The sequence below is a fragment of the Alcaligenes sp. Me129 genome (assembly GCF_050487245.1).
Taxonomy (GTDB): domain Bacteria; phylum Pseudomonadota; class Gammaproteobacteria; order Burkholderiales; family Burkholderiaceae_B; genus Alcaligenes; species Alcaligenes phenolicus.
In genome coordinates this window covers 1-56,129 of sequence record NZ_JBKQGX010000010.1, presented here as the reverse complement: position 1 = coordinate 56,129, position 56,129 = coordinate 1, and the positions used below count along the sequence as shown (strand labels likewise).

The window sequence follows — 56,129 nt, the reverse complement described above, 5'->3', positions numbered from 1 at the left end:
CACTTGCGTGCAGAAATGACAGAGTGTGTTCGATATATCGCTCAAACGCCTCTGCTCCACTGATGGGTGTTTCAGGAGCCAGTTCTGGACAAGCGCAGTAATCCGCCACACGGCGAAAGCGCAGCAGATTCAACATGATGACGCTGCCCTGCAAATGACGCATGACAAAAGCACGGCCTGACGCCTGTGTCGGCTCCAGATACACACGCGGCTCAGGATTGGCATTCATGATCTTTGTCCTCAAATCTTGTTAGGCCGAAAGTGTCACCGGAGTTTCAGCCAGCTTGATAGCATGGTCCCGCACATCTTCCGGCCAGCCAGCCAGCAGGGTTTTGAAGCGCTCCAGCTCATCAGCAAACAAGGCTCGCATCGCTTCCTCAAAGCCAGGCAAATCTCCACCGATTGCCGTCATGAAGTTATAGGCTCGTTCCTGCGCCTGGCGACGCTGATCTTTGGCGGCGCTGGCACGGCGAGCTTCTTCAACCAGTTTGCGTAGCGCAACCGATGCCCCTCCGGGTTGAGTCGCCAGCCAATCCCAATGTCGTGGCAACAAGGTCACTTCACGAGGAATCACGCCCAGCTTAGGGCGACCACGGCCGCGTGGAGCTTCTTCCTCTGTCTGCTCGACCTCTACTTCAGGAGCATCCACTGGCGCATAGCGTTGCGCCAGCTCTTCGTCCGTCCCTTGGGTGTTCACATCCACAAAACGGCCTGTCACATCGTCAAAGATCAGTACGGGATCGTTAACCCGGCTCTCCAGCACTTTCTTCACGGCCAGCACATTGGTCAGCATGGGACCGGACGCGATACGGCGGTGGCCCATAAAGCTGGTGTAGGTATTGGGGTAAGTCGTTTTCATGTCAAAACCAGAGCTTCAAGTAAGAAGGCTCTATTTTTACCCGGATGATATTAATCCGTCAATATTACCCGGATATAAATAAGCGATTGTTGCTAATTGGGTGCATTAACACAGTTGATCCCGTCCAGCAGCCATCACAAGGACTCCTGGACATGCCGAGTCATATCTGATGAGCATCTCCGATAACTGCTTTTCCGGACGCCGGCCAATCAGTACGGTGCAGACCCGTCATTTACCAACGCCGACCCCCAGACGCTGGCCGCTCCCCTCTTCTTCACAATCCTGAGCCCACAAAAAAACGCCCCCTGAAATAAATCCAGGGAGCGTCTTATCCGGCCAGGTCTGCGCACAAGGCGCAGACCTTCTTTCTGCCTAGGACTCCAGCAGCGGTCCGTTCAACGGCGTCAGGACAGGGAACTGCCCGCGAGTGGCCACATGCGCAGGACGGGGTGTCAGCCCCTGCTTGGGATCACCCACGCAGTTTTCCACGCTGTTATAGACCGTAAACACATTGGCTCGTGGCCAAGGCGAGATATTGCTGGCCGAGCCATGCAAGGTATTGCAGTCAAAAAAGATCACCGAACCGGCCTTGGCAGTAATGGCTTCAATACCCCCCTGATCCACCAGCAAACGCAGGCTGATCGGATCGGGTACGCCATACTCCTGCTTGCGCAAGGACTCCTTGTAATGGTTGTCCGGTGTCTGCCCTGTGCAAGAGATGAACTGGCGGTGCGAACCCGGCACCAGCATCAAGGGGCCATTGCACACATTATTGTCAGTCAACAGCACCGAGCAGCTTAAGGCGCGCATTTGCGGCATGCCATCTTCGATATGCCAGGTCTCGAAATCCGAATGCCAGTAAAACTCCTTGCCGGTAAAGCCCGGTTTCAGGTTGGCACGGGACTGATGCACATACACCTCCGAGCCCAGAATCTGGCGGGCCACATCCAGTACACGCGGGTCGCGCACCAGGCGGGCAATCAGCTCGCTTAACTCGTGCACTCGAAAGATCGAGCGCACGGCCTGACTGCCCTTTTCCACCACCGCTTCTTCACGCGACAAGATGCCGGGATCGGTGCTCATGGCTTCCACATTGCCCAGCAAGGCTTGCACTTCTTGCGCATTGAACAAATCAGGCAGCAGCAAAAAGCCATTGTCCTCGTACTCCCGCAACTGGGACTTGTTCAAAGGCTGGCTACCTACCGGATCCGGATACACCACCGGCTCCTGGCGGCTGACGATGGCCGCCGTTCGTTCTGTACGGGATGTGTACAGATCGCTCATGGTCACTGTCATCATGCTCTCCTTAGGTCTTCAGTCTTCCACGATGGCTGGGTAAACCCCTTTCTCATCGTGAACTTCCTGACCGGTCAGGGGCGGATTGAACACGCAGATCACTCGCAGCGGCTCTTTGCCACCGCGCAGATAGTGTTCATCGTGCTGGTCCAGGGCATAAACTACGCCTGGGCCTAAATCGTATTTCTTGCCGTCGGCAACGGTTTCGATTTCGCCATCGCCCTCGATGCACCACACCGCTTCCAGGTGATTCTGGTAGTGGATGTGAGTCTCGGTGCCAGGAAAAATAACGGTTTCATGAAAGGAAAAACCCATGCCGTCTTTCTTGAGCAAAACACGGCGGCTGACCCAGGTGTCTGTGCGCACCTCGTCACGGGTTCCAATCACATCTTGTACGTTCTTGACCAACATTAGCGTGCTCCTCCAATCTTCAGAATCTTGGCCTGGCTGCCGCGCTTGGACAGGCACTGGGCCACGCTGCGTTCAATAATGTCCAGGCCTTGAGTCAGCTCTTCATTGCTGATCGTCAGGGCAGGCAGCAGCTTCAGAACTTCGTCGTGGGCGCCCGAGGTTTCAATCACCAGACCTTGCTTGAAAGCCTGTGCAGCAATTTCATTGGCCAGACCGGCACCGGGCGGCGTCACCAGGCCCTGGATCAGGCCGCGACCGCGTACGCTCAAACCACGATCTGGATAGCTGTGCACCAGGTTTTCCAGCCAGTCGCGCACTTGACGCTCCTTACCCTGGATCTCGGCTTCAAAGTCCTCGTTGGCCCAGTAGCTTTCCAGAGCTTGAGCCGCAGTCACGAAAGCCAGGTTATTGCCACGGAAGGTGCCGTTATGGGCGCTGGGTTTCCATACGTCCAGTTCAGGACGCAACAAAACCAGAGACATGGGCAAGCCAAAACCGGACAAGGATTTGGACAAGGTGATGATGTCAGGGCTGATACCGGCCTGCTCGAAGCTGAAGAAACGGCCCGTGCGACCACAACCGACCTGAATGTCATCGACAATCAGCAGCATGTCGTGCTCGCGGCACAGACGTTGCAGTTCACGCAGCCAGCGCTGTGTAGCAACGTTCACGCCCCCTTCACCTTGCACGGTTTCCACGATGACCGCGGCAGGATGGTCCAGACCACTGCTGGGGTCTTCCAGCAAGCGCTCCAGATAAGCCATCGTATTGACGTCCGGTCCCAAGTAGCCGTCATAGGGCATGAACGAGGTATTGCCCAGGGCCACACCCGCTGCACTACGAAACTTGGAGTTCGCCGTCACTGCCAGGGAACCCGTGCTGACGCCGTGGAAACCGTGCGTAAAGGAAATCACATTCTGGCGGCCCTTGACCTGGCGTGCCAGTTTTAACGCCGCCTCCACGGCATTGGTGCCGGTAGGCCCCGTAAACTGCAAGCGGTAGTCCCACCCGCGCGGTTTGAGCAGCACTTTGTCCACCGTTTCAAGAAAGTATTTCTTGGCGCTGGTGGCCATGTCCAAACCGTGTACCAAGCCGTCGGTGTTCAGGTATTCAATCAGCTTTTCTTTCAGGTGGGGATTGTTATGCCCATAGTTGAGCGTACCGGCTCCACTGAAAAAATCGATGTATTGCCTGCCTGACTCGTCCTCCAAAACCGAGCCTCGGGCTTTGTTGAAAATGACCGGGAAGGACCGGACGTAGCCCCTTACTTCAGACTCCATCCGGTCGAATATTTTTAAATCAGTCATATTTCCTCTCCTGGTTATAGAACGGCGTGTCTTGAGCCGACAAACAACAATCAGCGAACCAGACCGGCTCTACCGTTCATTTGCGTAAAGTCCCCTCTTATCCAGAGTCCAAGGGGCCGATTCGTAATAGAGGTTCTGCCTCGTGAGCCTGTGCGGCAAACAAGGCGGTATCAAAGAATTCCTGTTCCTGCATGGGGGCGCCCCAACGCCGGGCCATGGCCGCAAACAGGCCACGCGAAGCCCGGTTACCGGGGCTGACCGTCGTTTCCAGATAACGCAAGGAACGGCCACGCAGACGCTGTCGCAGATGCTCCAGCATGGCCTGCCCCAGACGACGCCCACGGGCGCGCTCATGCACGGCCACTTGCCACACAAAGAGCACATCAGGACGGTCGGGGAGAAAGTAGGCGGAGATGAAACCGTCTATTTGTTCCCCACGCTGCGCGACAACGCAGGTCTGGGAAAAGTGCTCGCTGAGCAGCAAATAGAGATATTCAGAATTCAGATCCAGTGGCGGGCTATCGGCAATCAGCTGATGGATTGCGGCCGCATCACGCAACAGGGGCGCACGCAGTATCAGCGCCGGGTCACTGGGGGCAGGATCGGCGGCAGTGATGCTGCCTGCCGAGCTGCCCGGACTAGGTCGGTCCGTCAAACCACCAACCCGGATTCGGGGGGTACATCCCCTTCCGGGACCTCAAGAATAGGCGAGGCCGTATCGTCGGCCTCCAGCACAACATCCGGGTCAGCATCGAGCAAGCGCACAATGCGCTCCAGGGACAAGGTCATGGTGGCCTGTTCCAGCTCGGGCAACTCTTTCAAGGCGTCCGACAACTTCTTTTGCAAGGGGGACGGCGTATCGCGTGCCAGGGTCTCCCCTTCTGGCGTCGCACTGACAAACACAATGCGTCGATCTTCACGACCACGCTCGCGCAGCACCAGCTTCTTGTCTTCCAGGCGGTCCAGAATACCAACCACGGTGCTGGGGCTGACGTGCATTTCGCGGCTGATGGCCGTGGCCGTCAACGGGCCTTTTTCGATAATGGTGCGCAGGCAGATCAACTGGGGCGCGGTGATATTGCTGTACGCCGACAGCTGCCTGGAATGCAGGGCAATCGAGCGCGTGATCTGGCGCAAAGCCCGCAAAATTCGTAAATCGTAGTGTTGATCTGTGGTCATTTAATTAGCCAAACAAAATAATTCAGCACGATTAATTCGTGTTGAAATGATATGCCTAGAAAAGATTCAAGTCAAACCGATTTACACTCAAAATCATAGAGAGCATAAACAAGAGGTTCTGACTCAAAGTCCAAAAAAATGTAAGTACCCTGGCTTACGGGGGCGGACCAGCAAGGCGCAGAAAATACCCTGCCTGCTCCCCTTTTCGCCATGAGTGGCTCGAGCCGACACGCCGCTTACAGTAAACTGCCACGAGCCCTTGCCGTGGGGGCCTGTCGGTTTTCACTCAAGACCGGGTGTGCCGCGTCACAGCCCTGCTTGCAAACCGGCACAGTCTGATACAAACCCGGTCCATTAACCCATAAGTCTCTTGGCCAAGTAAAGCCTGCTGCTGTTCTCGCCGTGCCTTGCAGACACTGAAACCCGCATGAAGCAATCTGATAAGGCAACCCTGATTGGTCTGATCGCCATTGTTCTTTGGAGCATGATTGTCGGCCTGATACGCAGCGTCAGCGACTACCTGGGTGCGACTGGCGGCGCCGCACTGATCTACACCCTGGCCTCTGTCTTTCTTCTTTTATCGCTTAGCTGGGTACGCTTGCGCGACTTTCCGCGCCGCTACCTTATCTGGGGCAGCGTTTTGTTCGTCTGCTATGAGCTGTGCCTGGCTCTGTCCATTGGCTACGCCCACAACAGCCAGCAAGCGATTGAAGTAGGAATGGTTAATTATCTGTGGCCCACCTTTACCATCGTGGCCGCTATTTTGTTCAACAAGCAAAGAGCCAACTGGCTGATCGCACCTGGCCTGCTTTTGTCCATGATGGGTATCAGCTGGATTCTGGGCGGTGAGCAAGGTTTGAGTCTGCACAGCATCTGGCTGAATGTGCAGGACAACCCCTTGAGCTACGGCCTGGCCTTTAGTGGCGCACTGATCTGGGCGGGCTACAGCACCATGACTGCACGCATCGGCCAGGGCAAAAATGGCATTACCTTGTTTTTCATGCTGACAGCCACCGTCTTATGGATGAAATATCTAGGCCAAGGAGCACCTGCAATGACCTTTACCCTTCCAGCACTGATCTACTTGCTGCTGGCGGCCATGGCGATGGGCTTTGGCTATGCGGCCTGGAACGTGGGTATTTTGCACGGCAATGTCACCATACTGGCCGGCGCCTCCTACTTTATTCCAGTATTGTCAGCCGCCCTGTCTACTTTTTTGCTGCAGGCTCCCTTGACGCCCAGCTTCTGGCAAGGCTCGGCCATGGTGTGTTCGGGCGCCTTGTTGTGCTGGCTGGCCATCCGGGTCTGCAAACCCAGGCCAACGAAAAGTGCTACCTGAAAAACCATATTCATTAATCCGGGCACGGCTGTGCCTGATGAGCAAAAATCAAAATTAAATTCTATTTGCTGCACTGCAATAAAAGCAGCATAAAAAAAAACGCCCAACCTTGAATTAAGGGGGGCGGTTCTTTTTATCTATTTTGATTAGCCAGCAAATTAAATCAGGCGGTTCCACCTACGGTCAGATTTTCCATCCGCACGGTAGGAATACCGACTCCAACCGGAACGCTTTGACCTTCTTTACCGCAAGTCCCCACTCCTGAATCCAACTGCATGTCATTACCGATCATGCTGATTTGGTTCATGGCATCGGGGCCGCTACCAATCAAAGTGGCACCTTTGACGGGATACATCAGTTTGCCGTTTTCAATCACCCAGGCTTCCGAGGCCGAGAAAACAAACTTACCGCTAGTAATATCGACCTGGCCGCCACCGAAGTCTACGGCATATAAACCCTTTTTAACCGAGGCAATAATTTCCTGGGGGTCTTTATCGCCACCCAACATAAAGGTGTTGGTCATGCGTGGCAAAGGAAGGCTGGCGTAGGACTCGCGTCGACCGTTGCCCGTAATGGCAGCCCCCATCAGACGCGCATTATGGGTGTCTTGCAAATAGCCTTTCAAAATACCGTCTTCAATCAGGACCGTACGTTGTGTGGCATTGCCTTCGTCATCCATATTCAAGGAGCCACGGCGGTTTTCCAGGGTGCCATCATCAATGACGGTCACGCCCTTGGACGCCACGCGCTGGCCAATACGACCCGAGAACAGGCTGCTGCCACGACGGTTAAAGTCCCCTTCCAAACCGTGGCCCACGGCTTCGTGCAGCATGACACCTGGCCAACCTGGGCCTAGAACCACCGTCATCTGGCCGGCAGGTGCGGGTTTGGCTTCCAGATTCGTCATGGCCGAACGCACGGCCTTATCCACGTAGCTACGCAGCATATCGTCGGAGAAGTAGGACAGATCAACCCGTCCGCCACCTGCTGCCGAGCCGCGTTCACGGCGGCCATTTTGTTCAACAATGACCGACAAGGACAAATGCACCAAGGGACGTACATCGGCGGCCAGACGACCATCGCTACCGGCTACCAGCACGACATCGTATTCCGCACCCAGACTGGCCATGACCTGCACCACGCGCGGGTCCGCTGCACGAGCCAAGGCATCCAGTCGCCCCAACAGGGCTACTTTTTCAGGAGCAGGCAGGCTGGCAATAGGGTCTGTGCCCGTATACAAGGTGGGGCGCTGCGTGTCGGCTGGCACCAAAATGCCGCTTTTGCCTGAACCGCCCTGGCGGGCAATCGAGCGCACCACACGGGCCGAAGACAGCAAAGCCTCGGGGCTGAGGGAATCCGAATAGGCAAAGGCGGTTTTCTCGCCACTTAATGCGCGCACACCCACGCCCTGCTCAATGGAAAAGCTGCCGCTTTTGACGATTCCTTCGTCCAGCGCCCAGCCTTCGCTGCGGGTGTACTGAAAATACAGGTCGGCATAGTCAGCCTGATGGGTGAAGATCTCACCGAGCGCGCCGGACAAATGGCTTTCATTCAAGCCCCAGGGCTCAAGCAACAGTCCACGGGCGCATTCCAGGGCATTGATAGCCGGATCAACTAACTTCATCGTTTATTCCTACTGACAGATCCCCGGCAAACCCATGGCTGCAAGGGACGAAAATGGGTACCAAAAGACGTGCTGACATCAACTTGGCTTCCGTCCATCTGAGCATTAAAACAGAATGTGCCCCCGTATGCGATGCCGACGTACTGATCGGGCAGTTTCCGGGCTTTCAGAACCATGAATCAGCCTGCTGAACTAATAGGTTCAAAAATTCCAATTACGACATTTTCTGATACGGAATTAAAACTATTTTAAAATCTTCCTAATTAGAAACCCACCTATATGGTTTTGATATAAACCCATTCAAATTCATGATAACCCCTGATTAGATTAAATAATCAAGAGCCATTGAATTGTCTAATGACCTTAAATAATTACAAAAACCAAACACCTTTTTCATTAAGCGTTTATTTTTTATCCAAACCACTTATCTTTTCAAGAAAATCAAAGTACACTGTTTTCGCATGATAAACACGAGCTTGTACAGGCAGGGTTTATCAGATAACTACAATCATGAAACAGGAATCCCATATGTCAGTCGAAACTTACAGCTCCGCGAAGCAAAAGATAGAAAAAGAGATTCTGCGTCTGCAAAAGCAGATGAAATCCCTTCGAGTCAAACAGCGTCGTCCTGTCATCGCGTCTATCGTCAAGTCCATGCAAGATAACGAGATCACGATTGAAGAAGTCGCTGAAGCGCTGGAAAATTCCGCCCGCCGCGGCGCTGGTGCTGGTTCCAACGGCCCTAAAACCAGCCTGCCTCCAAAATACCGCCACCCCGGCACCCAGGACACCTGGACGGGCCGTGGCCGCCCACCACGCTGGATTATCGATGCTGAAGCCAATGGTCGCAGCCGTGAAGAGTTCCTTATCAAATAAGTTTTGGGAACCAAACAAAAGAAAGGGACCGCTTGAAAAAGCGGTCCCTTTCTTATTGATATAAATCCCCTACATAATGCCAGGGTTCTGGCGACTCAATCCCGAGCTAATGGATATCGGATATCAATCACTTGTCCATTATTACCCGGGAAACCATCAAATATGGCCTGGGACAAAAACGGCATCTGCTGGTCCAGGTTGTCGGAATGGCTATAAGACACGGCGGTGGCGCGATACACTTCTGCGCCCGAGTTTTGATTATCTGTAATGATTACATTTAGATAATTTTTATACACAGTGACAGGAACATTCACTACATTCGGAGAATAAAAGAAACCTCCGCCCCAACCATCATTTGGCGCATAATAGCCGCGCCCGATTCCCCACGCCGATGGACCATAAAAACTATCTGCAAATTGAGGCACCCAGCTTTGTTCTTGCGGATTGCCATAATCCATTTGCACCACAAAACGCGCAGACTTCAGATCCGCTGCTTGCACCAGTCCGGTCACACCAATAGAGGCCCGTACAGAATCTGCAAAAGACTGGTATTGCAGACTACTGCTTTTGTCCGGCGAGGACTTGATGTAATAGGTATCGCCACTGGTCGCCGTGGGCCATTGCTGATAACGCGTCAATTTGGCGGACCAGCTAGGCGCAGCGCAAGCCGTGGTCAAAACCGCCAATACCAGGCTCATCAGGCGTAGGGCGCGCCAGGAAAACCCTTCAGAAAATAACGTCATAGTTTCACCCTTGCTTGTTTTTCGCTTGCACGTTCAAGCCCGATTAATGGCAGCGCCGTAGCGCCGACGAACAATTAGTTTACTGCCTGTTTCTGGCGTCCAGTGTGGGCGTTCAAACAACATTACAATAGACCATCTTTTTCGATTGTCGGACCAGGATCACATGCGCACAGACACCTTACCTACGATCTCCCGCCACGATTACCAGCCCTACCCCTATCAAATAGAAAAGGTACGGCTGGAATTTGATTTGGCGGCCGAGCAAACCTTGGTTCGTCTGGCTTTTCGAGCCAGCAGCCGGGACGGCCAGATCCGCCCCCTGGTACTGGATGGCGAAGATATTGAACTGCTTGAAGTCAGCCTCAACGGGGTCGCCCTGACCGCCCAGGATTACCAGCTTGATGAACAGGGCCTGACGCTCTCGCCCCAGACCGCAGAATGTGATCTGGTGCTGGTAAGCCGTTGCCGCCCCCAAGACAACACCATGCTGATGGGCTTGTATGTCTCGGGCCAGAACCTGTTTACCCAATGTGAAGCCCAGGGCTTTCGTCGTATTACCTTCTTCCCGGACCGTCCTGATGTGATGTCCCGTTATGAAGTGGTCCTGCGCGGCGATGCCAAGCTCTACCCTTATCTGCTGTCCAACGGCAATTTGCTGGAAAGCACTACGCTGGACGATGGACGCAGCCAGGCCATTTGGGAAGACCCATTTCCAAAGCCTTCTTATTTATTTGCACTGGTTGCTGGCGACTTTGATGTGCGCGAACGCGAAATCAAAAAAGCCAATGGCCAGCCTGCCCTATTGCAGGTTTATTGCGATCGTGGTGACGGCGATAAAACAGAATGGGCCATGGAATGCCTGGAACATTCGGTACGCTGGGATGAGCAACGTTTTGGGCTGGAACTGGATCTGGACCGCTTCATGATTGTGGCCGCTCGCGACTTCAATATGGGCGCGATGGAAAACAAGGGCCTGAACATCTTTAATGCCGCCTACGTGCTGGCCGATGCACAAAGCACTACCGATGCGTCCTTTCACGCCGTGGAAGCAGTTATTGGCCATGAGTACTTCCATAACTGGACCGGCAACCGCGTCACTTGCCGCGACTGGTTCCAGCTTTCCCTGAAAGAAGGTCTGACGGTTTTCCGCGATCAGGAGTTTTCGGCTGACATGCTGGCTCAAGGGCTGGACGGCGCTCAAGCCGCCAGCGCCCGCGCCGTCAAACGCATTGATGATGTCAGCGTCCTGCGCGCGGCCCAGTTCCCTGAAGATGCCGGCCCAATGGCTCACCCCATCCGCCCCGAGAGCTATCAGGAAATCAGCAACTTTTACACCGCCACAATTTACGAGAAAGGTGCGGAAGTCATTCGCATGCAGCACACCTTGCTGGGTGAAGAAAACTTCCAGGCAGGTATTCGTGAGTACTTCAAGCGCCATGACGGCCAGGCAGTCACTTGCGACGATTTCGTGGACAGCATGGACAGCGTGTATCGCCAGGTCAAACCCGGCCAGAGCCTGGAACAGTTCCGCCGCTGGTATCAGCAAGCGGGAACGCCACGCGTTCAGGTCAGCCTGCAGCACGACCCTGCCACTCAAACCGCTACGCTGACCCTGCGTCAAAGCAATGCGCCCGCCGGGATCGAAAACAAATCCACACCCAAGCCACCTTTGCACATCCCCTTTGCCTTGGGCATGCTGGATCAGCAAGGCGCACCACTGACCCTGCACCTGGATGGTCAGCAAGGCGATACGCTGGTACTGGATTTCACGCAAGCCGAACAAAGCTGGACCTTCACGCAGATTCCTGAGGCGCCCGTCCTATCCTTGTTGCGCAATTTCTCTGCGCCTGTGCGGGTGGACTACTACCGTCCGGATTCCGAGCTGGCTTTGCTGGCCCGTCACGACACGGATCCATTTGCACGTTGGGAAGCGGCTCAACTGCTAGCGACCCGTCTGATCTTGTCCTCGGCATCGGGACGCACACCGTCGGCCGCACAATTGGCGACCGTGGTGCAAACCTGGCATGCGCTGGTACAAGACCCGGCCTTGAGCCCTGCTTACAAGGCGCGCATCCTGTCCCTGCCCAGCGAGCGCGAATTGCTGGAACAAACCAAGCCCATGACCCCGCGCGCCGTTGTTCAGGCCCGTCGTCAGCTGCAACGTGAGCTGGGCCTGGCCCTGACTCCCTACTGGCAGGAACTGTATCAGTACCTGAGCCTGGAACAAGCCCCGTACAGCCCCGACGCCTTGCAGGCTGGCCAGCGCTCCTTGCGCAATCTGGCCCTGAATTACCTGCTGGTTGCCGGTGTGAATACCGGCCCGCAGTTGGCACGCAATCAATACGATCAGGCCACGAATATGACTGATCGCATGGGTGCCTTGAGCGCTCTGGTGAATTACGGTGACCAAGAGGATCGTCAAGACGGCCTGGATGACTTTTTCCAGCGCTGGCAGGACAATCCTCTGGTGCTGGACCGCTGGTTCAGCTTGCAGGCCACCGCCCCCAGCACGCAAGTTGCCCAGGTGCGCGCCCTGATGCTGCATCCCGCTTTCTCGATGCGCAATCCCAACCGCGCCCGCTCTCTGATTTTCCAGTTCTGCATGAATAATATGCAGGCTGTACACACGCCGGAAGGCTATGCCTTCTGGGCTGAGCAAGTCATTGCCCTGGACAAGCTCAACCCGGAAATCTCTGCCCGTCTGGCCCGTGTGTTTGATAACTGGGCCCGCTTTGAACCCGAAGCCCGCGACCTGCTCAAGGCAGCGCTGGAGCGTATTCAGGCCGAACCTGGCCTGTCGGGCAATGTGGCCGAAATCGTACATAAAGCATTAACTCTTTGACCTCGGAGTCTGTCTTGAAGAAAAACCTTACTCAGTATCTGGTGGAGCAACAGCGCCAGAAGAAAACGGTCACCGCCGACGTGCGCCTGCTGCTGGAAACAGTGGCTCGCGCATGCAAGGCCATTGGCCATGCCGTCAGCAAAGGAGCGCTGGGCGGCGTTCTGGGTTCTCTGGACTCCGAGAATGTCCAGGGCGAAGTTCAGAAAAAGCTGGATGTGCTATCCAACGAAATCCTGCTGGAAGCCAATGAATGGGGCGGTAACCTGGCGGCCATGGCCTCCGAGGAAATGGATACCCTGCACCGCATTCCCGACTACTACCCCAAGGGCGAAAACCTGCTCTTGTTCGATCCGCTGGATGGCTCGTCTAATATTGACGTGAACGTGTCCATCGGCACGATCTTCTCGGTCCTGAGCGTCCCACCTGAAGCACGTGATCGCGTCATCGAAGAGCAAGACTTCCTGCAACCCGGCGTGCGTCAGGTTGCCGCCGGCTATGCCATTTACGGCCCGCAAACCATGCTGGTCCTGACTGTCGGTGACGGCGTCGCCGCCTTCACTCTGGACAAGGAAATGGGCTCCTGGGTGCTGACCACCGAGCGCATCACCATCCCCGAGGACACCTCCGAGTTCGCCATCAATATGTCCAATATGCGTCACTGGGAAGCCCCGGTAAAACGCTATATCGACGACTGCCTGGCTGGCCCGGACGGCCCACTGGGCAAAAACTACAATATGCGCTGGATCGCCTCCATGGTGGCCGATGTACACCGCATCCTGACCCGTGGCGGTATCTTCATGTACCCGCGCGATGCCCGTGCCTCCGGTCGCAAGGGCAAGCTGCGTTTGATGTACGAAGCCAACCCCATGAGCTTCCTGGTCGAGCAGGCCGGTGGCATGTCGATTGACGGTACACAGCGTATTCTGGACGTGCAACCTACCGAGCTGCACCAGCGCATTGGCGTGATTCTGGGTTCGCGCAATGAAGTCGAGCGCGTGCGTCAGTACCACGAGCAAGGCTGACTCCTGTCCGCTGAATCTCAGCGGCTGCCGCACTGCTAAATAAAAATGGCCTCCGCTAAGGAGGCCATTTTTTATAAGTAAAACTATTGGGGCTGCGTGCTTATCGGGCTTTCCAAACACCTGACATGCAAATCGGGACATCAGGAAAAACAAGCAACACCAGAAGACTGGATTCCTGACTTACACCTGTTATCTCAAGCGCAGCGCTGAGCAAGGGCTAGCTGCTCATCCCCCTTCTTACCCGATAATCCGCCTTAATCCAGCGTCAACACCGTCGAGCCCGTGGTACGACGCCCTGCCAATTCCTCATGGGCCTTGGCAACCTGATCCAGCGGGAAACGCTGACCGATCAGCGGCTTGATCTTGCCTTGCAGCACCAGCTCGAACATTTCGTCAGCGGCATCTTGCATGGTTTCCTGTGTAGGCACATAAGCCCCCAGCACAGGACGGGTCACATACAAGGAGCCCTTCGATGCCAGCGTCGCCAGATTTACACCGGTTACCGGGCCGGAAGCATTGCCAAAGCTGACCATCAGGCCACGCGGCTGCAAGCAATCCAGCGAGCGCTCCCAGGTATCCTTGCCCACGCCGTCATATACGACAGGTACTTTCTGGCCATTGGTCAGTTCCAGCACGCGCTGCACCACGTCTTCGTGGGAGTAATCAATCACTTCCCACGCACCGTTCTCTTTCGCCAAAGCGGCTTTCTCGGGACTGGACACCGTACCGATCAATTTCACGCCCAAAGCACGTGCCCATTGGCAGGCGTACAAGCCCACGCCACCCGCAGCGGCATGAAACAGAATCGTCTGGCCTTCATGCACGCGATAGGTCTGGCGCAGCAAATACCAGCACGTCAAACCTTTGAGCATCATGGCCGCCGCCTGCTCAAAAGTGACGCCATCAGGAATGCGTACCACACGATCAGCAGGCACATTACGGGCCTCGGCATACGCACCCAGCGGGCTTTGACCGTAGGCAACACGGTCACCCACTTTCAGATGCGTGACGCCCGAACCGACTGCTTCCACAATGCCGGACGCTTCAAAACCCAAACCATGCGGCAAGGGATTGCTGTAGAGGCCATTACGGAAATAGATGTCGATAAAGTTCAAGCCCACTGCTTTTTGGCGTATGGTGACTTCCTTCTCCTGAGGAGCGGGCAGCTCTACCGAAGCCCACTGCAATACCTCCGGACCACCATTACGCTCAATCCGTATCGCCTTAACCGTCTGCGTCATTGTTTTACTCCTTTGATGAGGGGCCCGTAGCAATGTCTTAGAATAATGCCTTGCTCTTATTGCCTGCCCGACCCACTAGCCCTATCACTGGCTGATATAAAACACCAGAATAGCCTAAATTGACTCCTTTTTTCTCGGATCGCTTTCCATGACGCATGGACGTGCTCTGGCTGCCATTCATGTGGCCGCCGTTCTGTTCGGACTGACCGGCATTTTTGGTGAACTCATTCAGGTCGGCGCCATGCTGATCACCGCGGGCCGAGCCAGCTTTGCAGTCCTGGCCTTGTTTATCAGCATTCGCTCTCAAGGGCGCGGTTTGGGTCAGGGCATGAAAACAGCGGACTTTCGCACCCTGCTAATGGCCTCCATCATGCTGGCCATTCACTGGGCCACTTTTTTTGTGGCCGTCAAAGTGGGCGGCGTGGCCATTGCCACCTTGGGCTTTGCCAGCTTCCCGGCCTTTATTACCTTGTGTGAATGGGCCGTACTGCGCGAGCGCGTTACCGTATCGGAGTGGATCATTTTGGCCTTGGTCACCGTGGGCTTGTTGCTGGTGACCCCCTCTTTTGATTTCCAGGATCAATCCACCATTGGCCTGGCCTGGGCCATTGCCTCCGGCTTTACTTTCGCCATGTTCACCCTTATCAACCGACGCGCAGCCAAGCATCTGTCTGCACAGCAAGTCGCTTGGTGGGAAAACCTGTTTGTCGCCCTGATGTGCTGGCCTTTTGCCATACCGCTGCTGGGCGACAGCACGCTGGTGGACTGGGTATGGATTGCACTGCTGGGGGTGTTTTGTACGGCCTTGTCGCACTACCTGCTGGTCTCTGCGCTAACCGTTCTAAATGCTCGCAGTGCCGGGATTGTGATCGCCCTGGAACCTGTCTACGCCATCGCTTTTGCAGCGCTGCTTTTCGCTCAATACCCCAGCAGCCGTGCGCTGCTGGGTGGCGCCATCATGATTGGCGCCATCACTTGGGCAGGCTTGCGCCCACCCAAGTCCAACTGATGGCTTAAGCCATCGCTTCCAACACTTGGGCGATAGCCTCGCCTACTTGTGTTGTGCTGGCCTGACCACCCAAATCAGGGGTACGTGGGCCATTGGCCAGAACCTGCTCAATGGCTTGCACTACTTCGGCGGCTGCCTGGGGGTAACCCAGGAAATCCAGCATCAAGGCACCACTCCAGATCTGACCGACCGGGTTGGCAATGCCCTTGCCATAAATATCCGGAGCCGAGCCGTGCACGGGCTCAAACAAGGAGGGGAATACGCGTTCGGGGTTCAGGTTGGCCGACGGTGCAATGCCGATGGTGCCGGTACATGCCGGGCCCAGATCGGACAAGATATCGCCAAACAGGTTGGAAGCTACAACAACATCAAACCAGTCCGGGTGCTGCACAAAGTGTGCACACAGAATATCGATGTGATACTTGTCCCATTTCACATCCGGGTATTGCTCGCCCATGGCGGCCACGCGGGAATCCCACCAGGGCATGGAAATCGAAATACCGTTGGACTTGGTCGCAGCAGTCACGTGTTTACCGCGTTTTTTAGCCAGTTCAAAAGCGAACTTCAAGACTCGGTCCGTACCCGTGCGGGTAAAGACACTTTCCTGAATCACCACTTCGCGCTGCGTGCCTTCAAACATGATGCCGCCGCTATTGGAGTATTCACCTTCGGTGTTCTCGCGCACGATAAAGAAATCGATATCACCGGGCTCACGACCTGCCAGTGGCGAACGCACACCAGGCATCAAACGCACAGGACGCAAGTTGATGTATTGATCAAATTCACGACGGAACTTGAACAGGGATTCCCACAGCGAAACGTGGTCGGGAACCAGATCAGGCCAGCCCATGGCGCCAAAGAAAATGGCCTCGGTATCCATTAATTGGGCTTTCCAGTCCGAAGGCATCATGGTGCCGTGCTTTTGGTAGTAGTCCGAGCTCCAGTCCAGCACTTTCCAATCAAAATTGATGGCGTGACGGTGAGCGGCCACTTCCAGAATACGCAGCCCTTCAGGCATGACTTCCTTGCCGATCCCATCTCCCGCGATCACGGCAATACGATGAACTTTACTCATTCCTCTTTCCTTGTGGTTTTACATGGCCTCCACGGCCTTATTCTGAAAAGACGCTGCTCTGTTCACAAAACAGCAATTAGCCTGCCAGCTTCCACGGTGCCGGCAGGCTAGTCCAAATCGGTTCAGGATTAATAGCCCTGACTGTGATTCACCCGACCAGTCGCAGGCTTGCCTTGCTGCAAAAGCTCGATGCGCGAGCCAATTTGCTCCAATGCCAATTCACGAACGGTGATACCCGAAATATGAGGCGTAACCATCACAGAAGGAATACCCCAATACGGATGATCGGCTGGCAACGGCTCCTGGGTAAAGGCATCCAGCAAAGCGCCTGACAGATGACCGCTCTTCAGGGCGTCCAGCACATCGGCATCGACCAAGTGGCCACCGCGAGCCACGTTGATCAAATAGCCACCAGGCTGCAAATTCGACAATACGTCGCGGTTGATCAAACCTTCTGTTTGCGGAGTCAGTGGTAAGGCGTTGACCAGGATACGGCTGGCAGAGACGCACTCTTTCAAGCCCTCTTCACCGGCATAGCAAGGGAACTCCGCCTCGTGCAGACGACGCGACCAACCATGTACGGGATAGCCCAGACTGGCGATGACCTTGGCAATCTTGCTGCCAATCGCGCCCAGCCCCAGCACAGCGACTGGCCATTGGCGGCGGTCGATCGGGCGGTAGGCTTTCCACTTTCCTTCACGCGCCTGTTCCTCGTAGGGCTGAAAACGGCCTACCGCACGCAGCACGCCATACAAGGCATATTCGGCCATTTGCTCGGCCATGCCCGCATCTTCCAAGCGGTACAAAGGCATCTCGGCCGGGATGGTCCCTGCGACGGCATCCACGCCTGCCCCCAGATTGAAGGTGGCACGCAAATTGGGCTCCTGCTTGAACAAGGCCGCATCCGGCTGCCAGACTATGGCGTAGGTCGCCCCGGTGCTGGGCTGACCCACTACAAACTCATCAACTTTCCAATCGGGATAGGCTTTGCGGAATTCATCGGCCCAACGTGTTGTTTCTGATGGCCTTGCGGTGGCAACAATCAAATGAGGCAGTTGCGTGGGCATTAACGTTTCCCTCCAAATAAAGAACCCAATACCCCACGCAGCACTTTGGTGGCAGCCCGTTTGGTCTCGGTTTTGATCATGCTTTGCACCAAGCCGTCCTTCTTGCCACCACGCGGCCCTGTTGATCCAAACAGAAAGTCATTCACAACGCCCATCAGGCCGTCGTCCTTGCCAGCCTCCGCGCCCGGCTGCGTGGCACCAGCGGCACCATTGGCAGCCGCATCAGCCGCTTTTTTGGCCAGCACCTCGTAGGCGGATTCGCGGTCAATTGCCTGGTCGTACTTCAAGCCAAACAAGGACGCTTGTCGTACCGTTTGTCGCTCTGCATCGGTAGCGGGACCAATTCGGCTACCCGGAGCCACCAGCCAGGCACGCTCGGTAGGCGTGGGAATCCCCTTGGCATCCAGCATGGACACCAGGGCTTCACCCACGCCCAGTTCGGTAATGGCCGCTTCAATGTCCAAACCGGGATTGGGGCGCATGGTTTGCGCTGCTGTCTTGACGGCTTTCTGATCACGCGGTGTGAAGGCGCGCAAGGCGTGCTGTACTCGATTACCCAGCTGACCCAGAACGGTATCGGGAATATCCAGCGGGTTTTGTGTCACGAAATAAATACCCACGCCCTTGGATCGGATCAGGCGAACGACCTGCTCGACTTTTTCCAGCAGAGCCTTTGGTGCACCTGTAAACAATAAGTGGGCTTCATCGAAGAAGAAAACCAGACGCGGTTTGTCCAGATCGCCCACTTCCGGCAGGCGCTCGTACAGATCGGCCAGCATCCACAGCAGGAAGACCGCGTACAAGCGAGGTGACTGCATCAGCTTGTCGGCTGCCAGCACATTGATCATGCCGCGCCCGGCCGAGTCGGTACGAATCCAGTCCATCACATCCAGCGCCGGTTCACCAAAGAAGCGATCCGCCCCCTGCGTTTCCAGGCGCAGCAAGGCGCGTTGGATTGCCCCCACACTGGCTGCCGCAATATTGCCATACTGATTGCGCAGCTCGGCGGCACGATCCGATACGTTTTGCAGCACGGCGCGCAAATCTTTCAGATCCAGAATCAGCTGACCTTCGTCGTCCGCCAAGCGAAAGACAATATTCAGAATCCCTTCCTGGGTGTCGTTCAACTCCAGGATCTGGGACAGCAACAAGGGCCCCATATCGGAAATCGTGGCGCGGACCGGATGACCCTGCTCGCCAAAAATATCCCAGAAGGTGACCGGGTTTGCACCCCAGGCTGGCTCGGGCAGGCCCAGCTTTTGCAGACGCTCCTGCAACTTGGGATTGGGCTGGGCGGCCTGGGAGATCCCGCTCAAGTCGCCTTTGGCGTCGGCCAGAAAAACCGGCGTTCCCAGACGGGAAAAGGCTTCGGCCAGTACCTGCAAGGTGACGGTTTTCCCCGTCCCTGTAGCCCCCGTAATACAACCATGCCGATTGGCCAGCGCAGGCAACAGGTAAATGGGAGTATCGCTATTCTGAGCAAGCAAAATTGGATCAGCCATGATTGTTTGTTCTCTTCCGGATAGAATGCCAAGTGCCTAGATTCTAGCGACTTTCGCCCAAGCTCGGGCCTTGTCGCGCAGACAGGTTAAAATAGATCTGTTTTTCTTTGAACGTAGTCTACTGAATTGGTAATACTTTATGGCCGGACATAGTAAATGGGCGAATATTCAGCACCGTAAAGGTCGTCAAGACGCAAAACGGGGCAAACTTTGGACCAAGATCATTCGTGAGGTCACCGTGGCCGCACGTGCCGGTGGCCCTGACCCCGAGTCCAACCCACGTTTGCGCATGGCCTGGGACAAGGCAACCGCTGCCAATATGCCCAAAGACAACATTCTGCGCGCCATCCAGCGCGGCGCAGGCGGTGCAGACGATGCCAACTACGAAGAAATTCGCTACGAAGGCTACGGTATTAACGGCGCGGCCGTGATTGTGGACTGCATGACCGACAACCGTCAGCGTACGGTCTCGGATGTGCGTCACGCCTTTACAAAAAATGGCGGCAATCTGGGTCTGGACGGCTCGGTCGTGTTTCAATTCCGCCACTGCGGTCAGTTTCTGTTCGCTCCTGGCACTTCGGAAGACACGATTATGGAAATCGGCCTGGAAGCCGGTGCCGACGATATCGTGACCGATGAAGAAGGCCTGATCGAAGTGCTGTGCGCTCCTACGGACTACCCGGCTGTACAAGCCGCGTTCCAGGCTGCTGGCCTGACGCCTGAAGTAGAAGGCGTGGTCATGAAAGCCCTGAACGAGACCGAACTGAGCGGCGACGATGCCGTCAAAATGCAAAAACTTCTGGACGCACTGGAAGGCCTGGACGATGTCCAAGAGGTCTACACCACCGCCGTCATGGACGAAGCCGAATAAGCTATTTCTGAAAACTCCTCTTTGCGGGCCCTGCCCGACTCATCACTATGAAGCTACTTGTTGTCGGCAGCGGCGGCCGTGAACACGCCTTGGCATGGCGCCTGGCCCAATCTGCACGTGTGCAGACTGTCTACGTTGCCCCGGGCAATGGCGGTACCGCGCGTGCCGAACGTATCGAAAACCTGGCCATCACCGATATCCAGGAACTGATTGCCTTTGTGAAGCAAGAAAAAATTGCCTTCACCGTCGTCGGCCCAGAAGCACCGCTGGCCGCAGGCATTGTGGACGCCTTCCGTGCGGCCGGTCTGAAAATCTTTGGTCCCACTCAGGCTGCCGCACAGCTGGAAAGCTCCAAGGACTACGCCAAAGCCTTCATGGTGCGCCACAACATCCCAACGGCAGCCTACGCGACCTTTACCGATCCGGACGCCGCCAAGGATTACATCCGTCAGCAAGGTGCTCCCATTGTGGTCAAGGCCGATGGCCTGGCCGCTGGCAAGGGCGTGATTGTGGCAACCAAGCTGGAAGAAGCGCTGGGTGCCATTGACGATATTCTGGGCGATGGCCGCTTTGGTGCCGCCGGTGCCCGCGTGGTCGTGGAAGAATGCCTGACCGGCGAAGAAGCCAGCTTCATCGTGATGTGCGACGGCAAAAATGTACTGCCCATGGCTACCAGCCAGGACCACAAACGCCTGAAAGACGGCGATCAGGGTCCGAACACGGGCGGCATGGGCGCTTACTCCCCCGCCCCTATCGTCAGCCCCACGCTGCATAACCGCATCATGCGCGAAGTCATTCACCCCACCATGCAAGGCATGGCCAAGGAAGGCTTGCCCTACTCCGGCTTTCTGTACGCTGGCGTGATGATTGACGATGGCCCGGACGCCACCCGCCCCATCAAGGTGCTGGAATTCAACTGTCGCATGGGCGACCCTGAAACCCAGCCCATCATGATGCGCATCAAGAGCGATCTGACCGAAACCTTCGAACTGGCTCTGGCCGGCAAGCTGGACGAGGCTACCATCGAATGGGATCGTCGCACCGCGATTGGCGTGGTACTGGCCGCGGCCAATTACCCCGAAGAGCCTCGTACTGGTGATGCCATCACGCAATTTGCGAAAGACACCGACGAGTGCATCACCTTCCATGCAGGCACGCAGATGAAAGACGGCACCGTGGTCACCACAGGTGGTCGTGTATTGTGTGTCACCGCCATGGCCGACTCCATCCGTCGCGCTCAGGAAGCCGCCTACGAGGCCATTTCCCAAACGCATTTCGACGGCAAGCAATTTCGCACCGATATCGGCTGGCGCGCTCTGCCCAGCAGTGAATCCTGATTGTCGCAGCAAGGTCTTTTCATGTCTTTACCCATTGATACCGTCCAGGCTTATTTCCGTCAGTTGCAAAGCCACATCGTGGACACTCTTGAGCAGCTGGATGGCACGCCTTTCGAGTCGGACCAGTGGGATCGTCCAGAAGGCGGCGGCGGTTTGTCCCGTCTGCTGGAGAACGGCCCTGTTTTTGAACGGGCTGCCGTTCTGTTCAGCCATGTCAAAGGCCACACCCTGCCTCCGTCGGCCAGCGCCCACCGTCCCGAACTGGCTGGACGCCCCTGGGAGGCCATGGGTGTTTCGCTGGTGATTCACCCGCGCAATCCCTTTGTGCCCACCACCCATATGAATGTGCGCATGTTTGTGGCCCAGGCCCAAACAGCGGATCAAGAGGATGTGTTCTGGTTTGGCGGCGGTCTGGACTTGACGCCCTACTACCTGCACGAAGACGATGCCCGCCATTTCCATCAGGTATGCCACGATGCTCTGGCCCCACACGGTGCGGATTACTACCCGCGCTACAAGCGCTGGTGCGACGAATATTTTTATCTGAAGCACCGCAACGAAACCCGTGGCATTGGCGGCATTTTCTACGACGATCTGAACGAACCCGGCTTTGAAGCCAGCTTTGCCCTGACCCGCTCCGTGGGCAATTCCTTTACCGATGCCTATGCACCTATCGTGCGTGCCCGCATGGATCAGGAATACACCCAGGCGCATCGAGACTTCCAGGCCATTCGTCGCGGTCGCTATGTCGAATTCAATCTGGTCTTTGACCGTGGCACCCTGTTTGGCCTGCAATCAGGTGGACGTACGGAATCCATCCTGTTGTCCATGCCACCCCAGGCGAACTGGCGCTACAACTGGTCGCCTGAACCCGGCACGCCAGAAGCGGCCCTGGCGCAATACCTGGTGCCTCGCGAATGGATTTAAAGCGTGTCGGGCTCCTGGGTGGCAGTTTCGACCCCATCCATAAAGCTCATGTGGCGCTGGCGCTTGCCGCGTTCGACCAGCTGCAGCTGGACCAGGTTCAGTTGCTGCCCGCTGCCCAGCCCTGGCAACGCGACGCCTTGGGTGCCAGCACCCAGGATCGTCTGGCCATGGCCGAGCTGGCCGCCCAAAGCCATCCGGGCTTGCAGGTCAACCCCGTAGAGATCGAGCGCGGTGGCCCAACCTACACCATCGACACGGTGCGCAGCTTGCCCGCCGGGTCGCGCTACTACTGGATTTTAGGCAGCGACCAACTGCATAATTTTTGCAGCTGGAACGACTGGCAAGAAATTCTTGAATACGTCGAACTGGCTGTTGCCCAGCGCCCCGGCAGTCCTTTGGAGACGCCCGTCGCCTTGCAGCAGGAACTGAGTCGACTTCAGCGCCGTTTGCATCAGATTGACTTTCTGCCCATGGACATCTCGGCCACCCAGATTCGGGAGCGAGTGCAGCGCGGTGACAACATCACCACCCTGGTCCCGGAAGAAGTCGCTCAATACATTGACAAAAAACGGCTCTATCTTTCCCACCCACAGGCGCGCCCTGTATAGTTCTTTTTATGAATATAGAAACACTTCAACGACTCGTCATCGATGCCCTCGAGGACGTCAAAGCTCAAGACATCAAGGTCTTTAGCACTACCCACATGACCGGCCTGTTCGATCGTGTGGTCATCGCCAGTGGTACTTCCAACCGGCAAACCCGCGCTCTTGCCCAGAGCGTGTTTGACAAGGCACGCCAAAACAAAGTCGAAGTCCTGGCCCATGAAGGCGAAGACACCGGCGAATGGGTGTTGCTGGATTTGGGTGACATCGTGGTGCATTGCATGCAGCCAGCCATTCGCCAGTACTACAACCTGGAAGAACTTTGGGGCGAGCGCCCTGTCGAAGTGGAACTGCTGCCGCAATCGCGCCAGGTTCCACCGGCTGGCTTTTTTGCCAGCGCCGACGAAGACGAAGACTAAACCCTTCCTCTGTCCTGTCGGCAATACCCGGGCCGCAGCTTACGATGCGGCCTTTTTTCTTTTACGACATTCCATGAAACTCATTGTCATCGCGGTAGGTCAGCGCATGCCCGACTGGGTGGAACAAGGCTGGCAGGAATATGCTCGCCGCATGCCCCAGGACTGCGCCATAGAACTGCGCGAAATCAAGGCCGAACCCCGTACCAGCGGCAAAACGCCTGCCCAGATGATGCAGGCCGAGGCCAAACGCATTGAAGCGGCCATTCCCTCCCAGGCGATGCGCATCGCCCTGGACGAACGCGGCAAGGATCTGACCACCGTCAAGCTGGCTCAGGAGCTGGAGCGCTGGCGCAGCAGCGGTCAGGATATTGCCATTCTGGTCGGTGGCCCGGACGGACTGGATGCGGCACTCAAGCAAAGCTGCCACGGCATGTTGCGTCTGTCCTCCCTGACCCTGCCCCACCCCTTGGTACGTATCTTTCTGGCCGAGCAACTGTATCGCGCCTGGTCCGTCATGACCGGGCATCCTTACCACCGCGCCTGAACCTTCTTTTAGTCCTGGTTTCTTATGCCTTTTCAGCCCATCTATCTGGCCTCAGCCAGTCCACGTCGCCACGATCTGCTCAACAGCATCCAGATCACTCATGAAGTCCTGCATGTGCCCAGCCCTCCGGGCGAGGATGAACCGCGTCTGGAACAGGAAGCGGTGCTGGATTATGTCCGTCGCACGGCCCGCGACAAGCTGCTGCGCGCCCTGGAATGGCGAGCACAGGACAGCAGTCTGGATCAGGAGCGCGCTATTTTGAGTGCCGACACCACGGTCTGCATGGACGAGACCATATTTGGCAAACCTGCTGATCTAGCCGATGCCGCACGCATCTTGCGCGAGCTCTCGGGCCGCCGTCACAAAGTGATGACCGCCTTGTCCCTGGGCGTAGGTGGTGTGGAGTTTGAAAGTATCAGCATCAGCGAAGTCAGCTTCAAAACGCTGAACGAACAAGAAATTGCGGAATACTGCGCCAGCGGCGAGCCTATGGGTAAAGCGGGAGCCTATGGCATTCAAGGTCTGGGCGGTGCTTTTATCAGCCACTTGAGTGGCAGCTATACCGGCGTAATGGGCTTGCCTGTTCACGAAACCTACCGCTTGCTGGAACTGGCCAATCTGAAGATCCGCGCCTAAAGACCGGCTAATACAGAGAAACAACCTGATCAGAACAGGAATGGGGAACTATCCAGGCAAGGTCTAGTCCCATTCTTTTATTCCATTTGGATCTTAGTATATATTTTCTGGATATATACATTCACCGACTGTTTTGCAGGATTAACCACCATGCCGCTTTCCTCTTTTTCGATCCGTCTTGCCTTGGCCGGTTTACTGTGCGCCAGCACCGTCGTCCAAGCCGCCGACCGCCCCGCTGCCTTGAAGGCCCTGGAAGAGCAAGGGCTATCCATTGTGGGCGAGTTTGATGCTCCCGGTGGCCTGAAAGCCTGGGGTGCGTATAGCGGGAATCGCGCATTGGCTATCTATAACCTGCCCGACGGGCAGCACATGATGGTGGGCACCATGATCGACGCCAAGGGTGAAGAGGTACGCCCGGCCGGTCTGGACGAACTGGTGCAACCCGCCATTGCCAAAGACATGCTGGGCAAGCTGGAAAAATCCCGCTGGATCAAGGATGGCGACGACAAGGCGCCACGCGTGGTCTACGTGTTTACCGACCCGAATTGCCCTTACTGCATGCAGTTCTGGCAAATGGCTCGCCCCTGGGTTGAGTCCGGCAAAGTACAGCTGCGCCACGTCATGGTGGGCATTCTGGCCCCCAGCAGCAGCCTGAAATCGGCTGCCATCCTGGCCGCCAAAGACCCCACCAAGGCCTTGAACGAACACTCTTTGGCCATGTTGAAAGATCGCAGTGCCGGTGTGAAAGGCCTGGACAGTGTGCCCAGTGATATTGAAGCCGATCTGACCCGCAATGAAGATCTGATGATGGGCTGGGATTTACGTGCCACCCCCGCCATGGTCTGGCAGGATGAGCAAGGTCGCATTCAAATGCAGACCGGCGCTTCACCCGACATTACCGAACGCGTTTTTGGCCCACGCTAATTTCAAGCAGGACGTTTATTCATGAGCACTCGTGTTCTCTTGCATGCCCCCACCACCCATGCCCTGGAGCGCGCCCGCAGCAATGCGCGCAACTTGCTCAAGGACATACCGGATGCCCAGATTCGCATCATCGCCAATGCGCAGGCCGTTAAAGCCTGCGTAGAAGGCGCGGAGCACGATTGCGACGCCTACACCTACCTGTGCCCCAACACGCTGCGCAATCAGTCCCTCAGTGCGCCAGAACGCTTCCAAACCTTGGAGCAAGGGGCCATCACCGCCCTGGTGAAACTACAGACGGAAAACTGGATTTACATTCGAGCCTGATGGGGTGTAGGGCCAGAACAACAGACCATACTGGCCGGTCATGATTCTGCCTGCCCCCGCCCAAACCTTGATACGATAGCTAAGCTCGCGACAAGCGGGCCTGTTTTTACCCGTATCACAAGGAATCCGTCATGCCCACCCTCGTCCGTTCTGCTCTGCGTCCCTGCCTTTTACTGGCTTTATGTGCTTTAGGAACCAGCCAGGCACTTGCACAGCAAACTACCGTGGGTGTCGGTGTTGGCTTTGCCCCCAAGTACGAAGGGGCTGACAGCTACGACGGCCGTTTCTACCCTCTGCTCTCACACCGTAACGGCCACTTTTTCCTGGCTCCCAAAGCAGGCATGCCTGCCATCGGTCTGCAAACCAATCTGACAGACAACTGGACTATCGGTACTTACGCCGCTCTGGCCCGTGCCCGTAAATCCGGTGATGCCGACCGCCTGTACGGAACTGATGATATTGATCGTCACGGCAATCTGGGTGTATTTACTGCTTACCAACTGGGCAATGCCAAGATTGAAGGCAGCTACTACCAGGCACTGAAAAGCGGTTATGGCGCCACGGCCGTTCTGGATTTGAGCTACCGCCTCTGGAACGATCAGGACAGCAGCTTCTCGCTGGGTGCCGAATTGAAATGGTCCAACGAAAAAGCCATGCGCACCTATTTTGGCGTGAAGTCGCATGAAGCTGCTGGCAGCAATGGACAACTGCGCACCTACCGCCCTGACGCTGGTTTGCGCTCTTATGCTTTGTACGGCCAGTACACCCACAAGATCAGCGAAAGCTGGTCCCTGCAAGGTCTGCTAGGCGTGAACACCTTGGGTGAAGAGGCCAAAGACAGCCCGCTGGTCGAGAAGAAAAGCAGCGTCTTTGGTGGCGTAGGCTTGGGCTACAGCTTCTAAATTCCTGTCAGGGTCTGCCGACCCGCTTGACCGTCAAGCCGTTGTGTTCCAGGCGAGCCTGCACAACGGCTCGATGATCGCCCTGAATCTCCAGCGTTCCCTCTTTCAGCGTCCCGCCCGCTCCACAGGCGTTCTTCAGTTCCTTGACCAGCGCCTTGAGCTGCTCCTCGGGCATCACCAGGCCCGTCACCACGGTCACTCCCTTCCCTTTTCGCCCCTTGGTTTCCAGACTCAAGCGCACCGGCCCCTGAGCCTGAGACAGGCTTTGCTCGCGCCGATTTTCCTCGCAACGGCATTGCTTTTGTGGCTGCCCGCAATCCGGACACATACGCCCTTGTTCCGTGCTGTACACCAGCCGAGACAGCTGATCCGATAAGCTGGCCATAAAATCTGGCTCCCTTCACTGATTAAATAAAAAAGGCCCCCACGCTGCGCCTTCGGCTTGCACTCCACCCTGGGACGGCCCGACAGTAAAAAAAAGCCCACCGAATTTCGGTGGGCTTTACGCTGGACCAGGCCCAGACGAATTACATCATGCCCATCAGGACCAGACCAAGCAATTGCTCGGAAGTGAAACGCTGGCCGTTGATGTCGAACACGCGATCCTTGCCGTCGTACTTGATGGCCGTGGAAATGCCGCTCTCGTCATTCTTGACCATATTGGATTCAGCGTAAGGAGCGACAGCCGCATCCAGAATCATGTCCAGCATGGCAGCATTGCCTTCTTCAGGCGACAGGCCTTCAGCCTTGTCCATCTCGGCAGCCAGGCCACGCAGCATAGGCTTGGAAATCAGAACATCCAGCTGAGCAGCAGGAATGGCTTCGATCCACATTTCAGGACTGGTTTGCAGCTCTTGCAAGGTCGCATTGGGCTTTTGGAAGTCCATACGCAGTGTGGCTTTGGACTCGCCAGCGGCGGTGTACCAACGCAGAGGCTCAACACGCAGCACAGGTTTGTGCTCCAGCGCCTGCAGCACCAGTTCCATCATCTTCTGAGCCGTTGGGCCATCTACCGAATCCATATCGTTTTGCAGATTGGAATCGGAAATCAGCTTGGACAAGGCGGAGATTGCAGGTGCGTAAACGCGGTCAAAGTTCATCGACAGCTCAACCGAACCCAGCTTGACCTTGTCTTCAAACACCAGATCAGTCAGCGCGTAAACAACCTTGGTATCACTGACGGAGTCTTTGGTAACCGCATCGGAATTGATGGCGATCTGCTTGAAGGTAATGCCATCGGTCTCGGCAGATTGCATCTTGACGTCATCGACGCTCAGCTTGCCGACCTGGGTGCCGCTGACATTGATGTCACCGTCTTGCTTGAAGTCCACCACGAAGTTGGAGGCTTCCAGCTTCAAGGGATCTGCGCTGATGTCATCAACAAACAGCTTGGGGAAGCTGCCGGTCACAACAATATCTTTGCTCTTGCCACCGGCCTTGGTGCGCAGTTGACCACCGCTGAAGTCTACTTTGACTTCGTCGCCTTGGTGCTTGATGGCTTCAAAATGCACATTGGAGTCCACGGCACCGTCAAAACCGACCAGGCTGTCCGCCCACAAAGGGGTCTTGTCGCCCGTCAGCTTGTACCAGCCTTCGGTGTCTTTGGTCTTGACCAGAGTGCTGTGCGACAAGGCGGCAACAGGGGTGAAGTTACCCAGAGCCATTGCCGACATAGGCAGCGGGCCATGGCTGATCTTGTCATCAAAAGTCAGCTCCAGAGGCTTCTCTTCAGCGTCGGAAGGCTTGATAGTGATGGTGTAACGAGCAGTAGAGGAAAATACGCCACGTTGGTAGTCCACCACATTCATGACGACCGACTCGCTCATGCCCATTTGCTGCATCTGCTCGGCAGCCAGGGTATTGAACTGGGCCACTTTCTCACCCACCAGCGCTTCAGTTTTCTTACCGGTGTACCAGGTCGAACCGCCGTATGCGGCCGCTAACACGACAACCAGTGTGACCAGCCCTGTACTTTTCTTCATGACTTCCCTTTTGTAGACCTACAGTCCCAACTTCAAATAGCCGACATAATACCGAAACTAAGTTTGACTGATGGTAGTTTATTCCCCGTAATTGTAACTATTCACATGCGTAATGCGAGCGACATCGTCTGCGCCCAAGCCCAAACGATGGGCCGCACGATAGGTTTGCTGGGCTGCATGAGCCACTGGCATGCTGGTGTGACTGGCACTGGCCAGCTCCGCCACGGTATTCAAATCCTTCAACATGGTATCGACCGACGCTTTTACTTGATTATCGGGCGTAGTCATGCGCGGCACGAACAATTGCAGCAAAACCGAATCGGCCCAACCGCCCCCCAGGGCCTCACTGATTTTGGAGGCGTCCACGCCATTGTCATTGGCCAGGCTCAAGGCCTCGGCGATAGCGGTCAAGGTGGTAGCCACAATGGTCTGATTGCATAACTTTGTTACTTGGCCGGCCCCTACCGCCCCCATCAAGGTGACGCGCTGCGAATACGCGGCCAGCACCGGACGAACACGATCCAGCTGCGCCGCCTGCCCGCCCACCATGATGGCCAGCGTGCCTTGTTCTGCTCCGCCTACACCACCGGATACCGGAGCATCCAGCCAATGAGCCCCGCAACGTTGCTGCAATTGGGCAGCCATCTCGCGTGTAGCCTGTGGAGGAATCGAGGAATGGTCCACCACAATCCGCAAGGCTCCCTGTACGGATGCCAGGCCCTGCTTGCCCAGGACCGTGTCGTGCACCGCCTGTGCATCGAAGACGCACAGGAACACGGCTTCGCACTGCTCGGCCATTTGCGCCGGGGTATCGCACCAGTGAGCACCGGCTTCGATCAGGGCTTGCCCCTTGTCCTTGGAACGATTCCAGATACGAACCTGATGACCGGCATTCAACAAGCGGCGCACCATAGGCTGACCCATACGGCCCAAACCACAAAAACCAATATTCATGTCTCGTCCTTTACGCCCCCAACATCATCCAGCCAATTGAAGCGGGGCAAGAAAAACCCGCCTGTCAGGCGGGTGAAGTCTGGTCGGCCCAACAAGGGACCGCCCTTATGCTGATACTCAAGCCGCGTCGGGCTGGCGGTCGGGGGCCGCTTCCTGAAAGGCGGACAGCTCCAGACATTTTTCCTCCACAGCCAAGAGGCGTGGAAATATGCTGAGATCAATGTCAAAACGACGGGCATTGAACATTTGGGGAATCAGGCAGATTTCGGCAAGACCAGGAGTATCACCAAAAATAAAGTCATGATCCTTTTTGCCATGGCGCTGCACCAAGGCTTCCAGGCCTTCCAGCCCTACGCTGACCCAATGGCGATACCATTGATTGCGAGCATCTTCCTGGGCGTGCAGTTCGTTTTTCAAATACTGCAACACGCGCAGATTATTCAGCGGATGAATATCGCAAGCCACGGTTTGGGCCATGGAACGTGCCCAAGCCCGCTCTGCCGACGCTTTGGGCAGCAAAGGCAGCTCAGGATAGCGTTCGTCCAGATATTCCAGGATGGCCAGGGATTGCGTGATGATCAGACCATCATCATCCAAAGCGGGCAGCAGTTGCACGGGATTGACCTGCACATAATCGGGCTGATGCTGCTGACCACCATCCTTGAGCAGGTGTACAGGCTTGATCTGGTAGTCCAGACCCTTGAGGTTCAGACCAATCCGCACCCGGTAAGCAGCGGAACTGCGAAAGTAGCTATACAGAATCATCTTGTCTCCTGTCCACCCTGCAAAAATCGTTTTTTATTTGTTCAGGCTTTCAATCTTGCGCGACAGCTCTCGGGGCAGCGGGAAGGCAATGTTTTCCTCCACACCATCCAGGGCCCGCACTTTGCCTACGCCCAGTTCCTGCAAGCGCTGAATCACCTGATTCACCAGAACTTCCGGTGCCGACGCGCCGGCCGTCACACCCACGCGCTTTTTACCGACCAGCCAGGCCGGATCAATCATTTCCGGCTTATCCAGCAGATAGGCTTCAGCCCCCTTGCGTTCGGCGACTTCGCGCAAACGATTGGAGTTGGAGCTATTGGTACTGCCCACCACCAGGACCAGATCACACTGTGGAGCCATGATCTTGACCGCATCCTGACGGTTCTGTGTGGCATAACAGATATCGCTTTTCTTGGGTTCCACAATATTGGGGAAGCGCTCGCGCAAGGCTTGGGCCACAACTGCCGCATCGTCCACGGACAAGGTGGTTTGCGTCACAAAGGCCAGCTTGTCGGGATCGGCCACTTTCAGGTTGGCGACGTCCTCGGGCGTTTCCACCAGGTACATGCCGCCATCAGCCTGCCCCAGCGTACCCTCGACTTCAGGGTGTCCGACGTGACCAATCATGATGATTTCCCGGCCTTCGGCGCGCATGCGAGAGACCTCGATATGCACTTTGGTCACCAGCGGGCACGTGGCGTCAAAGACTTTCAGGCCACGCTTTTCGGCATCGTCACGCACCTGACGCGATACGCCGTGAGCCGAAAAAATAACGATTGCACCCGAGGGAGCCTCGTCCAGCTCTTTAATAAATATCGCCCCTTTATTGCGCAGGTCTTCCACCACGTAACGGTTATGGACGATTTCATGGCGCACGTAGATTGGTGCACCGTGCAATTCCAAAGCGCGTTCGACAATATCAATCGCGCGATCGACCCCAGCACAGAATCCACGGGGCTGGGCCAGAACAACCTCAGCGTTCTGAACGGGAGTAGCTTGACTCATTACAGAATCCCCAAAATATGAACATCCAGGCGCAAAGCCACACCGGCCAAAGGATGGTTGAAATCGAACAAGGCGGTCTTGTCGTCGATTTCCTTGAGCACGCCCGAATAGCGACTGCCATTAGGGGCGGCAAACTCCACCATATCACCGGGCACGAATTCCGCGCCTTCGGCGGCGTTGCTGGCCAGCATTTCGCGAGTGATGCGCTGCAAGAGGTCCGGATTACGGGCGCCGTATGCATCCTCGGGAGTAATGTCGAGCTGAAAGCGCTCGTCTTCACGGTGACCCAGCAGTTTCTCTTCCATACCGGGGGCCCACTGACCATTGCCCAGTTGCAAGGTCGCCGGGCGGCCCGTAAAGGTATCCGCAAATACAGAGCCTGCCGCCGGGCCACTGGCCAGCTCTATACGATAGTGCAAAGTCAGGTAGGAATCCTGACGGACAATTCCAAGCTCGGAACTAGCAGAGTTACTCACGATCGCTCACTATAGAAAATCATTCAATTACCGCATTTTAGCGTTTCTTATGGCCACATCCACTTTACGCCGCCAAGGGCCCCGTGAGCGCATGTTGGCGCACGGCCCTGCCTGTCTGAGCACCCCGGAACTGCTGGGCATTGTCCTGCGCACCGGTACACGCGGGCGCAATGCTGTCGAGCTGGGCCAGATGTTGCTGGACCATTTTAACGGACTCAAAGGATTATTATCGGCTGATGCATCTGCCCTGCGCCAACTGGACGGAATCGGGCCGGCCAAATGTGCGGAACTGTTGGTTATCCGGGAACTGCAACGCCGCTGTGCCCTGGAATCACTCACGGACTTGCCGGTGCTGAACCAGGCGGACAAGGTGCGCGAATATTGTCTGGCCCATATTGGACATTTGCCCGTGGAGCATTGCCTGGCCCTGTTTCTGGACAATCAGCTACGACTGATCTGCGCCGAGGAGATCAGCCGGGGCACAGTCAACCAGGCTTCAGTCTACCCACGGGAGATATTGCGCGCCGCCCTGCGTCACCACAGCTGCGCCATCATTCTGGCGCACAATCACCCTTCCGGTGCCGCCTATCCCAGCGCCTCCGATATCCGGCTGACCCGGCACATTCGTCAGGCACTGGCTTTGGTCGATATACGCTTGCTGGACCACATTATTGTCACGCCCAGCCAGACTGTCTCCATGGCCGAGCGCGGAGATCTATAGACGGTTCAGGGCGGTGAATGCCACCTTATTTTTGATACAGTTCCATGAGCTTCCCCGTAAAATCCAGAACACACTACAAGAGTACGGAGCGCCATGTCTGATCCCGTCGTCAAGTCCTTTGTTGGACGCGTACGTGACATTCTTCACGATCTATCCCCATCAGAGCGACGTCTGGCGGAATTTGCCCTGGACTTTCCGGGCGACCTGGCCGGCTACACCGCCTCGGAGCTGGCCTCCCTGGCCAATGTGTCCAATGCGACGGTCACCCGCTTTATTCGACGCCTGGGTTACAGCAATTACGAGGCCGCCCGCAAACAAGTGCGCTCCGAAAAGAAAGCAGGTTCACCCCTGTTGCTGGCAGCCACTGAAACGGAAGCCGAGCGCTCGCTGGCCACACACTTGCAGCAAAGTCAGAACAACCTGGCCGCTACCTATAGACGCATCCCCGACTCATTGCTGAAAGAAATCGCCCAGGCCATTCTGGGTGCGCGCAAAGTATGGGTTCTCGGGTTTCGATCCAGCCATGCCCTGGCCAATTACTTTCGCTGGCAGTTGCTGCAAATCGTCCCTGAGGCTCAACTGATTCCCGGCCCTGGCGAGACCATGGGGGAACATCTGGCAGGCATACACGCTGACGATGTCGTGGTGATTTTTGCCCTGCGTCGCCGGGTGCGCAATATGGATCAGCTGATTGGGCAGATGGCGCAGCTGAACCCGAATGTGTTGCACATCACTGACCAGCTCAGCCCGGAGAAAAGTGCTTGTCGCTGGACTCTGCGCTGTGATGTCCAATCGCCTGGTGTGCTGGATAACCACGTGGCGGTGATCGGGCTGTGCCATCTGATCCTGAGCCAGGTGATGGATCAGGCCGGTCCTGCCGGGCGTCGTCATCTAGGTCTGGTGGAGGCTTTCCATGACAGCTTTCTGGAGCTGTAGACCGCTACTCTCGTATTGCAGGCCCATATCAGGCACTCCGTAGACAAGCCAGCCCAGAAGTTTCATGGCTGGAATCAGATAAGGATCATACGCAAACGGCGATGATCCTTTTTTTTATTAAAAATCCTTATATATCAACGCCCTGCTCCGACAATCTGCAGACACTGCAAAATCTTTCTCGTTTACCCTAGTTTTGAAAATATTTTTTCATACCAATAATGATTGAAAAAATAATGCTGGGCTCATACACGCCCTGAAACGAGGAGAAACCATGTCTAGCAAGCAGCAAACCTTGCCAGCCGATACCGGGCAGGCACAGGCCAGTTCTACGGCCAACAATCACACGGTTCAGCAGCAACTGGAAAACTCGCTGGAAACCATAGGCGTCACCAACTCGCACCGCAAAGTGCTGGCCCTGATTTTGCTGGGCGTCCTGTTTGACGTACTCGAGCAAAATGCCGTGGGCCTGGTCGGCCCGCTGCTGCAGGAACACTGGGGGCTGACGCCTCGTGATGTCGGGTTTCTGAACACCCTGACCTTCGCTGCCGCCGCCCTGGGACGTTTGCTGTCCGGCTATATCGCCGACCACTACGGTCGCCGTGTCATGCTGACCATCAATCTGGCCCTGTTCACGCTGGGCGCCCTGATCTGCGCCCTGGCCCCCAGCTACTGGGTACTGGGCCTGGGTCGCATGATTGTGGGTTTTGGGCTGGGTGGCGAGATCTCGATTGCCGTCACCATGCTGGCCGAGTTCTGCTCCTCACGCTTTCGCGGCACGGCTGTCGGCACGATCAACGTCGCAGGTGGCGGTCTGGGCAATATGCTGGCCCCGGCCTTCGGCTTGCTGGTCTTCACCCTCTTTCCCGGCCCTGAAAGCTGGCGCTGGGTGTTTGGCCTGCTGGTCATGCCTGCCTTCATGGTGCTGTTTTACCGTCGCTACATTCCTGAAACGCCCCGTTTCCTGGTGTCGCAAGGGCGTATCGAGGAGGCCAATCAGGTTTTGAATATTCTGGCCTCGGGCAAGCTGGGCCGTCACGTTGCCAATCCCGATCCTTATTTGCACAGCGGCCCGCAGGCACAAAAGGCAGAGCGGGTGCGTTTGAACGAGATTTTTCAAGGTCCGCTGGCCATGCGCACCCTGGTAACCGGCATTGCCGTGTGCATGACCTATGGCGCACAGCTGACGGTTCTGACCCTGATGCCTACCCTGCTGGTGGAGCAAGGCTATTCTTTGGTGAAAAGCTATACCTTCACAATCCTGATGCAGTCGGGCAGCCTGCTGGGTGCCTTGACCGCCTCTTACCTGGGCTCCCGCGTGCCTCGCAAGCGCGTCTTCACCTACGGAGCGTTACTGGCTTGCGCCAGCGGTCTGGCCTTTGGCTTCCTGAGCTTCAATATCTACCTGGTGCTGCTATTCGGTGCAGCTTTCCAGTTCTGCGTGCTGCTGCTGAACACCACGATCTGGATTTTCTCCCCCGAACTGTATCCCACCCGCGTCCGCGCCTTTGGCACCGCCTTCATTCTGGCGCTGGGCACCCTGGCGGGCGCATTTATCCCTACGCTTAGCGGCTGGGTGCTGGAAGGCTACGGTGTAGCCGGCATGTTCACCTTGATGGCGGGCATGTACATCACCTTTGCCGCTGTCCTGCAGTTGGCGCCCGAAACCTTTGGTCGCCCCCTGGATACCTGATTCACTTAAAAAGCCGCCTTGCTGCGGCCCTTGTATTTATGTCTCATACCGTACTGCTCATCAACCCCAATACTTCCCGTCCCACCACGGACATGATGGTGGCGCTTGCCCAGGCTTGTTTCCAGAGCCTGCAGCGCCGCGACATCCAGGTCCGGGGGCTGACCGCCCCTGAGGGACCGGGCATGTTGACCGAAATGGAAGAACTGGAGCAGGCCGCCGCCATATCCAGGCACCCGCGGGTGCTAGCCCAGGCGCAAGACGTTGACGGCGTCATCGTCGGCGCTTTTGGAGATCCCGGCCTGCAATCCCTGATTGAACGCCTCACGGTTCCGGTCATCGGCATCGGTCAGGCCTCCATGATGCTGGCTGCCCGAGCAGGCACGCCTTTTGGCATTGCCACCACCACCCCCGGTCTGGAGCAATCCATTCTGGATCAGGTACAGCGCTATGGCTGGAGCGAACAATTCTCCGGCCTGCGCCTGACCCCTACCGCCCCGCTGGATCTGGCCCAGGCCCCTGATCGTCAGGATCAGGAACTGGCCGATAGCGTCGCGGCATGCATCGAACAGGACGGTGCCCGCGCCGTCATCATCGGCGGCGGCCCACTGGCCCAAAGCGCCCAGGCCCTGCAAAGCAGGCTGGCTGTGCCGGTGATCAATCCCATCATTGCTGCCTGCGAGCTTATGGCCGAGCGCCTGCCCCCAGATCAGCCATAACACGCTGTACCACACAAGGAGACACCCCATGACAAGCAGCACCCTTGCGCACGGAAGTCAGGCTTTATCCGCCAGCAAGCAAGAACTGGATCAGATTTACAAGAAAGTGATGTGGCGCATTTTGCCCTTCATCTTCTTGCTTTGGATGCTGGCCTGGATAGACAGGCTCAATATTGGTTTTGCCAAGCTGCAAATGCAGCCCGAACTGGGGTTTTCCGAAACGGTTTACGGCATAGGCGCTGGTATCTTCTTTCTGGGCTACTTCTTTTTTGAAGTACCCAGCAACTGGTTGCTGCTGCGTATTGGTGCGCGCAAGACCCTGGCCCGTATCGCCTTTGGCTGGGGGCTGATCTGTGTGCTGATGATGTTTACCAAAACAGCCGCTTACTTTTATGTGATGCGCTTTTTGCTCGGGGCTTTTGAAGCGGGCTTCCAGCCCGGCGTGCTGCTGTTTCTGACCTTCTGGTTCCCGGCCCATCGACGCGCCAAAGCCTTTGCGGTCTTTATTTCTGCCTCGGCAGTGGCTTCGGTTGTGGGCGCGCCCCTGGCCGGTTTCATCATGACGCGACTGGATGGGGTCAATGGCTGGTCGGGCTGGCAATGGCTGTTTCTGCTGGAAGGCCTGCCCACAATTTTCGCGGGTATTCTGGCGGTGATGTTCATCGTGGACAGTCCGGAAAAAGCCAGTTGGTTAAGCCAGCGTGAAAAAGACCTGATCAAGCAGGAGCTGGTGCTGGACGCCAAGGCTGCAGGCCCACGCGAGCACAGTTTCAAGAAAGCCCTGGGCAATACCGATCTGTGGACCCTGACCCTGATGTTCTTTGGCATCGTGGCGGCCAACTCCACACTGGCCTTTTTTGCCCCCACCCTGGTGCGCTCGCTAGGGCCAACCGACCCGCTGCAAGTTGGTTTGCTGGTTGGCCTGGTCTATGTCTTTGGGGCGATTTTCCAGCTGGCGCTGGGTTTTAGTGCCGACCGTCGACGCGAAGCCCGTCTGCATACAGGAATTCCCGTCATCATTGGCGCAGTCGGTCTGGCAGGCGTGGGACTCTTCCTGGGCAACAACACGACCATGGCCTTCATCAGCCTGATTATTGCCGTGTCCGGCACCATGGGTTGCATTCCGGTGTACTGGCAACTGCCTAACGCCGTTCTGGCAGGCTCGGCAGCAGCTATTGGCGTGGCCTTCATCAACTCGGTCGCCAACCTGGCCGGCTTTGGCGCGCCCTTCATGTTGGGTGCCCTGAAAGACGCCAGCGGTAATTTCCAAAGCGGTTTGTGGATTATTGCGGCACTTGAGCTGGCGGTCGGCATCTGGATTCTGTCTTTCCGCAAGCGCAAACAGATCGACTGACGACCTTATCGACCATCAAGCAAGACGCCCCGAACCCTGACAATCTCCGGGTTTCGGGACCTGACGCCTATCATTAGGCGGCTTCTTGTTGCACTTGTGCCGCGCTTTGATGGAGTTTTCTTTGAAAAGCGGCGGCTCAATGCTAAAATTTCAGGCTTCATCGGATACGTGGCAAAAAGTCTTTAGGCATTATTCAATCGGGCAGGATGTCAAAACCCAAACCCGGTTAAAAAAACAGCCCTCTAGCTTTTTAGTGCCGGTACTTACAAGATTGGAAATCTGCCCTGCGCAGCTTTATTTTTGTAAATACGTGCCTTGCTGGCGGTCCTTATTTGTCAAAACAGGAATCATCATGAAAGAAGGCATTCACCCAGAATACCGTGACGTGGTGTTTCTGGACCTGCAAACGGGCAACTCCTTTATCACCCGTTCCACTGTCCAGACTCGCGAAACCACCGAAAAAGACGGTCAGACTTACCCGTTGTTCAAGTGTGACGTGACGTCCGAGTCGCACCCCTTCTACACGGGCGCTCAAACCCGTATCGTGGAAACTGGCCGCGTTGAAAAATTCCGCGCCCGTTTTGCCCGTACGGCTGGTACCGTCAAGAAAGGCGAATAAGCTCTCTTTCTCGGCATACCGCGTTCAGCGCAAAAAAGGCAGCTTCGGCTGCCTTTTTTTTACCGCACATTTCCCGGCCAAGGCGCCCCCTTTGCATTAAGATAGGGCGAATCAACAGACTGTTTTACCCTAGACGTGTCATCCAGCCTCATACCCACCTCCACCCCTGCTCGCCTGACTGCTACCGCTGCCGTCAAACTTCCCCGATTGGTCCTGCTGGTCGTTGGGACTATTTACATTCTTGCGGGTCTGTTTTTCCGCGATCCCTGGAAGGCAGACGATGTCATCGGGCTGGCAACCATGCTTACCGCTTTGGCAGATCCCAGCGGTCAGGCCCTGTTGTTGCCGCAGGTGGGCGATCTGGCACATGCCCAGGACGGGCCCCTGACCACCTGGCTGGGTGCCCTGTTCATTACGCTGTTTGCACCGCTGCTCAAACTCTTTACCTCCGAGCTGAACGCCAATATTGTGGCGTCCCGACTGCCTAACCTGCTGTGGTTCGGCATGTTGGCGGCTTCGGTCTGGCACAGCGCCTACTGGCTGGCTCGACGCCCTGAGGCCCAACCGCTGCGCCTGCCCTTTGGGGGCGAGCCCTCGCCCACGGCCTATGGGCGCATGATTGCCGACGCCACCTTGCTGCTGACGGTAGCCACGGTCGGCATCCTCTGGCGTATGCACGAAACCTCGGAAGTGCCAGCCATCATTGCCTTCCAGGCTCTGGCTTTGTACAGCCTGGTGCGCATGTTTGACCGTCCCGCTTCCGGTGCGATCATGCTGGGCCTGTCTTTGGGCGCCTGCTTCCTGACCCGTGGCTGGCTGGGCGCGGGCCCCATCATGCTGGCCACCGTCCTGTGCTTCATTCCACGCGGCCCCTTGCGTCAGCACAGCCAATGGCTGGCCCTGAGTGCCGTCCTGACCCTGGCCATCATCATGGCCTGGTGGATTCCCGCCAAACGCGTCAGCGTGTACTGGACTGAACAGTGGCGTCTGTGGCATCTGGCCGCCTGGGGCTGGGCGGGTTTCAAAGAACAACTGAATAATCTGCGTGACTTGTTGTGGTTCCTCTGGCCGACCTGGCCTTTGGCACTGCTGGCACTGTGGCAGTGGCGCAGCTGGTTCAAGGCCCCACATATTTATGTGCCTGCCATCAGCCTGCTGGTCCCGCTGCTGAGCCTGCTGTTTATCCGCGATGCCTTCGAGCCCGAATACGCCCTGCTGGTCGTACCTTGCGCCGTCCTGGCCGCGTTCTCGCTGCCCACCTTGCGGCGTGGCGTGGTCAATACGCTGGATTGGTTTGCCATCATGTGCTTCTCGCTGACGGCAACCACAGTCTGGCTGGGCTGGATTGCGCAACAAACCGGCTGGCCACGTCAGATTTCGCACAATATCGCCCGCCAGACTCAAGGTTATGACACCTTTATCTCCTGGCCGGTCATGATTATTGCTGCGCTGGGTACGCTGGCCTGGATCGCCCTGGTACGCTGGCGCCTGTCCACCAACCCGCCAGGGCTGCTGCGCGGCACAGTCTTGTCTGCAGGTGGCCTGATTACGACCTGGCTCCTGCTGGTTACCCTGTGGATGCCCTCGCTGGACTACGTACGTAGTTACCGGGACGTCTCCGGTGAACTGTCCGCCGCCCTGCGCGAACACAGGCAGCCCGGCGAATGCCTGCGCTCCTGGGGCCTGGGTTCGGGACAACGAGCCTCCTTCCTGGTGTTTAACAACATCAAGATCAATTTCGACAACCGCTGCTCTTTGGTGCTGGAACAGTTCTCCCTGCGCGACCTGCAAGATGGCAAGGCCCCCATTCCTGACAATGCGGTCCAGCTCTGGCAAGGTAAACGCGGGCCAGATCGTCACGAGGCTTTCCGTCTGCTGCGAGTACAAGCTCAGTAAGTTTCAACCATGTCCTCCGTGTTTCATCACAACTGGAAAGGCCAGGCAGGCCAAATCCTGCGTCAGGCCTGGCCTGTGCTGGTCGGCTCCTGGGCGGGTATCGCCTTTGGGGTGCTGGATACCGTTATGGTCGGCCACAGCAGTCCGGTCGACTTGCAGGCCATGGGCCTGGGCGTATCCATTTACATCACCGTCTTTATTGGCTTGATGGGTGTCATCCACGCCCTGATTCCTATCATTGCGCAGCAATTTGGCGCGCGCCGCCTGACTGAAGTAGGCCGCTGGTGGGGGCAAGGCGTGTGGCTGGCCCTGTTGCTGACCTTGATCGGCACCCTGGCGCTGGCCTTTCCCAATATCTGGCTAAGCTGGTCGGGCGATTTGAGCCCTGAGGTTCACGACCGGGTGACCTGGTATTTGCGCAGCCTGATTCTGGCCCTGCCCGCCTCCCTGGTTTTCCGAACGATTTACTGCCTGGGCACGGCAACCTCTCGCCCCAAAGCCGTCATGCTGATCAATCTGTTCAGCGTGGCCTTCAAGGCCCTGTTCAACTGGATGCTGATTTTCGGGAAATTCGGTTTACCAGCCATGGGAGCCGTCGGTTCGGGCCTGGCGACCACCGTGGTTTCCTGGCTAATGCTGGCTGCTGGCCTGTGGCTGCTGCGCGCCGACCGCTTCTACAAGCCCTTTAGCTTGCGACTGGGCCTGCCTAGCTGGACGGCGCAGAAAGAACTGCTGCGCCTGGGCCTGCCCATGGGCGGCTCTTACCTGATCGAGATCTGCGCCTTCAGCTTCATGGCTTTGCTGGTAGCCCGCGAAGGGGTCTTTGCTTCGGGCGCACACCAGATCATGGCCAATCTGGCCGCTGTCTGCTTTATGGTGCCCATGGCCGTGGGTGTTGCTGCGGCCTCGGTCAGCGCTCAAGCCATTGGAGCCGGGCAATATCATCGTGCCCGCCATGTGGGAATGTTAAGTCTGGGGATTGTGCTGGCCGGGGTCACCTTGACGATCAGCCTGCTGGTTCTGCTGCGCCCTACCTTGGCCCATGCCTATACCGACGATGCCGACGTGGCCCTGCGCGCCCTGCTCTTGCTGCAACTGCTGCCCTTCTTCCACTTTTGCGACGCGTTCCAGTGCCTGATTTCCTATCTGCTGCGCGCCTATAAAGTGGCTTTTGTCCCCATGCTGCTGCAATTCTTTGCCTTGAGCGTGCTGGGCCTGGGCGGTGGCTGGTGGTTAGGGTTTGGACCGGCAGCCGGATCGCTGGAAGGAGTCATTCAGTGGCTGGCACCGGGAGCGCCTGTAGGGGCAGCCAGCTTGTGGACCATGTCCAGCCTGGGTCTGGGAGCCTCGGCCTTGCTGCTGCTGTTCTGGTACAGCCATATTCTGCGTATCTACAATCCGGCAAGACGCAAGGCGCGGGCGTCCTAACAAGCAAAGCATGAGCTGCCGGCATTCAGGTCCATGGCAGACTCAGACATCCAGCGGCGCTTTGCGCTTTGCTCTTTGCTCTTTGCTCTTTGCTCAGCAGTAGAAGCCTAAGGCCAAAATAAGCCAAGCCGTGAAAGCACAAACAAAAAAAACGGGGCCAGTTATTCAACGGGTCCCGTTTTCTTTACCGCTTTAGCAAGACAAGGCTAACTCAGGCAGCAGGTTTACTGCCTTCAATGGCTTCCACGATCTTGGCAGTATCGCTCGGAGTCGACTCGGCAGCCGCATCCGGCGACGCTTCAACCGCATCAATAAGCGGGCTGACCAGGTCCACAACCTTGCTGCGCGAGAGCAGGCCCAGGAACTCGTCGTTCTCGCCCGTGACGGCCAAAGGTTCGCTGCTACGCAACAATTGCCCCAGGATTTCATCCAAACCCATGGTGGCGGGCACGGAACTCATCTCGTCCACAAAACCGGAAATATCCCGTGCACCTTGCTGCACCGCCTCTTGAGCACTGGAACGCATCAAGACACCGGCCAGACGCTTGCCATCGAGCACAGGCGCATAACGCACGCCCCGTTCGCTCAAGCGCTCCAGCGCATGAACAGCACGGGTACGCATGGTGAAGGTCAGCGTCTTGCTGGAGTCGCGCACCGCATGAGCAGCGTTCAGCACTTTGCTGCGGTTCACATCCTGCAAGAAGGCCTGCACATAATCGCTGGTGGGCGAGAGCAGAATATCCTCGGGCGAGCCTTCCTGAATCAGTTCACCATCTTTAAGAATGGCAATCCGGTTGCCCAGACGCAGCGCTTCGTCCAGATCATGCGTAATAAACACAATGGTCTTGTTCAGACGGGCCTGCAGTTCCAGCAACTGGTCCTGCATTTCACGTCGAATCAGCGGATCCAGCGCAGAGAAGGCTTCGTCCATCAGAAGAATGTCGGCATCGGTGGCCAAGGCACGCGCCAGACCCACACGTTGCTGCATACCGCCAGACAACTGATGCGGATACTGATTCTCGAAGCCTTGCAGCCCTACCTGTTCCAGCCAGTAAGTGGCTTTCTCTTCACGGGCGGCACGTCCTATGCCCTGCACTTGCAGACCGTAAGCCGCGTTCTCCAGCACCGTGCGATGCGGGAACAGGCCAAAACGCTGGAAGACCATGCTGATCTTTTGCTGGCGGAACTGCATCAGCGCCTTGCCATCCAGGCTCATCACATCCACGTCATCGACCAGAATCTGCCCGGCTGTCGGTTCGATCAGGCGGTTGAAATGGCGGATCAGGGTGGACTTGCCCGAACCGGACAAACCCATGATGACGTAAATGCTGCCATGCTCAATGGACAGGCTGATGTCACGTAGCCCCAAGGTGTGGCCGCTTTTGGCCAGTAGCTCGTCCTTACGGACACCGTTGCGGGCCTCTTCCAGCCAGCGCTCGGGTTGGGAGCCAAAGATCTTGTAGATATTGCGAACTTCAATCTTGCTCATGAGGCCTCCCGTGTCTGAAAGCGGCGGCCAAATTCTTGTGTGATACGGTCAAACAGAATAGCCAGCAGCACAATACCCAAACCGGCCATCAGGCCACGGCCTACTTGCAGGCGGTTGATACCTTGCAGCACTTCGTAGCCCAGACCTCGAACACCAATCATGGAGGCGATCACTACCATGGCCAGCGCCATCATGGTTGTCTGGTTAATACCCGCCATGATGTTGGGCATGGCCAATGGCAATTGCACCCCGTAGAGCTGCTGCCAGCGGTTGGACCCGAAGGAGCGCGAGGCTTCCAGCACTTCGCTGTCGACCAGGCGTATACCCAGATCGGTCAGACGAATTACCGGCGCAATGGCGTAAATAATGGTGGCAATCAGGGCGGCGATCTTGCCCAGGTTGAACAGCATCACTACCGGAATCAGATACACAAAGCTGGGCATGGTTTGCATCACGTCCAGCACCGGCATCATGATGCGGCGCAGCCAGTTGAAGCTGGCCATCAACAGACCTAGCGGTATGCCTATCAGGACAGACAGGAAAACGGCCACGATCATCAGCGCCAGGGTCTGCATGGCAGCATCCCACAGGCCGATCAAACCAATGACGAACAGCATGGCACCCATGGCCACGGAAAACAGGACGCGACGGCTGGCAGCCCAGCCCAGAACGACCACCACCAGCACAACGGCCCACCAGGGACTGCTGCGCAAGATGGACTCCATAAAGACCAGCATGTCCAGCAAAGGCTGGGTCATGGCGCGCAAGGTACTGGAATAATTGGCAACCAGATCACCCACGAACTGATCGATGGGCAAACGTAAGGCGCGCGGATCAATCAACTCAGGAAACATAAAAAACACTCCGTAAAACTCGTGCATGCGGCGCGGGCATATCGCCCGGCCATGAGCCTGCCGGCCACAAAGGGACCAGGCAGAAAAGCGAGGTACGGCTCAGTACCCGCACCCACATGGGGTGCAGTCACCGAGGCCGGCCTCGCCCTACAACGACACGAATACTAAAGAGCGGCTTTTACGCGCTGAGCCACTTCCATGGGCACCCACTTGGACCAGGTGTCCTCGTGCTCTTTCAGGAACCAGTGCGCCACATCCTCAGGCTCGCCTTCGGTTTTTTCCATGTGGGCCATGGTGTCGTTCATCAGCTCCAGGGGCATGCTGACATTGGCCAGGAAGGCCGTCAGTTCGGGAGCCTGCTTGGAGAACTCCGTATTCACAGCAGTGAACACCGGATTTTCGGGGTAATCGCTAGGCTCTGGATTGGCACAATCCGGGTCCGTCAGACACCCGTGCTTTTTCTCGTCATAAGCAGGCAGTTCCAGCTTGACCAGATCCATGGAGCCCACCAGCGGTGTCGGATACCAGTAGTAGAACACCACGTTTTCCTTGCGCTGATAAGCAGAGGTCAGAGCCGCTTTCTGCGTGGCACCCGTACCGGGCGAGAACAAGGTGAAGGTATCACCCAGTTTCAGGGCATTGAACAGATTACCGCTGACCACTTCACAACCCCAACCTGCCGGGCAGCCATAGAAGCGGCCTTTACCGGGTTCTTCAGGGTCCTTGAATTCATCCTTGAACTTGGGCAAGTCCGCTGCGGACTTCAATTCAGGCAGGCGCTCGGCGGTGTAGCGTGGAATGAACCAGGCTTCGCCACCCATATAAATATCGCCAATACGTTTTACATTTCCCTTGGCTTCAGCCTGTTTCCAGGGGTCCGCCACACTGTTGAGCCAGATTTCAGTGTTGACATCCAGGTCGCCTCGCTCCAATGCGGCCAAGGCCGGAAGCGTCTCGACCGAGATGACCTCAGTCTTGCAGCCATAACCCTTGTCAGCGATAAAACGCTCGACTTCAGTCAGGACCAGATTGGATTCCCAATTCATGCCGCCAAAGCGAACCGTGCGGTCCAGTTCGCAGGCAACCGGGGTAGCGGCTTGTACGGCGGACGACAAACCCAGCAAAACGCTGGTCAGCACAGAGGCTTGAATCAGGGGAAAGCGGTGCAAGCGCGACTTGGCACCGGCGTGAGGGAAGTATGAAGACATGATGCTCCTCCTTGAGTTACTGTGGACGCGTCCTGTATGATCAGTCGGCGCCAAGGCTAAAGGGGTGTGCGGAAGACGATGCTCTTATCGCCAATACATACCTACGTATAGAGCGAGTGCCAGGCACTCACGAAAAACCCGGAACAATATTCAGGGCTGAGCCCTTTTTGTACTGCTCGCTGCCTTGACCGAAACAAAACGGCTGGGCCAGGGTTACACCGCGCGGGGCGATGATTTGGTGCGAATAGAACACGCAGTTTCAGGCGGTTCTAGATCGAATTGATGAATCTGGTAAGGAGGCCATTCTACGGGCCTTTGCAATCAAAAACAAATTCTTACCGCACAAAACCATCAAAACCTTGGAATATGTCAATGGCAAAAACGCAACAAAACCCTTGTTTGGCGTGGTTTTAGCGTTTTTCTAAACTTTTTTTTGTTACTTATTAATTCAGAATTGATGGAGTGGCGTAAAAGCAGCCCCAAAAAAGGCAAATGACAAGGCATGAAGCCTTGTCATTTGCCCCTCCAGACCGCGCCCTCTAACGCTGGTACATATAGTCCCGACGCCATGGATACACCAGGTCTGGCGCGTAATCCAGCTCCTGTGCCCGCCCAGCACTTTGCGCCTGAGCCAGAACCTGATGCAGGGCAATCCAGCCATGCTCAAAACCCATGGCGCAACCAGCCAGATAAACCCGGTAAGCACGCAAGGATTTTTGGCCCTGCTCAGAATCCAGCGTGGCCTTGGCCTTGTCCAACTGACTTTCCAAGGCATCGCTCCAGGCCCACAACGTGCGCGCATAGTGCGGACGCAGATTCTCAATGTCCAGGCCTTCCAGACCACCTTCGGCCAGATGACGCAGCACATGGCTGATATGGGTCAGCTCTCCGCCGGGGAAAATGTATTTCTCGATAAAGTCGCCCATCCCGGCACCCAGCTGGCTATTGTCCACGCCACCGGCCGTAATGCCGTGATTCAGAATCAAACCACCGGGTTTGACCAAACGGCGCAACTTGTCGAAATAGGCGCTGAGCTGGGCGCGGCCCACGTGCTCGAACATCCCGACCGAGGCCAGCTTGTCATAAGGCTTGAGTTCATCCAGCTCGCGATAATCCAGCAACATCATGCGGGCCCGGCCCGACAGACCTTTCTGCTCGATCAGCCCGTTCACATAGGCATGCTGGTTACGGGACAAGGTGATGCCCGTCACGTCCACATCGTAGTTTTCAGCCGCCCACATCAGCAGCCCGCCCCACCCGGCCCCCACATCCAGAAAGCGCTCGCCCGACTGCAGACGCAGCTTGCGGCAAATATGGTCCAGCTTGGCTTCCTGAGCCTGCGCCAGCGTCATGTCCGGTTCGCGGTAATAGGCGCAGGAGTAGACCCGACGCGGGTCCAGCCACAAGGCGTAGAAATCGTCCGATAAGTCGTAATGAAACTGGATCTGTTTGGCATCCCTTTCCTGGGAGTGACGCCAAACCGAGGTCAGGTGCTTGACGATGGAAGTCAGCCAGCCTGCCTGGGCAGCGTCAACCGGAGAGCCCGGCAAAATATCCGCTGCCAGCTGCATCAGATCCCGCATGGAGCCCTCAAAGTCCATACGCCCTTCCACGTAGGCTTCCCCCAACTGCCCGGATTGCCCTGCGGCCAGCTGCGCCAAGGTGGCATTATCTTTAATGATCAGATGAACCGCAGCATCAGCCGTGCCAACTTGCTCGCCGTTGGGCAAGGTCAGCCGAACCGGGATGCTGAGTTGATCTAATTTGGCCTGGACCATTGATGAAATTGAACTCAACTTCGCCTCCTTGTATGTAAACAAACAAAGATGACAATGTGTCGCCTCTTCCGACACACCGCCCGTAAGCTGTCAATCCTGTAGCCTAATGCAATCAGCCCCTGAATCCGTTGCGTCAAAGTCACGAATCATGTGCTTCACACCTAAAGCACTTAGACCGGAATTGAGCTTGCCCCATGCTAAACTGCCTGCCTTTGGCCCATTGCATCGGTTTGCATTGATGCTCGGCACAGGGTCGTGGGTTCAGGCTCTCGGCCAGGATCTGCCCCACCTTAATACTTGGCCCGATGACACGCAACCACTCCCCTGCATTTCCCCCTTGGCTCATCTTGATGGGGCTGCTCACTGCCCTGGGGCCACTGGCCATTGATATGTACCTGCCCGCCTTCCCGGCAATGGCCCAGAGCCTGAACACCTCGGCGGGCATGGTAGAGCGCACGCTGGCGGGTTTCTTGCTGGGTGTGGGCGTGGCTCAATTAGTGTACGGCCCCATGGCCGACCGCTTCGGGCGCAAGCTGCCCTTGCTGCTGGGCGTGCTGATTTTCACCACCGCTTCCTTTTTCTGTGCACGCGCCAGCGATATTGATGAATTGACCGTGTGGCGCATTGTGCAGGCCTTTGGTGGTGCCGCTGGCATGGCTATTCCCCGTGCCGTGATCCGGGATCGTTTCGAGACCCGTGAAGCCGCCCGCGCCCTGTCCATGCTGATGCTGATTATGGGCGTCATGCCTATTCTGGCCCCGCTGATCGGTGGTCAGATCCTGCAGTTTAGCGACTGGCGCGGTATTTTCTACTTCATGGCTGGCTGTGGCGTGCTCTTGTGGCTGCTGACTTTTTTCACCATGAAAGAGTCCCTGACCCCCGAACGAGTCCTGCCACTGCAACCCAAACTGATTGCCCATAATTACAGTGCCTTGTTACGCGACCGGCCTTTCATGTTTTATTCGCTGGCCGCCGGTTTCAGTTCTGCAGGCATGTTTGCCTATATCGCCGGATCGCCACGCGTCTTTATTGATTTATTTGCAGTCGAGCCGCGCCATTTCGGTTTTTATTTTGGCGCGAATGCCGCCTGTCTGATTGTTTTCTCTCAAGTCAGCGCCCGTTTGCTCAATACGTACAGCCCGCCCACTTTGCTGCGCGTGGCACAGGGACTGCAAGTGATCTTTACCCTGCTGGGTGCCGTTCTGACCCTGCTGGGCGTACTGGACCTGACCTGGCTGATGGTGACGCTGATGGGCTTTATGGCGTGCCAAGGCTTTGTGAACCCCAATTCCGCGGCCCTTGCCCTGTCTGAACAAGGCCATCGCCTGGGAACGGCCTCGGCCCTGATGGGCGCTTTGCAAATGCTTTGTGGTGCGCTGGCCGGTTTTGCGGTCAGCAGCTGGTCCTCTTCCAATGCTTTGCCATTGACCGCCGTATTGGCCAGTTGTGCCGTCTTATCGTGGCTGTTTGGCCGCAACGCAGCAAGGAAAGCACGGTAAAACTTGATCTAAGTGATTTTTCCATATTAGAATGATCTTCTTTGTACCCCAGCACTGGGGTTAACACGATCCTAATTTTACAATCGCCCGCGGCTTTTTTCGTTTAGCGGAGGCTGATTTAGATCTCAAGGGGTATGACCATGGCACGCGTATGCCAAGTGACCGGAAAAGGCCCAATGTCGGGCAACAATGTTTCGCACGCCAACAATAAAACCAAGCGTCGCTTCCTGCCAAACCTGCAGTCCCGTCGTTTCTGGGTTGAAAGTGAAAACCGCTGGGTTCGCCTGCGCGTTTCCGCTAACGCTATCCGCACCATCGACAAGAACGGTATCGACTCCGTTCTGGCCGAAATGCGCTCCCGCGGCGAAAAATACTAAGCTGCGCTTCTTAAACATTTAACCAGGAGCTCATCATGGCTAAAGGTATACGCGAAAAAATCAAACTCGAATCGTCCGCCGGCACCGGTCACTTCTACACCACCACCAAAAACAAGCGCAACATGCCTGAAAAGATGGTGATCAAGAAATTTGACCCCGTCGTTCGCAAGCACGTCGAGTACAAAGAAACCAAGTTGCGTTAATTCGCGCACCGCTCCTGCAGCGGATTGGTTTTCAAAAAAAGCCCCTGCCCTGCAGGGGTTTTTTTTGCCCTTTACAGGCTGCTGTGACAGGCCTGCCTCCTGTCTGCCATTACGCTCATGCACACTGCCCACCTTGCAGCCGTCCACAGCGAGATTTGCCCCGTATAATGGCGGATACTCCTTTACTTTTGTCTAAAACGGTATTGCCACTCATGCAGGAACGTTACAACCCCAGCGAGGTTGAACAACTCGCTCAGCAAAACTGGACCGATCGGGACGCCTATCGCGCCGTCGAAAACGCCACCGCTCCCGATGGCTCGCTCAAACCCAAGTTTTACGCATGCTCCATGCTGCCCTACCCCAGTGGCAAGCTACATATGGGCCACGTGCGCAACTACACCATCAACGACATGATGGCGCGCCAGCTACGCATGCGCGGTTTTAACGTTCTCATGCCCATGGGCTGGGATGCCTTTGGCATGCCCGCTGAAAACGCCGCCATCAAATCGCAGGTTCCGCCCGCCAAGTGGACTTACGACAACATCGCCTACATGAAAAAGCAGATGCAGGCGATGGGTCTGGCCATCGACTGGTCGCGTGAAATGTGTGCCTGCGATCCCGAATACTACAAATGGAACCAGTGGCTGTTCCTGAAGATGCTGGAAAAAGGCATTGCCTACCGCAAGACTCAGACTGTGAACTGGGATCCGGTGGATCAAACCGTTCTGGCCAACGAACAGGTTATTGAAGGCCGTGGCTGGCGCTCGGGCGCGCTGGTTGAAAAGCGTGAGATCCCCGGCTACTACCTGCGCATTACCGACTACGCTGAAGAGCTGCTGGACACCGTGAAAACCGGCCTGCCCGGCTGGCCCGAGCGTGTGCGCCTGATGCAGGAAAACTGGATCGGCAAGAGCCAGGGTGTGCGCTTTGCCTTCCCTCACGATATTCGTGACGAGCAAGGCCAACTGATTCAGGACGGTCGTCTGTACGTGTTCACCACCCGCGTGGACACCATCATGGGCGTTACCTTCTGTGCTGTTGCCCCTGAACACCCGCTGGCTGCCCTGGCTGCCCGCAACAATCCCGAGCTGACAGCCTTTATTGAAGAATGCAAGAAAGGCGGCACCACGGAAGCCGACATGGCCACCCGTGAAAAAGAAGGTCTGCCCACCGGCCTGAGCGTCAAGCACCCACTGACCGGTGCGGACGTTCCTGTCTGGGTCGGTAACTACGTCTTGATGAGCTACGGCGACGGTGCCGTCATGGGCGTGCCTGCTCACGACGAGCGCGACTTCGCCTTTGCCCTGAAATACCAATTGCCTATTCAACAAGTGATTGGCGTTGAAGGCAAAGAGTACGACGCCACTCAATGGCAAGACTGGTACGGCGACAAGCAGCAAGGCCAAACCATCAATTCCGGCAAGTACGACGGCCTGGCGCATGCCGCCGCCGTGGACGCAATTGCGGCAGACCTGAATGCTCAAGAGCTGGGCGAGAAACAAACCACCTACCGTCTGCGCGACTGGGGCATTTCCCGTCAGCGTTACTGGGGCACCCCGATCCCGATCATCCACTGCGAGGATTGCGGCCCGGTTCCTGTTCCAGAAAAAGACCTGCCCGTGGTTCTGCCCGAAGAGCTGATTCCCGATGGCAGCGGCAACCCGCTGAACAAGCACGAAGCCTTCCTGAAGTGCACTTGCCCTTCTTGCGGCAAGCCTGCACGTCGCGAAACGGACACCATGGACACCTTTGTGGACTCGTCCTGGTACTTCCTGCGCTACACCACGCCCAAACTGAACGACTCCATGACCGATCCACGCACCGATTACTGGATGCCCATGGATCAGTACATCGGTGGTATCGAACACGCTGTGCTGCACTTGCTGTACGCCCGCTTCTGGACCAAAGTCATGCGCGACATGGGCCTGGTCAAGATTGACGAGCCCTTCACCCGCCTGCTGTGCCAGGGCATGGTGCTGAACCACAGCTACACCCGCCGCACACCTCAAGGTGGTATCGAGTACTTCTGGCCTGAAACCGTCGAAAACGTCTACGACGAAAAAGGCGCGATTATCGGTGCCCGTTTGAAGAGCGATGGTCAGCCCGTGCAGTACAACGGCATCGGCACCATGTCCAAGTCCAAGAACAACGGCGTGGACCCCCAATCCCTGATCGACACGCTGGGCGCGGATACCGCCCGCCTGTTCATCATGTTTGCCAGCCCGCCAGAGCAAACCCTGGAGTGGTCGGATTCGGGCGTGGATGGCGCCAACCGCTTCCTGCGTCGCCTGTGGGCCTTCTGCTATAACCACGCCGATGCTCTGCGCGCTGGCAACGCCCAAGCCACCGACTGGAGCGATCTGGATGCGGCCGCCAAGCGTACCCGTCTGGAAATTCACTCCTTGCTCAAGCAAGCCAATTACGACTACGAGCGTATTCAATACAACACCGTGGTTTCGGCTTGCATGAAGATGCTCAACACCCTAGAGCAGACTCAATGGGAAGACACTCCCGCCGCACAACGTGCACTGGCTGAAACCACGTCCATTCTGTTGCGCGTGCTGTACCCTGTCGTCCCTCACATCACCTGGCAGTTGTGGCGTGAACTGGGTTGGGCAGACAGCCTGGGCGATATGCTCGACGCCCAATGGCCTGCTGTGGATGAACAAGCCCTGATTGCTGACGAAGTGGAGCTGATGCTGCAAGTCAATGGCAAGCTGCGCGGTTCATTGGTCGTGCCTCAGGGAGCGGAAAAAGCCGCCATTGAACAAGCCGCAGCCGAACACGCTGCCGTGCTCAAGTATCTGGAAGGCCGCCCCGCCAAGCGCATCATTGTGGTGCCTGGCAAACTCGTTAACGTCGTAGGTTAATCATGCACCTAGCCCGCCTGCTTCCTTCCAGCTCCTTGTCTGTTCCTGCACCCAGGTTCTGGGGACTGGCGGGCTTGATGATCCTGCTCAGTGTTGTTCTGACAGCGTGTGGCTTTCACCTGAAAGGGGTGGCCCCGCTGCCGTTCGACACGATTTACACCAACATTACGGACAACAGTGCGTTTGGCGCGAATCTGCGTCGAACCTTGTCGGCCAGTTCACCGCAAACCCGCTTTGTGGAGCGCCCGCAAGACGCTGAAGCCATCTTGCAACAGCTCTCCCACAGCCGTAATCAACGCGAAATCTCCATCAACGCCAAAGGCCAGGTGGAAGAGTACGAACTGCAACTGACATTTGTGTTCGAGTTGCTGGACGCCAAAGGCCGCGTGATCCTGCAGCCCACAACACTGAACGTCATTCGTGAAGTACCGTACGATGCCGAGGCTGTACAAGCCAAAGATAGCGAAATCGAGATGATTTTCCGCGATATGGAACAGTCTTTGATCAATCGTATTGTGCGTCGCCTGAGTTCGCCCGACGTGACCAGCGCCTACCATTACATAAGCAGCCAACCAGAGGCCAGCTCCATGGAAGAGATGGAACTGCTGCCCACTCGACAACAGGCTCCGCTGTAAGAATGGGACGCAGGGCCGACCACGACACCTTGCTGCGCGAACTGGCCACGCCAACCGCCGCTTTCCAACCGCTTTATGTGGTGTCCGGTGACGAGCCTCTGTTGCTGGTTGAAGCGGCGGATGCGGTGCGCGCCCGCGCCCGCCAGGACGGCTTTACCGAACGCAGCAGTTTTACCCTGGATGCACGAGCCGACTGGTCGCAGCTGTTTGCTGTAGCCCAGAACATTTCCCTGTTTGGCGATCAAAAACTGGTGGATGTCAATATTCCCAGCGGCAAACCTGGCAAGCCAGGCGGCGACGCCCTGCAAAAGCTGTGCGAGCTGATCAGCGGGGGGCAAATGGATGGCACCAGCTTTCTGATTCAACTTCCCCGGCTGGACAAGGCCACGCGCAACAGCAAATGGTGTCAGGCTCTGGAGCAGGTGGCCTGTTGGGTTGACATTCAGCCCATCAACCGCAACTCTCTGGCAGGCTGGATTGCCCAGCGCCTGAAAGCCCAGGACCAAAGCCTGGAGCGCAACAGCCTGGAATGGATGGCTGACAAGGTTGAAGGCAACCTGCTGGCCGCCCATCAGGAAATACAGAAACTGGCCCTGATCTACCCACCTGGCCAGCTTAGCCAGGAAGAACTGGAAAACGCGGTTCTGAACGTAGCCCGCTACAGCGTGTTTGATCTGCGTGACTCCATGCTGGCAGGCCACAGTCAACGCGCCCTGACGGTGCTTGATGGCTTGCAGGCAGAAGGCGAAGCCCTACCCCTGGTCTTGTGGGCTGTAGGCGAAGAAGTGCGTACCTTGGCCCGCTTGTCACAAGCGCGTCAGCAAGGACAGGACCTGTCCAACCTGTTTCGCCAATACCGCATTTTTGGCCCGCGTGAAAAACTCGTTCGTCAGGCCCTGGACCGTATCCCGCCTCAAAGCTGGCCCGCTTCGGTTCTGCATGCACACGATATAGACCGTTTGATCAAAGGCCTGCACCCCAACGGACGTCAGCAAGACCCGTGGGAAGAAATGCGCCGCCTGACCATGCGTATCGCGGTCGCGACACAAGCGCCCCGCCGCTAAGCGTCCGATACCCCTTAACTTCTTAATTGTTGCGATAATGCTCTCTTGAACCGGAGAGTTACACGGCTATGAACGATATCACCCAGTCCTCTGCCGCCACCCAGGTCGGCGATCTGTCTTCCATGATGCAAGATTTGGGCAAGCGCGCCCAGCTTGCTGCCCGTCGTATGCGCGCCGCCACAGGCAAAGCCAAGGCCGACGCCCTGCGCTATATGGCTGATGCCCTGATTGAGCAAAAAGCCCAGTTGCAAGCAGCCAACGAGCTGGACTTGCAAGCGGCACGTGAACGTCAGATTGCCCCGGCCATGATCGAACGCCTGGTCCTGTCCGACCGCGCCCTGGAGATCATGACCACCGGCCTGCGTCAAATTGCCGATATGGATGATCCGGTTGGCCAGATCAGCGCCTCAAGTACCCGCCCGAATGGCATGCGCGTGGCTCAGATGCGTGTCCCTTTGGGTGTCATCGGCATCATTTACGAGTCGCGCCCCAATGTGACTATTGACGCCGCTGCCCTGTGCCTGAAATCGGGCAACGCCACGATTCTGCGCGGTGGTAGCGAAGCCTTTCATTCCAACCAGGCCCTGGCGCAGATCATCTCCAGCAGCCTGGAACGTGCTGGTTTGCCCAAAGAAGCCGTGCAAGTGGTTCCCACCACGGACCGCGATGCTGTTGGCCTGCTCGTAACCATGAACGACTACGTGGACGTCATTGTCCCGCGTGGTGGCAAGAGCCTGATCCAACGACTGAGCGCCGAAGCCACGGTTCCTCTGATCAAGCACCTGGACGGCAACTGCCACGTCTATGTGGACGAATTTGCCGATCTGGAAAAAGCGACCCGCATCGTATTCAACGCCAAGACCTACCGCTACGGTATTTGCGGCACCATGGAAACCTTGCTGGTTCACCGCAGCATTGCACCCGCTTTCCTGCCAGAAATGGCCCGCCAATTGCAGGAAAAAGGGGTGGAACTGCGTGGCTGTGAGCAGACCCGTGCCCTGGTTGCCAATGTGGCCCCTGCTACCGAGGAAGACTGGGAAACCGAATTTGCCGCGGCCATTCTGGCAATCCGCATTGTGGACTCCATGGACCAGGCCATGGACCATATCGCACAGTACAGCTCCGAGCACACCGAATCCATCGTGACGGAAAACCTGAGCCTGGCCGAACGCTTCCAGCGCGAAGTAGACTCCAGCTCCGTCATGGTGAACCTGCCTACCTGTTTTGCCGACGGCTTCGAGTACGGCCTGGGTGCCGAAATCGGCATTTCCACCAACCGTCTTCATGCCCGTGGCCCGGTCGGCCTGGAAGGCCTGACGACCTACAAATGGGTCTTGCACGGCAATGGCCAAATGCGTGGTTAAATCATGCTTTGGCTAAAAACATTTCACATCTTGTTTGTGACCTCCTGGTTTGCAGGGCTGTTCTACTTGCCCCGCATCTATGTCAATCTGGCCCAGGAGCAAGATGCCAAGACCTATGAAACGCTTCTGGGCATGGCCCGGCGCCTGTATCGCTTTATGGCTCCTCTGGCCATTTTGACTTTGCTGACAGGCCTGGGATTGTTTTTGTATTACGGCATAGGCAAAGGACAGGGCTGGATGCACGCCAAACTGACCCTGGTCTTGATCCTGTTTGCCTTTCACGGTGTGTGCGGACGCTATCTGCAGCAGTTCCAGCAAGGGCAACAAAGCCGCTCACACGTATTCTTCCGCTGGTTCAATGAAATTCCGGTCATCGTTCTGCTGCTGGTCCTCATCCTGGTGGTTATAAAACCCTTCTAATACCTTATTCATGTCAGACCAATCTGAACGCAAGACACTAAGCCTGAACCCAGGCACTAAAAAGAAAGCCAGCAATGCGGAACCCCGCGTGCGCTCGGGTGCGCGCGCACGTGCAGCCAGCCTGCAGCAAGACCGCCAGGGCGGCCCCAAGCGCGAGGCCCGCCCCTACGTAGAGAAACGTGACCAGGACCGCCGCGAGCGCCCTTCTTTCAACCGCGACCGCGCAGATCGCCCTCAATCGGGCGAGCGTCGCGAATTTTCAGGCGAACGCCGTGAGCGTCCCGCATTTAACCGTGACCGCGACAGCCGCCCACAATCGGGCGAGCGTCGTGAGTTCTCCGGTGAACGCCGGGAATTCTCGGGCGAACGCCGTGAACGCCCCGCATTCAACCGTGACCGCGACAGCCGCCCACAATCAGGCGAGCGTCGTGAGTTCTCCGGTGAACGCCGGGAATTCTCGGGCGAACGCCGTGAACGTCCTGCATTCAACCGTGACCGCGACAGCCGCCCACAATCGGGTGAGCGTCGTGAATTCTCCGGTGAACGCCGTGAGCGTCCCGCATTCAACCGTGACCGCGACAGCCGTCCCCAATCGGGCGAGCGTCGTGAGTTCTCCGGCGAGCGCCGCGAGCGTCCTGCATTCAACCGCGATCGTGACAGCCGTCCGCAATCGGGCGAACGTCGTGAATTCTCCGGTGAGCGTCGTGAACGTCCTGCATTCAACCGCGATCGTGACAGCCGTCCGCAATCGGGTGAACGTCGTGAATTCTCCGGTGAACGCCGTGAGCGTCCCGCATTCAACCGTGACCGCGACGGCCGTCCGCAATCGGGCGAACGTCGTGAGTTCTCCGGCGAGCGTCGTGAACGCCCCGCATTCAACCGCGATCGTGACAGCCGTCCGCAATCGGGTGAACGTCGTGAATTCTCCGGTGAACGCCGTGAGCGTCC

The 56,129-nt window shown here is 56.8% G+C and carries 54 protein-coding genes and 1 pseudogene (1 of these 55 running past the window's edge); 32 read left to right on the top strand and 23 right to left on the bottom strand.

Going from position 1 to position 56,129, the window contains the following annotated elements; all coding sequences use genetic code 11:
- The 7 genes from ACLPGZ_RS12035 to ACLPGZ_RS12005 form a co-directional block, all read right to left on the bottom strand.
- Positions 1-229, bottom strand: the 5' portion of a protein-coding gene (locus ACLPGZ_RS12035) for a DUF1330 domain-containing protein (protein WP_429641398.1). Its footprint begins 227 nt before the window's first position; 229 of the gene's 456 nt are visible here — the first part of the coding sequence; the start codon lies at positions 227-229; the stop codon falls past the left edge of the window.
- Positions 230-250: 21 nt separating this feature from the next.
- Positions 251-859 (bottom strand): DUF2239 family protein, encoded by a 609-nt coding sequence (locus tag ACLPGZ_RS12030; RefSeq protein ID WP_321387163.1) that lies wholly within the window; start codon positions 857-859, stop codon positions 251-253.
- 372 nt (positions 860-1,231) lie between these two features.
- Complete coding sequence (gene thpD, locus ACLPGZ_RS12025; protein WP_035272589.1) at positions 1,232-2,155, bottom strand: ectoine hydroxylase; 924 nt, start codon at positions 2,153-2,155, stop codon at positions 1,232-1,234.
- Between the two features lie 18 nt (positions 2,156-2,173).
- Positions 2,174-2,566: an ectoine synthase gene (locus tag ACLPGZ_RS12020; RefSeq protein ID WP_009456191.1), complete on the bottom strand. Its 393-nt coding sequence runs from the start codon at positions 2,564-2,566 to the stop codon at positions 2,174-2,176.
- Positions 2,566-3,873, bottom strand: coding sequence for a diaminobutyrate--2-oxoglutarate transaminase (gene ectB, locus ACLPGZ_RS12015; RefSeq protein ID WP_009456189.1), 1,308 nt, complete (start codon positions 3,871-3,873; stop codon positions 2,566-2,568). Before ectB ends, ACLPGZ_RS12020 begins: the two co-directional genes overlap by 1 nt.
- A gap of 97 nt (positions 3,874-3,970) precedes the next feature.
- Complete coding sequence (ectA, locus tag ACLPGZ_RS12010; protein ID WP_026483035.1) at positions 3,971-4,528, bottom strand: diaminobutyrate acetyltransferase; 558 nt, start codon at positions 4,526-4,528, stop codon at positions 3,971-3,973.
- Positions 4,525-5,052: a MarR family winged helix-turn-helix transcriptional regulator gene (locus ACLPGZ_RS12005; RefSeq protein ID WP_009456186.1), complete on the bottom strand. Its 528-nt coding sequence runs from the start codon at positions 5,050-5,052 to the stop codon at positions 4,525-4,527. The genes ectA and ACLPGZ_RS12005 overlap by 4 nt, the downstream gene beginning before the upstream one ends.
- A 427-nt stretch (positions 5,053-5,479) precedes the next feature.
- Here ACLPGZ_RS12005 and yddG point away from each other — a divergent pair, with 427 nt between their 5' ends.
- The gene (gene yddG / locus ACLPGZ_RS12000; protein WP_060186907.1) at positions 5,480-6,391 is read left to right on the top strand and encodes an aromatic amino acid DMT transporter YddG; all 912 of its coding nucleotides are present in this window, start codon (positions 5,480-5,482) and stop codon (positions 6,389-6,391) included.
- A 163-nt stretch (positions 6,392-6,554) separates the two neighbouring features.
- Here yddG and tldD read toward each other — a convergent pair whose 3' ends face one another.
- On the bottom strand, positions 6,555-8,015 hold the full coding sequence (gene tldD, locus ACLPGZ_RS11995) for a metalloprotease TldD (protein WP_009456184.1): 1,461 nt from the start codon (positions 8,013-8,015) through the stop codon (positions 6,555-6,557).
- A 528-nt stretch (positions 8,016-8,543) separates the two neighbouring features.
- On the opposite strand from tldD, the gene ACLPGZ_RS11990 reads away from it, so the two are divergent.
- Positions 8,544-8,891 (top strand): H-NS histone family protein, encoded by a 348-nt coding sequence (locus tag ACLPGZ_RS11990; protein ID WP_009456182.1) that lies wholly within the window; start codon positions 8,544-8,546, stop codon positions 8,889-8,891.
- A 95-nt stretch (positions 8,892-8,986) separates the two neighbouring features.
- Here the strand turns inward: ACLPGZ_RS11990 and ACLPGZ_RS11985 are convergent, their stop codons facing one another.
- Complete coding sequence (locus ACLPGZ_RS11985) at positions 8,987-9,634, bottom strand: DUF4136 domain-containing protein (RefSeq protein WP_026483038.1); 648 nt, start codon at positions 9,632-9,634, stop codon at positions 8,987-8,989.
- Between the two features lie 163 nt (positions 9,635-9,797).
- Between ACLPGZ_RS11985 and pepN the strand changes: the two genes are divergently transcribed.
- Both pepN and ACLPGZ_RS11975 read left to right on the top strand, forming a co-directional pair.
- A complete protein-coding gene (gene pepN, locus ACLPGZ_RS11980) occupies positions 9,798-12,476 on the top strand; it encodes an aminopeptidase N (protein ID WP_429641395.1) in 2,679 nt (892 codons plus the stop codon).
- Positions 12,473-13,498 carry a class 1 fructose-bisphosphatase gene (locus ACLPGZ_RS11975; RefSeq protein ID WP_009456167.1) on the top strand — a complete coding sequence of 342 codons (1,026 nt, stop codon included), beginning with the start codon at positions 12,473-12,475 and terminating at the stop codon, positions 13,496-13,498. The genes pepN and ACLPGZ_RS11975 overlap by 4 nt, the downstream gene beginning before the upstream one ends.
- Before the next feature lie 254 nt (positions 13,499-13,752).
- On the opposite strand, the gene ACLPGZ_RS11970 is transcribed toward ACLPGZ_RS11975, so the two are convergent.
- The gene (locus tag ACLPGZ_RS11970; protein ID WP_035272583.1) at positions 13,753-14,739 is read right to left on the bottom strand and encodes a quinone oxidoreductase family protein; all 987 of its coding nucleotides are present in this window, start codon (positions 14,737-14,739) and stop codon (positions 13,753-13,755) included.
- A 148-nt stretch (positions 14,740-14,887) separates the two neighbouring features.
- Between ACLPGZ_RS11970 and ACLPGZ_RS11965 the strand changes: the two genes are divergently transcribed.
- Positions 14,888-15,748, top strand: a complete 861-nt coding sequence (locus ACLPGZ_RS11965) for a DMT family transporter (protein WP_060186912.1) — start codon at positions 14,888-14,890, stop codon at positions 15,746-15,748.
- A 4-nt stretch (positions 15,749-15,752) separates the two neighbouring features.
- On the opposite strand, the gene ACLPGZ_RS11960 is transcribed toward ACLPGZ_RS11965, so the two are convergent.
- From ACLPGZ_RS11960 to ACLPGZ_RS11950, 3 genes are all read right to left on the bottom strand, one after another.
- The gene (locus ACLPGZ_RS11960) at positions 15,753-16,823 is read right to left on the bottom strand and encodes a tartrate dehydrogenase (protein WP_060186913.1); all 1,071 of its coding nucleotides are present in this window, start codon (positions 16,821-16,823) and stop codon (positions 15,753-15,755) included.
- A 128-nt stretch (positions 16,824-16,951) separates the two neighbouring features.
- Positions 16,952-17,890: a 2-hydroxyacid dehydrogenase gene (locus tag ACLPGZ_RS11955; RefSeq protein WP_251196232.1), complete on the bottom strand. Its 939-nt coding sequence runs from the start codon at positions 17,888-17,890 to the stop codon at positions 16,952-16,954.
- Complete coding sequence (locus ACLPGZ_RS11950; RefSeq protein ID WP_429641393.1) at positions 17,890-19,392, bottom strand: helicase HerA-like domain-containing protein; 1,503 nt, start codon at positions 19,390-19,392, stop codon at positions 17,890-17,892. Before ACLPGZ_RS11950 ends, ACLPGZ_RS11955 begins: the two co-directional genes overlap by 1 nt.
- Positions 19,393-19,531: 139 nt before the next feature.
- On the opposite strand from ACLPGZ_RS11950, the gene ACLPGZ_RS11945 reads away from it, so the two are divergent.
- The 10 genes from ACLPGZ_RS11945 to ACLPGZ_RS11900 all read left to right on the top strand — a co-directional run bounded on the left by ACLPGZ_RS11945 (position 19,532) and on the right by ACLPGZ_RS11900 (position 26,878).
- Complete coding sequence (locus ACLPGZ_RS11945) at positions 19,532-20,263, top strand: YebC/PmpR family DNA-binding transcriptional regulator (protein ID WP_026483044.1); 732 nt, start codon at positions 19,532-19,534, stop codon at positions 20,261-20,263.
- Positions 20,264-20,310: 47 nt separating this feature from the next.
- The gene (purD, locus tag ACLPGZ_RS11940; protein WP_429641391.1) at positions 20,311-21,600 is read left to right on the top strand and encodes a phosphoribosylamine--glycine ligase; all 1,290 of its coding nucleotides are present in this window, start codon (positions 20,311-20,313) and stop codon (positions 21,598-21,600) included.
- 21 nt (positions 21,601-21,621) lie between these two features.
- Positions 21,622-22,527 carry an oxygen-dependent coproporphyrinogen oxidase gene (hemF, locus tag ACLPGZ_RS11935; protein WP_060186928.1) on the top strand — a complete coding sequence of 302 codons (906 nt, stop codon included), beginning with the start codon at positions 21,622-21,624 and terminating at the stop codon, positions 22,525-22,527.
- Positions 22,518-23,135 (top strand): nicotinate (nicotinamide) nucleotide adenylyltransferase, encoded by a 618-nt coding sequence (gene nadD, locus ACLPGZ_RS11930; RefSeq protein WP_429641388.1) that lies wholly within the window; start codon positions 22,518-22,520, stop codon positions 23,133-23,135. Before hemF ends, nadD begins: the two co-directional genes overlap by 10 nt.
- Before the next feature lie 8 nt (positions 23,136-23,143).
- A complete protein-coding gene (rsfS, locus tag ACLPGZ_RS11925) occupies positions 23,144-23,548 on the top strand; it encodes a ribosome silencing factor (protein ID WP_009456142.1) in 405 nt (134 codons plus the stop codon).
- Between the two features lie 73 nt (positions 23,549-23,621).
- Positions 23,622-24,092, top strand: a complete 471-nt coding sequence (gene rlmH / locus ACLPGZ_RS11920; RefSeq protein ID WP_429641385.1) for a 23S rRNA (pseudouridine(1915)-N(3))-methyltransferase RlmH — start codon at positions 23,622-23,624, stop codon at positions 24,090-24,092.
- A gap of 24 nt (positions 24,093-24,116) precedes the next feature.
- On the top strand, positions 24,117-24,728 hold the full coding sequence (locus tag ACLPGZ_RS11915) for a Maf family protein (protein ID WP_026483047.1): 612 nt from the start codon (positions 24,117-24,119) through the stop codon (positions 24,726-24,728).
- A gap of 150 nt (positions 24,729-24,878) precedes the next feature.
- Positions 24,879-25,652, top strand: coding sequence for a thiol:disulfide interchange protein DsbG (gene dsbG, locus ACLPGZ_RS11910; RefSeq protein ID WP_035272568.1), 774 nt, complete (start codon positions 24,879-24,881; stop codon positions 25,650-25,652).
- 21 nt (positions 25,653-25,673) lie between these two features.
- Positions 25,674-25,976: a DsrE family protein gene (locus ACLPGZ_RS11905; RefSeq protein ID WP_060186918.1), complete on the top strand. Its 303-nt coding sequence runs from the start codon at positions 25,674-25,676 to the stop codon at positions 25,974-25,976.
- Between the two features lie 131 nt (positions 25,977-26,107).
- Positions 26,108-26,878, top strand: coding sequence for a MipA/OmpV family protein (locus ACLPGZ_RS11900; RefSeq protein ID WP_009456452.1), 771 nt, complete (start codon positions 26,108-26,110; stop codon positions 26,876-26,878).
- 7 nt (positions 26,879-26,885) lie between these two features.
- Here ACLPGZ_RS11900 and ACLPGZ_RS11895 read toward each other — a convergent pair whose 3' ends face one another.
- The 6 genes from ACLPGZ_RS11895 to ACLPGZ_RS11870 all read right to left on the bottom strand — a co-directional run bounded on the left by ACLPGZ_RS11895 (position 26,886) and on the right by ACLPGZ_RS11870 (position 32,060).
- The gene (locus ACLPGZ_RS11895; protein ID WP_009456454.1) at positions 26,886-27,263 is read right to left on the bottom strand and encodes an SUI1 family translation initiation factor; all 378 of its coding nucleotides are present in this window, start codon (positions 27,261-27,263) and stop codon (positions 26,886-26,888) included.
- Between the two features lie 142 nt (positions 27,264-27,405).
- On the bottom strand, positions 27,406-28,860 hold the full coding sequence (locus tag ACLPGZ_RS11890) for a YdgA family protein (protein ID WP_060186919.1): 1,455 nt from the start codon (positions 28,858-28,860) through the stop codon (positions 27,406-27,408).
- A gap of 78 nt (positions 28,861-28,938) precedes the next feature.
- Positions 28,939-29,814 (bottom strand): NAD(P)-dependent oxidoreductase, encoded by an 876-nt coding sequence (locus ACLPGZ_RS11885; protein ID WP_060186920.1) that lies wholly within the window; start codon positions 29,812-29,814, stop codon positions 28,939-28,941.
- Positions 29,815-29,931: 117 nt separating this feature from the next.
- Positions 29,932-30,579: a maleylacetoacetate isomerase gene (gene maiA / locus ACLPGZ_RS11880; protein ID WP_035272560.1), complete on the bottom strand. Its 648-nt coding sequence runs from the start codon at positions 30,577-30,579 to the stop codon at positions 29,932-29,934.
- A gap of 33 nt (positions 30,580-30,612) precedes the next feature.
- Positions 30,613-31,584, bottom strand: coding sequence for a 4-hydroxy-3-methylbut-2-enyl diphosphate reductase (gene ispH, locus ACLPGZ_RS11875; RefSeq protein ID WP_009456459.1), 972 nt, complete (start codon positions 31,582-31,584; stop codon positions 30,613-30,615).
- A complete protein-coding gene (locus ACLPGZ_RS11870; protein ID WP_230940668.1) occupies positions 31,584-32,060 on the bottom strand; it encodes an FKBP-type peptidyl-prolyl cis-trans isomerase in 477 nt (158 codons plus the stop codon). Before ACLPGZ_RS11870 ends, ispH begins: the two co-directional genes overlap by 1 nt.
- Before the next feature lie 49 nt (positions 32,061-32,109).
- On the opposite strand from ACLPGZ_RS11870, the gene radC reads away from it, so the two are divergent.
- The 8 genes from radC (at position 32,110) to ACLPGZ_RS11830 (ending at position 41,420) form a co-directional block, all read left to right on the top strand.
- Positions 32,110-32,781 (top strand): RadC family protein, encoded by a 672-nt coding sequence (gene radC / locus ACLPGZ_RS11865; protein WP_022983307.1) that lies wholly within the window; start codon positions 32,110-32,112, stop codon positions 32,779-32,781.
- A gap of 93 nt (positions 32,782-32,874) precedes the next feature.
- Entirely contained in the window at positions 32,875-33,717 is an 843-nt protein-coding gene (locus ACLPGZ_RS11860; protein ID WP_429641379.1) for a MurR/RpiR family transcriptional regulator, read from the top strand.
- A 271-nt stretch (positions 33,718-33,988) separates the two neighbouring features.
- On the top strand, positions 33,989-35,407 hold the full coding sequence (locus tag ACLPGZ_RS11855) for an MFS transporter (protein ID WP_429641376.1): 1,419 nt from the start codon (positions 33,989-33,991) through the stop codon (positions 35,405-35,407).
- A gap of 38 nt (positions 35,408-35,445) precedes the next feature.
- On the top strand, positions 35,446-36,123 hold the full coding sequence (locus tag ACLPGZ_RS11850; protein ID WP_429641373.1) for an aspartate/glutamate racemase family protein: 678 nt from the start codon (positions 35,446-35,448) through the stop codon (positions 36,121-36,123).
- Between the two features lie 28 nt (positions 36,124-36,151).
- Entirely contained in the window at positions 36,152-37,477 is a 1,326-nt protein-coding gene (locus ACLPGZ_RS11845; RefSeq protein ID WP_203145625.1) for an MFS transporter, read from the top strand.
- Between the two features lie 352 nt (positions 37,478-37,829).
- A complete protein-coding gene (locus ACLPGZ_RS11840) occupies positions 37,830-38,096 on the top strand; it encodes a type B 50S ribosomal protein L31 (protein WP_009456467.1) in 267 nt (88 codons plus the stop codon).
- Positions 38,097-38,231: 135 nt separating this feature from the next.
- Complete coding sequence (locus ACLPGZ_RS11835) at positions 38,232-39,992, top strand: ArnT family glycosyltransferase (protein ID WP_429641370.1); 1,761 nt, start codon at positions 38,232-38,234, stop codon at positions 39,990-39,992.
- A 9-nt stretch (positions 39,993-40,001) separates the two neighbouring features.
- Positions 40,002-41,420 carry an MATE family efflux transporter gene (locus tag ACLPGZ_RS11830; protein WP_115633905.1) on the top strand — a complete coding sequence of 473 codons (1,419 nt, stop codon included), beginning with the start codon at positions 40,002-40,004 and terminating at the stop codon, positions 41,418-41,420.
- Between the two features lie 211 nt (positions 41,421-41,631).
- Here the strand turns inward: ACLPGZ_RS11830 and ACLPGZ_RS11825 are convergent, their stop codons facing one another.
- From ACLPGZ_RS11825 to ACLPGZ_RS11810, 4 genes are all read right to left on the bottom strand, one after another.
- A complete protein-coding gene (locus ACLPGZ_RS11825) occupies positions 41,632-42,909 on the bottom strand; it encodes a quaternary amine ABC transporter ATP-binding protein (protein WP_239054483.1) in 1,278 nt (425 codons plus the stop codon).
- On the bottom strand, positions 42,906-43,763 hold the full coding sequence (locus tag ACLPGZ_RS11820) for an ABC transporter permease (protein WP_009456478.1): 858 nt from the start codon (positions 43,761-43,763) through the stop codon (positions 42,906-42,908). Before ACLPGZ_RS11820 ends, ACLPGZ_RS11825 begins: the two co-directional genes overlap by 4 nt.
- Positions 43,764-43,927: 164 nt before the next feature.
- Complete coding sequence (locus ACLPGZ_RS11815) at positions 43,928-44,971, bottom strand: ABC transporter substrate-binding protein (RefSeq protein WP_035272546.1); 1,044 nt, start codon at positions 44,969-44,971, stop codon at positions 43,928-43,930.
- A gap of 539 nt (positions 44,972-45,510) precedes the next feature.
- Entirely contained in the window at positions 45,511-46,749 is a 1,239-nt protein-coding gene (locus ACLPGZ_RS11810) for a class I SAM-dependent methyltransferase (protein ID WP_035274497.1), read from the bottom strand.
- Between the two features lie 350 nt (positions 46,750-47,099).
- Here ACLPGZ_RS11810 and ACLPGZ_RS11805 point away from each other — a divergent pair, with 350 nt between their 5' ends.
- The 9 genes and pseudogenes from ACLPGZ_RS11805 to ACLPGZ_RS11765 all read left to right on the top strand — a co-directional run.
- Positions 47,100-48,248 (top strand): Bcr/CflA family multidrug efflux MFS transporter, encoded by a 1,149-nt coding sequence (locus tag ACLPGZ_RS11805; protein WP_429641366.1) that lies wholly within the window; start codon positions 47,100-47,102, stop codon positions 48,246-48,248.
- A gap of 140 nt (positions 48,249-48,388) precedes the next feature.
- On the top strand, positions 48,389-48,625 hold the full coding sequence (gene rpmB / locus ACLPGZ_RS11800) for a 50S ribosomal protein L28 (RefSeq protein WP_003802782.1): 237 nt from the start codon (positions 48,389-48,391) through the stop codon (positions 48,623-48,625).
- Between the two features lie 35 nt (positions 48,626-48,660).
- Entirely contained in the window at positions 48,661-48,828 is a 168-nt protein-coding gene (gene rpmG, locus ACLPGZ_RS11795) for a 50S ribosomal protein L33 (RefSeq protein WP_003802781.1), read from the top strand.
- Positions 48,829-49,040: 212 nt separating this feature from the next.
- Positions 49,041-51,698, top strand: a complete 2,658-nt coding sequence (gene leuS / locus ACLPGZ_RS11790) for a leucine--tRNA ligase (protein WP_429641363.1) — start codon at positions 49,041-49,043, stop codon at positions 51,696-51,698.
- A 2-nt stretch (positions 51,699-51,700) separates the two neighbouring features.
- Positions 51,701-52,333 carry an LPS-assembly lipoprotein LptE gene (locus ACLPGZ_RS11785; protein ID WP_239054485.1) on the top strand — a complete coding sequence of 211 codons (633 nt, stop codon included), beginning with the start codon at positions 51,701-51,703 and terminating at the stop codon, positions 52,331-52,333.
- A gap of 2 nt (positions 52,334-52,335) precedes the next feature.
- Positions 52,336-53,397, top strand: coding sequence for a DNA polymerase III subunit delta (gene holA / locus ACLPGZ_RS11780; protein WP_035272542.1), 1,062 nt, complete (start codon positions 52,336-52,338; stop codon positions 53,395-53,397).
- A gap of 68 nt (positions 53,398-53,465) precedes the next feature.
- Positions 53,466-54,761, top strand: a complete 1,296-nt coding sequence (locus tag ACLPGZ_RS11775) for a glutamate-5-semialdehyde dehydrogenase (protein ID WP_428993892.1) — start codon at positions 53,466-53,468, stop codon at positions 54,759-54,761.
- A 3-nt stretch (positions 54,762-54,764) separates the two neighbouring features.
- The gene (locus ACLPGZ_RS11770) at positions 54,765-55,181 is read left to right on the top strand and encodes a CopD family protein (RefSeq protein ID WP_239054486.1); all 417 of its coding nucleotides are present in this window, start codon (positions 54,765-54,767) and stop codon (positions 55,179-55,181) included.
- 10 nt (positions 55,182-55,191) lie between these two features.
- A pseudogene (locus ACLPGZ_RS11765) lies at positions 55,192-56,129 on the top strand (DNA methyltransferase); the annotation flags it as partial.

What these genes read in the sequence shown, in the direction of transcription:
- rsfS (WP_009456142.1), top strand. Translation starts at nt 23,144, where the DNA reads ATGAATATAGAAACACTTCAACGACTCGTCATCGATGCCCTCGAGGAC.
- purD (WP_429641391.1), top strand. Translation starts at nt 20,311, where the DNA reads ATGAAGCTACTTGTTGTCGGCAGCGGCGGCCGTGAACACGCCTTGGCA.
- ectB (WP_009456189.1), bottom strand. Translation starts at nt 3,873, where the DNA reads ATGACTGATTTAAAAATATTCGACCGGATGGAGTCTGAAGTAAGGGGC.
- ACLPGZ_RS11945 (WP_026483044.1), top strand. Translation starts at nt 19,532, where the DNA reads ATGGCCGGACATAGTAAATGGGCGAATATTCAGCACCGTAAAGGTCGT.
- nadD (WP_429641388.1), top strand. Translation starts at nt 22,518, where the DNA reads ATGGATTTAAAGCGTGTCGGGCTCCTGGGTGGCAGTTTCGACCCCATC.
- ACLPGZ_RS11860 (WP_429641379.1), top strand. Translation starts at nt 32,875, where the DNA reads ATGTCTGATCCCGTCGTCAAGTCCTTTGTTGGACGCGTACGTGACATT.
- ACLPGZ_RS11805 (WP_429641366.1), top strand. Translation starts at nt 47,100, where the DNA reads ATGGGGCTGCTCACTGCCCTGGGGCCACTGGCCATTGATATGTACCTG.
- ACLPGZ_RS11890 (WP_060186919.1), bottom strand. Translation starts at nt 28,860, where the DNA reads ATGAAGAAAAGTACAGGGCTGGTCACACTGGTTGTCGTGTTAGCGGCC.
- dsbG (WP_035272568.1), top strand. Translation starts at nt 24,879, where the DNA reads ATGCCGCTTTCCTCTTTTTCGATCCGTCTTGCCTTGGCCGGTTTACTG.
- ispH (WP_009456459.1), bottom strand. Translation starts at nt 31,584, where the DNA reads ATGAGTCAAGCTACTCCCGTTCAGAACGCTGAGGTTGTTCTGGCCCAG.
- ACLPGZ_RS11785 (WP_239054485.1), top strand. Translation starts at nt 51,701, where the DNA reads ATGCACCTAGCCCGCCTGCTTCCTTCCAGCTCCTTGTCTGTTCCTGCA.
- ACLPGZ_RS11810 (WP_035274497.1), bottom strand. Translation starts at nt 46,749, where the DNA reads ATGGTCCAGGCCAAATTAGATCAACTCAGCATCCCGGTTCGGCTGACC.
- ACLPGZ_RS11985 (WP_026483038.1), bottom strand. Translation starts at nt 9,634, where the DNA reads ATGACGTTATTTTCTGAAGGGTTTTCCTGGCGCGCCCTACGCCTGATG.
- ACLPGZ_RS11855 (WP_429641376.1), top strand. Translation starts at nt 33,989, where the DNA reads ATGTCTAGCAAGCAGCAAACCTTGCCAGCCGATACCGGGCAGGCACAG.
- ACLPGZ_RS11845 (WP_203145625.1), top strand. Translation starts at nt 36,152, where the DNA reads ATGACAAGCAGCACCCTTGCGCACGGAAGTCAGGCTTTATCCGCCAGC.
- ACLPGZ_RS11770 (WP_239054486.1), top strand. Translation starts at nt 54,765, where the DNA reads ATGCTTTGGCTAAAAACATTTCACATCTTGTTTGTGACCTCCTGGTTT.
- ACLPGZ_RS11900 (WP_009456452.1), top strand. Translation starts at nt 26,108, where the DNA reads ATGCCCACCCTCGTCCGTTCTGCTCTGCGTCCCTGCCTTTTACTGGCT.
- rpmB (WP_003802782.1), top strand. Translation starts at nt 48,389, where the DNA reads ATGGCACGCGTATGCCAAGTGACCGGAAAAGGCCCAATGTCGGGCAAC.
- ACLPGZ_RS11885 (WP_060186920.1), bottom strand. Translation starts at nt 29,814, where the DNA reads ATGAATATTGGTTTTTGTGGTTTGGGCCGTATGGGTCAGCCTATGGTG.
- ACLPGZ_RS12005 (WP_009456186.1), bottom strand. Translation starts at nt 5,052, where the DNA reads ATGACCACAGATCAACACTACGATTTACGAATTTTGCGGGCTTTGCGC.
- thpD (WP_035272589.1), bottom strand. Translation starts at nt 2,155, where the DNA reads ATGACAGTGACCATGAGCGATCTGTACACATCCCGTACAGAACGAACG.
- ACLPGZ_RS11990 (WP_009456182.1), top strand. Translation starts at nt 8,544, where the DNA reads ATGTCAGTCGAAACTTACAGCTCCGCGAAGCAAAAGATAGAAAAAGAG.
- holA (WP_035272542.1), top strand. Translation starts at nt 52,336, where the DNA reads ATGGGACGCAGGGCCGACCACGACACCTTGCTGCGCGAACTGGCCACG.
- pepN (WP_429641395.1), top strand. Translation starts at nt 9,798, where the DNA reads ATGCGCACAGACACCTTACCTACGATCTCCCGCCACGATTACCAGCCC.
- yddG (WP_060186907.1), top strand. Translation starts at nt 5,480, where the DNA reads ATGAAGCAATCTGATAAGGCAACCCTGATTGGTCTGATCGCCATTGTT.
- rpmG (WP_003802781.1), top strand. Translation starts at nt 48,661, where the DNA reads ATGGCTAAAGGTATACGCGAAAAAATCAAACTCGAATCGTCCGCCGGC.
- ACLPGZ_RS11825 (WP_239054483.1), bottom strand. Translation starts at nt 42,909, where the DNA reads ATGAGCAAGATTGAAGTTCGCAATATCTACAAGATCTTTGGCTCCCAA.
- rlmH (WP_429641385.1), top strand. Translation starts at nt 23,622, where the DNA reads ATGAAACTCATTGTCATCGCGGTAGGTCAGCGCATGCCCGACTGGGTG.
- ACLPGZ_RS11950 (WP_429641393.1), bottom strand. Translation starts at nt 19,392, where the DNA reads ATGGCTGATCCAATTTTGCTTGCTCAGAATAGCGATACTCCCATTTAC.
- ACLPGZ_RS11820 (WP_009456478.1), bottom strand. Translation starts at nt 43,763, where the DNA reads ATGTTTCCTGAGTTGATTGATCCGCGCGCCTTACGTTTGCCCATCGAT.
- leuS (WP_429641363.1), top strand. Translation starts at nt 49,041, where the DNA reads ATGCAGGAACGTTACAACCCCAGCGAGGTTGAACAACTCGCTCAGCAA.
- ACLPGZ_RS11830 (WP_115633905.1), top strand. Translation starts at nt 40,002, where the DNA reads ATGTCCTCCGTGTTTCATCACAACTGGAAAGGCCAGGCAGGCCAAATC.
- ACLPGZ_RS11775 (WP_428993892.1), top strand. Translation starts at nt 53,466, where the DNA reads ATGAACGATATCACCCAGTCCTCTGCCGCCACCCAGGTCGGCGATCTG.
- ACLPGZ_RS12020 (WP_009456191.1), bottom strand. Translation starts at nt 2,566, where the DNA reads ATGTTGGTCAAGAACGTACAAGATGTGATTGGAACCCGTGACGAGGTG.
- ACLPGZ_RS11850 (WP_429641373.1), top strand. Translation starts at nt 35,446, where the DNA reads ATGTCTCATACCGTACTGCTCATCAACCCCAATACTTCCCGTCCCACC.
- ACLPGZ_RS11895 (WP_009456454.1), bottom strand. Translation starts at nt 27,263, where the DNA reads ATGGCCAGCTTATCGGATCAGCTGTCTCGGCTGGTGTACAGCACGGAA.
- ACLPGZ_RS11905 (WP_060186918.1), top strand. Translation starts at nt 25,674, where the DNA reads ATGAGCACTCGTGTTCTCTTGCATGCCCCCACCACCCATGCCCTGGAG.
- hemF (WP_060186928.1), top strand. Translation starts at nt 21,622, where the DNA reads ATGTCTTTACCCATTGATACCGTCCAGGCTTATTTCCGTCAGTTGCAA.
- tldD (WP_009456184.1), bottom strand. Translation starts at nt 8,015, where the DNA reads ATGAAGTTAGTTGATCCGGCTATCAATGCCCTGGAATGCGCCCGTGGA.
- ACLPGZ_RS11970 (WP_035272583.1), bottom strand. Translation starts at nt 14,739, where the DNA reads ATGACGCAGACGGTTAAGGCGATACGGATTGAGCGTAATGGTGGTCCG.
- ACLPGZ_RS11840 (WP_009456467.1), top strand. Translation starts at nt 37,830, where the DNA reads ATGAAAGAAGGCATTCACCCAGAATACCGTGACGTGGTGTTTCTGGAC.
- ACLPGZ_RS12030 (WP_321387163.1), bottom strand. Translation starts at nt 859, where the DNA reads ATGAAAACGACTTACCCCAATACCTACACCAGCTTTATGGGCCACCGC.
- ACLPGZ_RS11965 (WP_060186912.1), top strand. Translation starts at nt 14,888, where the DNA reads ATGACGCATGGACGTGCTCTGGCTGCCATTCATGTGGCCGCCGTTCTG.
- ACLPGZ_RS11915 (WP_026483047.1), top strand. Translation starts at nt 24,117, where the DNA reads ATGCCTTTTCAGCCCATCTATCTGGCCTCAGCCAGTCCACGTCGCCAC.
- ACLPGZ_RS11815 (WP_035272546.1), bottom strand. Translation starts at nt 44,971, where the DNA reads ATGTCTTCATACTTCCCTCACGCCGGTGCCAAGTCGCGCTTGCACCGC.
- maiA (WP_035272560.1), bottom strand. Translation starts at nt 30,579, where the DNA reads ATGATTCTGTATAGCTACTTTCGCAGTTCCGCTGCTTACCGGGTGCGG.
- ACLPGZ_RS11955 (WP_251196232.1), bottom strand. Translation starts at nt 17,890, where the DNA reads ATGCCCACGCAACTGCCTCATTTGATTGTTGCCACCGCAAGGCCATCA.
- ACLPGZ_RS11960 (WP_060186913.1), bottom strand. Translation starts at nt 16,823, where the DNA reads ATGAGTAAAGTTCATCGTATTGCCGTGATCGCGGGAGATGGGATCGGC.
- radC (WP_022983307.1), top strand. Translation starts at nt 32,110, where the DNA reads ATGGCCACATCCACTTTACGCCGCCAAGGGCCCCGTGAGCGCATGTTG.